A 57,671-nucleotide genomic window follows, 5' to 3' on the forward strand; every position below is an offset into this window, starting at 1 on the left:
TTAGTAAGGATAAGCACTCATTTTTAAGAGCTTCTAATTTTTCTTTCTTTCTCACCATCAAAAAACAAAGATTGTCTCTCTATTCTTTCTAAAAAGTTTTTTATCATTTCATTATTGATATGATCATTACCGATTAAATTGGCTAGCTTTAAGTCATCGTTACAATCCTTAGAATATGGAATAAAAACATTAGGCATATTTTCTGTATGCTTATAAATGATTTCTTCACTAATCTGTGTATAGATTTGTCCATTTTTATCATTGTCATAAGCTAAAACAATATTTAAAGACAAATCAGGTTTATTCACAGGCTCAGGCTCTGTGGTTTGGATTTGCATGTTTTGTGTGAATAGATTACTCATTGCTTGTTGTTTTAAATGGGTTAAATCCATAATGCGTCCTTTTAAAATAATAGGCGTTGCATCATTAGGGCTTTTATAATACGCCCTTGATTGATCCACAGAAACTTTTTTATCTATGTAATCATAAATACCTAGAGCCTTAGCGCAAAAATTGTTAAAGGCACTAAAATTATCGTTACAATTAAAATCTTGACCTATAGTTTGCTGCGTAGGGATAATGATTCTAAATCTTTCAGCAATGTGTCCGTGCTTTTCTTTATTATGGTTTCTTGATGGGATAATAAGCGTTTCTATGCCATGTTTTTTAAAGAGATTTTTAGTCTCTTCTAGGCTAATATTAGGCTTATCTTTGTCATTATCTATATCAAAAATAAGCAAATTAGAAAAACCTTTGGTGTTATGGGTATTTCTATAGTTATTCTTATAAATCGCGCTTGAATAATGGTAGTTTGTAATCACCTTAACTAATTCATCTAAACTTTTTACACTTTCATTAACCCAATCTTTAGCTGGCATAAAATCTGTGCTACTAGGATATTTAGCCCTTGAAAAATGGATAGTTAAATTATCTCTAGTGGTGTTTGTTTCACTTTCAATTCTTGTTTGAGTGCCTTTATATAATTCAAAGCTCTGAACCTTTTTAAGATAGTCAGCGTATTCTTTGCTTTTAGATTGTTCAATATCGCTCAATAATTTTTCTAAAAAAGCGTCTAATTTATTAGCATTAAATTGCCCATTACAGCTTAATAGAATACTTTCACAAGCATTGAGCTTTCTTAATTGCAAATAACTCATGCTATCAATAATGCTTTCACTTAAAACAATATTTTTAATCAGCTTTAAATCCTTAGGGGCAAGCATTTCTATACCTTTTTCCCCCTTATTTAAAGCATTGATAGGTCTGTTTAACACTTGATTATTTAAGCTAGTCATAGGATTTTCCAGGCGTCTAGTGTAAGAAATGATTTTATTAGAATGGCTATTTTTAGAATATAAGAAGTTAGGTACACACATATTGTTATGCTTGTCTCTTTTTAAAGAGTGGTTATAGGCTAAAAAAAGATTACCATTAAGCCCTCTTTTTTCTAACATTTTGGAATTGGTTAAATCATAAAGTTCAAATTGATTGAATTTATCAATAATTTTTTGTTGCTCTTTAAATTTATCTGCTTCTTTACTAGTTAGTTTAGAGGCATTTTCTTTCATGGTGTCATCGTTTATGATTAAACCTTGCGTAAAACCCATTAAATCTAAATTTCTGTTCTTACAGAAATTGATAATATTACCGCTATCAGCTTTATTGTCGCAGTTTAAATAAAACCATTGAAAATTAGCATTTTGCCTTACAAGAAGCTTTTCATTACTATTACTATAAACTTTCCAAATTTTAGTGCTTTTTTGTGCGTTCAATCTATAACCATTTCTTTCTAAAAGGCTATCTAGTGGTAAGTGTATAGCGTTCTTTACATAAGCCATAATCAAGCCTTTATGCACATCCTCTTAAATCTTTAGAATTAACGCTCAATCTATGAAAAGCTCTTTGCAAATTTTTCAATACAATAGCTTTTTGATAAGGACATTTGTTACTAGGGAGTGCTTTTTTGCTCAAGCCTTTATAATTAAGCGTAAAAATTGTCTGTGTGTCATTTAGGGGGATAAAACTAAAAAGTAAGTCGTTAAATTGTCTGAATTTATTAAAAACAATCTCTTTAAGCTCGCAAATTTGATTATTAACTCTATACTTCACGCTTTTTAGCCTTTGTGTGTTCTTTTGTAAAAAGTTAATAATTTTTAAAAAAAAAGGGGAAGGGAGAGTGTTTTTATTGAATTTGCTCCCCTGAAATTCCTTGTTTTTTGTGAAATCTTTTAAATAGATATACACATAGCCTGGCTTATTTTTTACCGCTTCAATTAACCTTTGAGCTTCCAAATCATTGATTGCGTTTCTTAAAGACCTATCTACACACTGATGCACTTGCGTGTAATAGTGCCTACTTAATGCAATTTTATTGCTTTTTGAACTTATTGCAAGCTCACAAAGCTCTCTGTAAAGCCTTCTAGCACCAACCCCACCAAATAAAGTGCTATAAAACCTATCTTCAACAACTTTTCTAAAGATTTCTACATTAACATCTGGATAGTTTTGGAAATAAAATTGTTGTGTCTTTTTGGAAAATTTAACATTGTCTAAAAACATTTCTTGGCACTCTCTAGAATTTAAGTGCAGTTTAGGGATTTTAAAAAACTTCATAAACTTCCTTTAAAAAGAAGCTTAGATAAGAGTTTTATAAATAATTACATTCCCTAAAGAATGAATGAGTAAGGGATAAGAGATGCGTGAAAGTTCAAAATCCATGCCCCCAAATTGATGCGATCTAAATCTTTCTCTTGTGATCATAAAACTATCTTCTATGAATTGTTTTTGTTTTTCTAAATATTTTAAAGTATTTTCTAAATTTTCTAAACTGATTAAACCCAATCGCTTAGCGTAATAAATTATTTCGCTCAATTCATAAAGGGTTTTTACTTTATTATTAGCCCCTAAAAAATGATATTTTTCATCTTTTAGGGTAGTGAGTTCAAATTTTTCTTTATCTTTAATGGGGACATCATAACCGATCTGCCACTCTACATAATGGGTAGGCAGAAATTTTTCTTCTTTTTTCTTAATAGTTAAATAATCGCTTTTTATGCGTATATGATTATGATTGCTTTTGGGGTACATTATTAAAGGAATAGAAACCTCAATTGCTTTTTTATCATCATCAATCTTAATCAAACTCACAAGGGTGTCCTTGAAACAATTTTTTAAAATATGCTAAACGCGCTCGTTTATCTTTTAAAAAAGCGTCTTTAATTTTTAAAAAAGCAAAATTGTCAATAATAATATCCAAATTGCCAAAATAATAAGGGATTTTAGGGGCGATTTCCTTAAAATAATGGATATATTGGTAATAAATCAATTTATCTTGACTGATACGCACCGCTTTTTCGCTTGGCGCATTTAAAAAAGTTTTGTTGCGTTTAAGAGCGTTGATGTCTCGCATAGGGAAAAAATAGCCCACGCATGCCCCAACCTTTTTAGCGTTAGGGTATTTATCCACGTAATTGGCTATATAGTCAAAATCGTTTAAGCATAGCGTCGTATCGCAATCAGTTGGAAAAATAAAACGCCTAATATCTGCATAGTCCATTCGCCCTCGCTCATATAAAGCTATCACAATAGGAAATTCGTTACTTTTAGTGAAAGATTTAGAAGAAACAATAAAAGCGTCTAAAAGCCTGTAATGATCCTTAAATAGCTTTAATTGCTTAAAATTAGCTTCTTTGATGAGGTAAGATAAAGGGTGTAACACGCAAATAAACGCCGGCTTTAAAAATTGCAAAAGATTTTAAAAAACTTATCCCTAAATCCCTGGATTTCAAATCGTTGTCTATCTCAAAATGAAATCTTTATTTTTAATATCTTGTTTGATAAAGGAAGTTCTATCGTTATAGGGGGGATTGCCCACGATGATTAAAGGTTCATCTTGGCTAATGCCATAATTTTCTCTTTTAGGATTGGCTAGAGCGTTTATCATTAAAGCACCACACTTAGGGTCAATATCCGCTCCTATTTTTTTAGGGTGTTTGAGTTTTAAAAACTCTTTATTACCACATGCGGCGTCTAAAAGCGTGTATTTTTCAATACCAACATGTTTTTTTAAAAGCTTGTAAGCATAATCCACTAAATAAGGGGGCGTGTAGTAAGCCCCTAAATTCACGCTCTCTTGTTTGGTTAAATGTTTGGGAGTGGCGATTAAAACCCCTTACACATCTAGTTGTTTCACATCTTTGGCATGCGCTTGGATAAAGGCTCTTCTAGGCTCTACTTCATCGCCCATGCAAAGCGAAAAGATCGCATCGGTTTTTTCTAAATCTTCAATTTTGAGTTTGATTAAGCTGCGGTTTTCTTTATGCATGGTCGTTTCCCATAAATCATTAGGGTTCATCTCGCCTAGCCCCTTATAGCGCTGGATATTCGCTCCCTTTTTAGCGTAATTTTCCACTTCTTCTAAAAACGCCAAAATATCCTTATTTTCTAGGAAATCCAAATTGTATTCCATAAGCTTTTGGTAAGTGTAATTTGCTTCTTCAAACAATACTTCTTTAAAGAGGTTGTCATCTAAATTAAATTCCACCAAGCCCTTAGGGGTTTGCGCATGCAAATGCAAGCTTTCTTCAGTAGCAAAAGAGCGTAAGATCTGATAATTCAAACCCTCTAATTTTTCTAAAATGCTTTTTCCTAAAACTTTCATATCAAGGCTTAAGGCGTCCTTAGTCTCAATGAGAAAGCGTAAAATTTCTAGCAAGTTGTAGCGTTTTTCTAATTCCAAAAGCGTGTAGCGGTAATGACGCACCACTTTTAACAAATTCATCAGATCGTTCTTGCCAATCCCTTCAATATCCACCGAATTGATGCCATGCTCAATTAAAAAATGATCCAAAGCGACGCTGTCTTTAAGATAAATTTCTGTCTTGCCCTTCTTGTATTTATAAAGAGGGGCTTGAGCGATATAAACATGCCCTTGTTCAATCAATGGGCGTAAATAACGATAGAAAAAAGTCATCAGCAAGGTTTGGATATGACTCCCATCCACATCAGCATCGGTCATGATAATGATTTTATGATAGCGCAATCTTTCTATATCAAAACTCTCTTGAATGCCACACCCAAAAGCGGTGATCATGTTTTTAATTTCTTCTGATTTTAGGATCTTTGACAAATGGCTTTTTTCCACATTTAAAATCTTACCCTTTAAAGGCAAAATCGCTTGAAAAACCCTATCGCGCCCTTGTTTAGCGCTCCCTCCCGCGCTATCGCCCTCCACTAAAAAGATTTCACTCTCTAAAGGGTCTTTACTCTGGCAATCGGCTAATTTTCCAGGCAAAGTGCCGACACTCAAATTGTCTTTTTTCCTTGTAAGCTCTCTGGCTTTCTTGCTGGCTTCTCTAGCCTTTGCAGCTAGTAGGGCTTTATTAGCGATGATTTTAGCTTCGTTAGGGTTTTCTTCTAAAAACTGATGGATTTTATCATAGACTAATTTTGAAACCAACGCGCGCGCATACGAACTGCCGAGTTTGGATTTAGTCTGCCCTTCAAACAAAGGCTCGCTCATTTTCAAGCTCACAATAGCCACTAAACCCTCTTTAATGTCTTCAGAAATGGGGCGCGACTCTTTAGTTTTAATGTTATTGTCAATGTATTGCAAAATCGCCTTAGACAAGCCCATTTTAAAGCCCGCCTCATGCGTTCCGCCCTCAGAAGTTTTAATGTTATTCACAAAGCTTAAAGTGTTTTCATTGTAATCATCAGCATACGCTAAAGCGACCTCTATAGAAGTGTGCGTTTCTTCATCCATGCTTTTAAACGCAACAATGGGGGTAAGCAATTCTTTTTTAGTGCTGTCTTTCACGAATTGTTTCAAGCCGTCTTCATAGAAATAAGTCTCTTGCAGTTGGGTTTTTTCTTCTTTGAAAGAAATTTTTAAGCCATCATTAAGATACGCCATTTCTTTGAAGCGTTTTTGCAAAATACCCGCTTGAAATTCAACGACTTCCATCACGCTTTCATCAGGGAAAAATTCAATAGTCGTGCCGCTTTCTTTAGCGCTTTTAGTCTTGCCAATGATTTCAAGCTCGCTAATAGGAATACCCTTTTCAAACTCTTGGCGATAGATTTGACCCTCTTTTTTAATGGTCATGATCAAGCGTTTGCTCAAAGCGTTCACAACCGAAACGCCCACGCCATGCAAACCGCCTGAAACTTTATAAGTATCGTTATCAAACTTGCCCCCCGCATGCAAAATCGTTAAAACCACGGTGCAAGCGGGGATTTTTTCCGTGGGGTGAATGTCTACAGGAATGCCTCGCCCGTTATCTTCTACAATGCATGAACCCTCATCAGTCAAAGTGATATTAATCCTATCACAAAAACCCGCCATGCTCTCATCTACAGCGTTATCCACGACTTCATACACCATGTGGTGCAACCCACCCACATTGGTATCGCCAATATACATTCCAGGGCGTTTCCTAACCCCCTCTAAGCCTTTTAAAACCTTAATACTATGGCTCTGGTAATTTTGCATTCAATCAAGCCTTTATAATGTGATTGGCATCATCAAAGTAGAAATTTTAGCGCTCAAGTGGCTTTGCTTTTCATCAAGAGACTCTTGGATCAAAAAAGGCGAAGAAGGCTCATTGCATTTTAAAACAAATTGCGTTGTCCCTAAAGCGTTCAAGGCTTCAAGGAAAAATTTCGCGTTCACGCCCAAATGAAAGGCTTTTTCAATATCCAAACCTTTTTCAATCTCAACAGAGGTTTTAGCGGTTTCGCTATGCTCAGAATCTAAAGATTCAAACAAAGCGTTGTTTTTTTCTAAAGTGAGTTTAATGGTGGAGCTTAAAGAACTGCATAACTTAATGCTCTCTTTAAATTCTTCCTTGCCTAAAGTGAAAGAAGAAGTGTATTCTTTAGGGAGGATTTTTTGATAATCAGGGTAATTCCCATCAATGAGCTTGGTGAAAAAAGTGTGCGTTTCGTTTTCAACCACCGCTAACATGCCATCGCTTTTAAAACTGAAATTTTCATAAAAAAGCTTAAGGATTTCTAATAAAGCCCTTTTAGGTAAAATGCAAGAAATATCTTCTTCAGTGGAATGGATAGAGACTTTTTCTAACTGCGTGTAAGAAAGCCGCTTGGTATCCGTGCCTACCACTGAAAGGGTTTGGTGTTTTTGATCAAATTGCATTAAAACACCGGCTAATTCCCTTTTATGGCTAGTTTGCTCAATCACGGGAGCGATCTTTTTAAACGCATCTACCAAAAAGGGGGTATTGACTTCTATACTCACTTTGGGCTCAATAACAGGGAATTCAGGGAACTCATCAGCGTCAAACATGGGGAGTTTGAAAGAGCTTTTATTTTGTTTGATCACCAAGCTATCATCTTTAGTCTCTAAAATAATATTAGAGTCTTTTAAACATGAGATAATATCCAAAAACTTTTTCCCGTTGATCGTGCCTACGCCCTCTTTATCGCTAGATTGCGTAAAAATATAGCTTTTTAGCCCAATATCGGAATCGCTAGCCTTTAAAAAAAGCTTTTCTTTAATGACTTCTAAATGGATGTGTGAAGCGATAGAAGAAGCGTCCTTTTTATCCAAAAAAGCTTGCAAATAGCGCAAAGCATTTTCTAAATCGTTTTTACTAACACTGATTTTCATAGCTGAATAATCCCTTTGAATTTTTGGTCTTAATTATAGCATAAAAGAACGCTTTTTTAAGGGTTTAAGCGTATTCCTACCCCTATACGATTGGAAAAAACATCGTATTCATACAAGCCATCGCCATAGCCGTTAAACCACTGCGCATAAATCCCCACAAAAGGGTTAATGCGGTAGGTATAGCCTAAGCGGAAAGCTCCATGCCAGCGATCATAACGCCAGTATTGCGTGAAAATATCATAAAGTTGCAATTCAAAATGATGACGCCCTCTCCTGTAATCAACTTTAGCGTTACCATACCCCATGTAATCAATCAAATTAGGGTTGGATTGATCATAAGGGACATAAGGCCAATAAGCGACCATGATTTTTAGGCCTCCCTTTTCCCACACCAAACGAAACACAGGGCGTTGCCCCGCGCTCACCGAGCGGCACCCCCCCCAGCGTACGTCTTTTTGCCCGTTATAATCTTTAACGATCACAGGCCCTCCTGGGAATTGGTTTTCAGGATTGCCGTCTTTAAAAGGTTGGTAACATTGCGCGCCCCCCACGCCATTAGAAATGTGCTGCCAACCTATCCAAATTTCAGAAAAATTCCCTATTTTACCCCCAAAAGGTTTAAAATTAATAGGATAAACATAAATGAGTTCAGGCATGAAATTCATCATTCGCATGGGAGCGGATTGGGGATCATTGTAAATTTGAAACCAGTTAGTTTGGGTATAAGCCAAATAAAGCGTGCCTTTAGTCCAAAGAATATGCCTAAATACAGGCACTCTAAAACTGATTTGGAACTTAAACTCATTGCGTTGATAGGGGTTGATATTAGGGTGGTACCATTGAAAAATGGGGGTAAAACTATGATAAAAAGGCAAAAAATAAGTGCCTAGATAATCCATCATGTTTAAATATTTTTTAGCAAAATCCACCCAAGAATGTTCTTTGGGGGCTTTTTGTGGAGGGAGATACCAAGAATTGGACAAATCGTTTTGCGTTTTGATGATGTGCAAATCCTGTTTGCGCAAATAGTAGTTATAATCCACCTTAAAATTATCTTGTGAAAATTTTTTGCCCTCTAACTGACAAACTACAAGAATCATAAAGATCAAAATGCTTTTCATCAAGTATCTTTATTTCACTTAAATTGCAAGATGAAAATCGCTAAAATCACTACAGGCGCGATAAAACGAACGCTAAAATGCCATGCTTTAAAGGCGTTTATATTAAAGAAATGCTTCGTGGCTAAAAAAGAACGCTTTTTATTTAAAATCCATCCTACAAACAAGACTGAAAACAAGCCTCCCAAAGGCATTAAAAACGAAGAAGTGATGAAATCCAGCCACCCAAACACGCTCTTATGAGCAAAACTCAAAAACTTAGCGTATCGTTCATTCATAGAAAGAATGACTAAAACGCCTAAAACATACACAACGATCCCTATCCATAGCGACGCCTTAAGGCGTGAGAAATTAAAACGATTGATTAAATAAAGCGCTAAAGGCTCTACCAAAGAAACTGTGGAAGTGATCCCGGCAAAAACAAGCGCCATAAAGAAAAAGAGCGAAACGATCTGCCCACTGATTCCCATTTTAGCGAAAGTCAAAGGTAAGGAAATAAAAACAAGCCCTGGCCCTTGAGACACATCCGCATGGTATTCAAACACAAAGGTAAAAATCATCACCCCGGCAATGAGAGAGATTAAAACACCGGGCAAGACAATAAATAAAGAGCTTTTGAGTAGGTTTTCTTTTTTGGGCGTGAAAGCTGAATAGGTAATGATCGTGCCTACCCCCAAACTCAAAGAAAAGAACATCTGCCCTAAAGCGTCCATCACAACCTTAAAATCAATCTTTTGAATCTCAAAATTAAACAAAAAGTGCAAAGCTTTAGGCATGCTTTCTAAAGTCATCGCATAGATTAAAAGCCCTATGAAAATCACAAACAATAAGGGCATCAGCACGACATTTAATTTTTCAATCCCCTCTTCAATCCCCCTAGAAACAAACCATATTGTCGGCAATAAGCATGCGCTAAAGCCAATAACAGGCCAGATTAAACTGCCATTTTGAAGCATGCTAAATTGCATTTTAGCCTGCTCTAAATCTTTAGGCAAATCAAAAGTTACTACAAAAAGGTAGTAAAGCACCCAGCCTAACACCACCGCATAAAAGGATAGAATGAGAGGGCCGCCTAAAATAAAAAAAGAAGTGAAAGGGTAATATTTTTTCCTTTTAGGATCTAAGATTTGATAATTGGAAACAACGTCTTTTTTACCCAAATTTCCAATCAGCATTTCCACTAAAAGCATAGCAATGCCTAAACTCAAGGTTAGCACTAGGTATAAAAGCACAAACGCGCTCCCCCCATTATGGCCTACCATATAAGGAAAGCGCCAAATATGCCCTAAACCGATAGAGCTACCCAAAGTGGCTAAAATAAAGCCTAATTTAGAAAATTTTCCCATGCCAAATATTTTAATAAATCTTGCTCAACCAAATGGAAAACACAATTAAAGGGGTGATATATTTAAGCAAGAAATACCAAGTTGCAAACAATTTAGGGCCTAAAAAGTGCGTGCTTAAAAGACGCAATTTTTCTTTTTTCAAAACCCAGCCCATAAAAATAAAGGTTGCCATCCCGCCTAAAGGCATGATAATGGTGCTTGAGGCAAAATCCAACCAATCAAAAAGACTTTTTTCAAAGAAAGTGAGGTAATCTTTATAATCCTTATGGAGCGAGAAAATCAACACCACGCCTACCACAAAAATTAGCGCTACAAGACCCCAAGTAACCTTAAAACGAGAGTATTGATACTTTTCGGTAAGATACATCACGCTTGGCTCTAATAAAGCCACCGTAGAAGTGATGCCAGCAAAAGCGAGCGCGAGCAAGAAAAGAATCGAAACAAGAACGCCTATCGCTCCCATTTGGCCAAAAACCACCGGTAAAGAAGTGAAAATTAACCCTGTGCCTTGTGAGACATTCGCCCCATATTCAAACACAAAAGTGAAAATCATAAGCCCTGCCACAAGAGAAATTAAAATCCCTGATAAAACCACCCAAATCGTGCTTTTAAGCAAATTCTGCGTTTTATCCGTAACCGCAGCATAAGTGATATTGATCCCTAAACCGATGCTTAAAGAAAAGAAAACCTGCCCCAAGGAATAAGTGAACACTTGAGAGGTCAAATCTTTTGGTTTGAAATCAAACATGAAATGGAAAGCTTTAGAAAAAGAATCCATGCTCATCGCATAAAAAAGCAAACCAAAAAAAGTGGCAAAGAGTAAGGGCATTAAAACCAAATTGAGTTTTTCAATGCCTTCTTTAATCCCCCTAGAAACAATCCATCCGGTTATGAATAAAACGCTAAAAAGCCCTATGGATTGTAACCCTATAGACTGCAAAGTTTGAGTAAAAATTTGTTCAGATTCTTGGATATTGTTAGGCAAATTAAAACTAACACTCACCAAATAATAAAGCACCCAGCCTAAAATCGTGCCGTAAAAAGTCAGTATTAATGGCCCAGAAATAAGCAAAATCCCTGCGTATTTCCAGCGTTTTTTGGGGTTAATGTCAAGCTCTTTAAAGGCTTCTATTACATTTTTTTGCGTGCTTTGCCCTAATAGCATTTCAGCGATAAACATCGCTGCACCAACGCTTAAGGATAAAAATAAAAACAATAAAACAAAAGCACCCCCACCACTTACCCCAGTCATATAGGGGAAACGCCAAATATGCCCTAAACCTATCGCACTCCCTAAAGCCGCTAAAACAAATCCTAATTTAGAAAAATGATTACCCATATCCTAACTACCAAACTCCTTGTCAATGATTAAAATTAAGGAGCTATGTCCTTAATCGCCCAACTATTGCTGTATTAGTTTTTTAAAATCTTTAGAGGTCTTAAGATTTAAGAAAAAACCCACTTTAAAAATACCTAAAAATATAGAGCAACGCCCCTAGATTATACTATAGTTAAGTTACATATTGTATAATCTTAAGAAAATTTCATTATTTAAGTAAGGGGAATTAATGCGCTGTAGGGTATATTACGAAGATACCGACTCTGAAGGCGTGGTCTATCATGCGAATTATTTGAAATATTGCGAAAGGGCTAGGAGCGAGTTTTTTTTTAAAAAAAATGTCTTGCCCGAAAATGAAGAAGGCGTGTTTGTCATCCGCTCTATCAAAGCGGATTTTTTCACCCCTGCGAGTTTGGGACAAGTCTTAGAAATAAGAACGCAAATTAAAGAATTAAGAAAGGTTTTTGTGGTGCTTTTTCAAGAAATTTATTGCATCCAAAACGCTTCTTTAGAGCCTATGAAGCCTTTTAAAGTCTTTGCTTCAGAAATCAAGTTTGGCTTTGTCAACCGCTCTACATACAGCCCTATTGCCATTCCTAAATTGTTTAAGGAGCTGTTCAATGCCGTCTGATTCAAAAAAACCCACCATTATTTACCCTTGCCTTTGGGATTATAGGGTGATTATGACCACTAACGATACAAGCGCGTTAAAAGAGCTTTTAGAAACCTACCAACGCCCCTTTAAATTGGAATTTAAAAACACTTCTAAAAACGCTAAATTTTATAGCTTTAATGTTTCTATGGAAGTTTCAAACGAAGAAGAACGGAACGAGATTTTTCAAAAAATTTCACAATTAGAGGTTGTGGCGCATGCGCTTTAATCTTTTAAAACAAACGCCTTAAATTTTTCACCCCTTTCTTTATACGAAGAGAATTGATCCAAACTGGCTGCGCTGGGTGAAAGCAAAGCGATTTCATTTTGCAATAAAACGCTTTTAATTTTTTGAACCGCTTTTTCTAACTTTAAACAAACTTGACAAGAAACATTAAATTCTAACGCTAAGGCTTGGATAATAAAAGCGCTTGATCCTATCGCATAAAGGCTTATCTTATAGTTTTTAAACTCTTCAAAAAGGGGGGTTAAATTGACCCCTTTAATATCGCCCCCTAAAATCAAATGGATTTTTTGGTTTTTAAAGGTTTTTAGAGCTTGTAAGGTGGCATCAATATTCGTGGCCTTGCTGTCATCTACCCACAAACGCCCTTGTTTATCCCTAAATTCTTCCATTTTATGCGAGCCGATTTTAAAAGCGTTCAGCCTTTTAAGGGCGTTTTCTCTATAATCTTGCCATTTTAAATTCTTTATTTTTAAAAATTGCTCATAAACTAAAAGGGCTAAAGCAGCGTCTAATAAAAACGCTCCCTTAAAAAAAAGGGCGTTGGAAGGGATTTCTAAATACTCTAAAACTTCTTCGCTGTGATCAAAAAAGATTTTTTGCACTTGCGAGTTTTGAATAATGGGGTGTTCTTTGAATTTTAAAGGGAGGATAGCGAGCGAAGTTTTAGGCATCAATGTTAAAACCTTGAGTTTAGCGTTCAAATAATTTTCAAAATTGCAATGCCAAGTCAAATGATCAGCTTTGACATTGATGAGCAAGTAAATTAAAGGGTAAGCCTTATTCGTGTAATGCAAAGAAAAAGAGCTTGTTTCTAACACCCACAAGGGCGATTGTTTTTCAAACAATTCAATCAAGGGCGTGCCGATATTCCCCCCACTCACAGCCTTAAAATCTTCTAAAAGCGCAGTGAGCATTTCGGTCGTGGTGGTTTTACCATTAGTGCCGCTAATACTGATTATAGTAGGCGTGAAAACCAAATCAAACAAGCTGTCAATATAATCGTATTCGCTCACTAAATGCTTGGCTTTCATGACTAAAGGGTGCGTAAAACTAATGCCAGGGCTGACTACCTCTAGTTGGGAATCATTAGGGTTAAAATCCTTACTGGGATAGCAAAGAAAACCCTCGCTATCTTTAAAAGATGAAAGGAATTTATCGTCAAAAAATTTGACTTCGTTATGGTTTTTTTTAAAAAAACGCCCTAGGGCTAGAGTGGTTTTACCATGCCCCAATAAAGAGATTTTCATTTTAACGCACCTTCAAACTTAAAAGAGCGATTAAATTACTCAGCATAGAAATGATCCAAAAACGCACGATCACCTTATTTTCTGCCCAGCCCCTTTGTTCAAAATGATGATGGATTGGCGCCATTAAAAAAAGGCGTTTTTTACGGGTTTTATAACTCCCTACTTGCAAGATCACAGACAAAGTTTCTACCACAAAAATAGATCCCATTAAAACGAGTAAGATTTCATTATGCGAAACAATAGCGTTATAAGCGATAAACCCCCCTATTGCCAAACTCCCGCTATCACCCATAAACACGCTTGCCGGGTTGCAGTTATACCACAAAAAGCCAAAGAGCGATCCCACTAACGCTAGCGAGACAACAAACAATTCCCCCACATCTATGACTTTAGGATAGAGCAAATATTTAGAAAATTCCGCATTCCCTGCCACATACACAAAGATAGAAAGGCTTAAAAGGGTGAAAATGCTAGGCACGCTCGCTAAGCCGTCTAACCCATCGGTTAAATTCACCGCATTGCTCGTGGATAAAAAAACCAACACCCAAAAACCAACCGCTAACATCATGGGCATTTCAAACAAAGGGTTTTTCAAAAACGGCGCGTATAAAAAAGTGTCTAACCCCTTAAGGCTCAATAAAACAGACACCATAAGCGAAAGGATAAACAGCATGCCAAATTTCATTTTCGCGCTCATCCCGGCGTTATTTTGTTGGTTGATTTTAGTGTAATCGTCTCTAAAACCCACAAAACTAAAGCCCACTAACACGATTATCCCTAACAACACATAAAGATTACCCAAAGACGCGCACAACACGCTCGCAACAATGGTTGCAAAAACAAACACAATCCCCCCCATCGTAGGGGTATCCTTTTTATTCTGGTGGCTTGGCACAAAGCTAGAAATGGGCTGGTTAGCCTTTTTAGCCTTGGCCCATAGAATGAATCTAGGCATTAAAAAAAGCGTGAGGAAAAAGGCTATGAAAAACCCTAACCCTGCTCTAAAAGTCAAGTATTGGAAAAGATTGATATTAAAATAGCCATATAGTAAAGAATAGAGCATAAAATCCCCTAAAATCGCCATGCTTGAAATTAGAAAAATAAAATTGTAGCGCAAATTGATTTACTTAAAAATAGTATAATTATAGTTTTAATTTTTATTTTAGGAGTCTTTTATGGAGCGTTCGCTTATTTTTAAAAAAGTTAGGGTTTATTCTAAAATGTTGGTGGCTTTAGGGCTTTCAAGCGTGTTGATCGGTTGTGCGATGAATCCAAGCGCTGAGACAAAGACACCAAATGACGCCAAAAATCAAGTTCAAACTCATGAAAGAATGAAAACAAGCTCTGAACATGTTACGCCGCTAGATTTTAATTATCCGATACATATTGCTCAAGCCCCACAAAACCACCATGTTGTAGGTATTTTAGCGCCACGCATTCAAGTGAGCGATAATCTAAAACCCTATATTGATAAGTTTCAAGACGCTTTAGTCAATCAAATCCAAACTATTTTTGAAAAAAGAGGCTATCAAGTGTTGCGTTTTCAAGATGAAAAAGCTTTGAACGAGCAAGATAAGAGAAAGATTTTTTCCGTTTTGGATTTGAAAGGGTGGGTAGGAATCTTAGAAGATTTGAAAATGAATTTAAAAGATCCCAATAATCCTAATTTAGACACGCTAGTGGATCAAAGCTCAGGCTCTGTGTGGTTTAATTTTTATGAGCCAGAAAGCAATCGTGTCGTCCATGATTTTGCTGTGGAAGTAGGAACTTTTCAGGCAATGACCTATACTTACAAACAAAGTAATTCTGGAGGGCTTAATTCTTCAAACAGCATTATCCATGAAGATTTGGAAAAGAATAAAGAAGACGCGATACATAAGATCTTAAACAGAATGTATGCGGTTGTCATGAGAAAAGCTGTAACAGAACTTACAGAAGAAAATATCGCCAAATACAGAGACGCTATTGACAGAATGAAAGGCTTTAAAAGTTCTATGCCTCAAAAAAAGTAGTTCTTAAACGAACCATTTAAAAATTGGCCTTAAAATCAGTCTTTTTAAAGGCTAATTTAGGTATAGTGTCAAATTCATTTCAATATTTAAGGATACACAATGGCAAAAAGATGCACTTTAACTTTTAAAGGGCCTATGATAGGCAATCATGTCAGTCATGCGAATAACAAAAACAAACGCCGCTTACTCCCTAACTTGCGATCGATTAAGATCCAATTAGACGACGGCACGACCAAACGCATTAAGGTGGCTGCTTCCACTTTAAGAACCATGCGTAAAGGGGCTTAGTTTTTAGAATTTCTATCCATTTTTGATTATAGGGATGGTTTTGGTGTTTTTGATAATCTTTTTAAAACTTCCCTTAAAACTAAACTTCTTTTTGAGATTAAAACACGGCCTAGATTAGGTTTAGCGTTTTAATTAAATTTAGAGGCAAACGCTTTCAAAAGAATTTATTTTGATCTAGGAATTGGTTTTGTTTGAAAAGTTGAAATTTTTTAAAATCAAAAAAGACGATGAAAATCAGCCAGAAGTCAATTTAAATTCTGAAATCTATGAGCAATTTAAGGTCTTTAGACTCCCGCTTATTTTAATCCAATTGCTCGTGCTTTTAGGCACTCTGGGATACTTCGCCCTAGAAAATTATAGCCTTATGCAAGCTTTCTTTCAAACGACTTACACCATGACAGCTACAGGGTTTGGCGCTTTAAATGAAAGCCAGTTTGGGCCTATAAGTATTTTTTTAACTTCCATTTTAATGTTTTTTGGGGCAGGAATTATTGCCTTTAGCGTGGCTATTTTAGTTAGCGTGGTCAATAAAGGCACGCTTACCCGATTGATTAAGGAGAAAGGTATGATTTATAAAATCGCGCGCCTTAAGGATCATTATGTGATTTGTTACCACAACGAATACACCATTGAATTGAGCAAGCAGTTCCGCTCCGCTCAAATCCCCTTTGTGGTCGTGGATAATGACCCTAGTTTTGAAGAAGAAGCCATTAAGCACAAATACCCCTACTATATCATAGGCGATCCGCACACCAATTTAGCCATGCTAAAAACCCACTTAAGCAGCGCTAGGGGCGTTGTGGCTTTGTCTAAGATTTTACCGGTGAATGTGGCGTTAATGGTGAGCGTGCGCTTGTTTGAAAAGGAATTAAAGCGCAAACCTTATTATATCATTGCGAGCGCGCATAGCGATGAAGGCTTAGAAAAATTAAAAAAATTAGGGGCTGATATGGTGGTTTCCCCTACAAAGCTTATGGCGCAGAGAGTGAGCGCGATGGCGGTGCGTCCGGATATGGAAAATATCTTAGAGCGTTTTATCAATAAAAAAGACACGCTTTTAGACTTAGAGGAAGTGATTGTCCCTAAAACCAGCTGGCTTGTGTTAAGGAAATTAAAAGAAGCCCATTTTAGAGAGATCGCTAAAGCGTTTGTGATTGGTATCACTCAAAAAGATGGCAAATACATCCCCATGCCTGACGGGGAAACGATTATTGCAAGCGAATCCAAGCTATTGATGGTTGGCACTTCAGAAGGCGTTGCAACCTGTAAGCAACTCATTGCCAACCATCAAAGACCCAAAGAAGTGGATTACATTTCCTTGTGATTGATACAGCCCTTTTTAAATAAAAAAGGCTTGGTTCTCATCAAATACGGGTAATAAAATCTAAAATGCTAAAAACATTTTTTACAATCCATAGCAAAGAGCTTGAATTTAGTCAAAAAGGTTTTAATTATCCATGCTTGATGAGAACAGAGCCAAAATTTGAATGGATTTGACGCTTATTTTCTAACGCCCATAAGCTAATAAAAGTTGGTATTTTAACCCATTCAAACCTTTTAGCCCTCTTTACCTCAAAGGATTATTGAAATTTTTCAAACCATGTTTTAAGCTATTCTATGGCTGGTGTCCCATCATTGCATTGTAAGCCTTAACGCTTTTTTGAGTTTCTTGTTCTAAAAGCATTCTCGCTTCTTCTATCAATTGATTTTCTAGCTTTTTAACTTCGCTTTTAATGTTTTCAGTGTTAGCATTTAAAGTAGCGGTTACTTCTTGCTCGTTAGCCTTCATGCTCGTATTAAACTCGCTAAAAAAGCGCTCGTATTCTTTCATTTTTAATTTTAAGCTCTCGCCGGCGTTACTCAGCCATTCAATGGAATTTCTTAAACTGCTATCAATTTCATTCGCATTTTTGAAAAAATCCAAACTCAAAAGCACCTCTAAAATCCTAACGATGCCTTTAAGGCTTAATTTCACTTGCTCAGTGAAAAGATGATTACCTTTTAAAGCGTTTTGTAATTGTTTTAACAATTCGTTAGTGATTTCTTTCACTTCTGGCTGTTCGGTTATTTCTAACATGCTATTAGGCAAATTAGGGTAATTCATTTTTTAATCCTTGACTTTTTCAAGTTTTTTAAGTATTGTTCTTTTCAGCACCACCATGGGAACTCAACCTATGGCGCACTTTCGCGTTAGCGTCGAGTGAGGTGCTTGAAAATTCTTTATAAACATCATTATTCTTATAATCTCCGTTACTCTTGAACATCGTTTTTAAAACTAATTCATTTTTCTTATTGACCGCTTGCTCTACCACTACCGCATAGCCATTGATTTGTTTAAACGCGCTTATAACTTCTTTATCCTCGTTGTCTAAAGTCCTAAGAATCGCATCAGCGTTATTGACGATATACCTATAATTCGCTATATCATCGTAAGTAATAGGGCTTTCTCCATTTTTAACATTAACAGAATTAACGCCATTCCTTTTGAGTATGTGAGCGATAGCATCATGATCTAAACTCGTTCTTATGTTTTGCTTAAAGTGAGTATCAGTTAAAAGTTCTAATTCTTTGTTAGAGGCTTTTTCTATAATCATTTTTTTGTTGTTTTTGTGTAGAAATTCAACAATTTCAGGGTTTAGGTTATTCACTCCAAAAGTGATCGCATCTCTCCCGCTTGTGGGGATTTCTGCGTTATTTAATAATTCTTTGATTTGCTCGTTAGTGAGTTTTTGATTAGAAAAATCAAACGCTTTCTCTTTGATTTCTTCGCTCGCTTGTTTGATTGAGTTAGTAAGCTCTTCAATGATTTTAAGCGTGTTGTTGCTAAATTTAGCGTTTTGTGTGCTTAATTCTAAATTCTTGCTAAAATCGCTTATAGAGTGGCTTCTCTCAAGCGCTCGTTTAATGTGATACTTTAAGGCCGCGCCTGCGGTGGCTTCGTTTAGGGCTTTAGGTAATTTCACGCCTAAAATGCGATCGGGCGCGTTTCTATAAAGCGTTCCTAGCGTGAATTTAGTCCATTGGTATTTTAACGCTCCGCTTAAAGTGGTCGCTAAACCTTGGCTTAAGTTTTTCGTAGTGGCTGGCTTTAGACTTTCGGCGATCTTAACATCGTTCTTAAAAAGCTTATGAAAACCGCTCGCTATGTCAATGTATTCTTTAGCCTTGGGCGTGGTGAAAACATCGCTTTTAAACTCGTTTAGCTTGTTGAAAAACTGCGCGGGGTGTGGTGTTTTTGTTCTAGTGTATTAAATATTGAATAATAAATTTAAATAAAACTTTTTGAGTATTAGTATTTGATTGGAGCGAAGCCTTTTAATATTTTAAAAAGGCTAATCAAAAATATCCATTAAGAATAAATACTAGTAAATTCTAAAACCATAAGTGATGTTAAACATTATATGGCTTCGGTCAGAATACACATTGTGTGTTAAAGGTTGCGTGCCAGGCCCGTTAGGATCGGTTGGAACATACATGCCACAATACCCAATACAATAGCCTTTTTTGGTGATATTGCCATAATATTCTAGTTTTAAATCCATTCTAATATTATATTTATTAGAAAAATAACTCAAAAAGAGCGCGAGACTCCTTTCATCAGCCCTTGGGCTATCCGTCCAACGGCCTAAAATTTTCCAACTAAAACCTCTATATTGTGAGCCTACATACAAAAACCCGTTAATAACATCAGCACCAACAATATTGTTAATTTCTGCGTCATAAATACTATTCGTCCAAATGTTATACCCCAAAGGGTCGCCATAAATACCTATATCACCATTAGCGTTACCGATATTTTTATAGACACTACCCCCAAATTGCCACTTATTATAGTAAAAACGGGTGCGGAAGAAATAAGTTTGCCCGCTCTTTCCTAACGGCACTTGTTGGAAGAGGATAATATCATTTTGATTAGCTGGAGTGGCAAAAATGGGGAAAAACCCCACGAAAGTGCCTACAAAACGAAAGCCCTTATTGTTGAAATTAGGGTTGGTGTCATAAGTGATATTAATGCCTGGCGCATACATTCTTTGAAAGATCGCATAAAAATACGGGTTGATTTTTAGGTTGTCTTTTTCGTATTTTAAATCCGCAATCATTAGAGCCTTACCGCTTGTATAGTAACGCCCAAAATACCAAAACCAGTCGCTTGACGCTGAAGCCCTAGCGTCTGAATACATCACTCTGAATCTGGTGTCTTTGTATTTGACAAAGCCTTCAACCCCTTGAGTGTAAGAAGTGAACCAATCATACTCTTCAGCATCATAGCGCCCCCCTTTCACGCCAAAACTGAATTTGTCTTTTTTGTAGTTGTAGCTCAAAAAAGCGTTATGCACCATAGCTAAACGAGGTTTTTGCACATTTAAACCACTATGCCCTGCATACCAACCAATATATTGCCAAAAGATACCCGCCCCAAAAGGATCGGTCCTAGAGCCAGGCTGGCCGTTAGGGATATTGTTGCCTTGATAGGCGGTAGAGTCATAGGGGAGCGCTGCCATCATCGCCCCCACTTCCGCTCTCAAACCCTTGTATAAACCCATGCTCAAATTCAATTCGCCGAGCAAAGAAGTGTAGCTACCTGTAGGATAAATGTCTTTGGAGGGCTGGTATCTTTGGTTGTTAAAGCCAAACTTGGTATAGCTGCTCACCTTTCCAACAATACTCATGTTGAATTTATAAGCTTGAAGTTTGGATAAAAAAAGACTAGAAAAAAGCAAAAAAAATAGAGAGTAAGAAAAATATTTCTTAATTTCCAAAACCCTAACTCCCAAAGATATTAAAATAAAAATACAAAAAAGGCATATCTAAGAGATAGGGGGAGAACTCTCTTAGAAACTATAACTGATGTGTGTCATCAAATGGCTTCTGTCTTGGGTAATACTCTTTTTAATGCCACCCATGTCTTGAGGACCTTGCGCGAACGCCGAAGATTCAAACAAACCATTATTCAAGTTAAGCGGCTGACCGTTTGGCCCAAGGAAACCGGTTCCAGGGTTGTAACCCGCACGAATTTGGAACTCTAACCACACGAGTTTGAGACCCGCTTTAACATGTTTGCTGAACTGATAGTCTAGATACATACCAATACCATATTCCAATGCCCTTGGAGCGGTAGTGAAGCGTTGATAAACGCTCCAACTGAACTTACCATGCTTGCCTCCACCTTTAACATACTCAGTGAACGCATCAGCATCGGTAATGTTGTCAATCCCCGCAAACCCTAAGCTGTAGATACTGCCAACCCATTGTTCGATACCATCCACAGCGATGATGTTACCCCAAGTACCTAAGTTCATGTTAGGGTTACCAATGTTGAGATAAGCACCACCAACCACAAAGTAGTTGTTAATATCTATATGGTGGCGTAAAAAGAGCGTCGCACCACCAGGACCTTGCAAGCCACGCCACTTACCATTATCCAAGAACGGATCCCAAGTGTTATAACGAGCGGGTGCGTAACGACCGTATTCAGCGTTATTCCAACGATAGCTGTATAACGCATAGAAAGTCGTTCTGTTTCTTATACCCCTACCACTAAACCCCGGATTGGTATCATACTCTATTTTAACACCGGGATCTGTTTCTACTTCTGGGATAAGATACACATAAGGGTGGATCATTAAATTCTTTGTAGGGCGATAAATAATACCGGCTTTATGAATACCCCAAGGCTTTTCACGATAGATAGGGAACAACCATTGACCATCAGCGATACCACGACCCCAAGAGCTAAAGAGCAAGAACTTCATCTTATTCGTGAGCTTGAAAGTCCCATAAAAACCTTGGAACAATTGGTAAACCCAATCCATTTGCTCCTGCTCAGTAACATCAAAACGCCCCATTACCATATGAACTCTACTGCTATCATAGGTGAGATTCGCTTTATAAACTTGATAGCGCCTTGAATGCCCAGGCAAGTAAGCGTTAGCCGGATAGTAGTTAGGGAACAAGCCGTTCCACTCACCCATATATTCCCAACCAATACCTCTAGTGTTAATGACACCACCTGGCCCTTGCTGTTGCCACATTTTAGTGGCGTTCATACAAAGCTCTGAAGAAACAGTACCGCACGAAGTTTTATCCCAATAGCTTGGGGGGGTAAAATCCTTTGCCCACCTATCATACCTAGTGCTATCATAAACTTGTCCGCCCAAAACACCGCCTAAATTCACGGTCCATCCCCTACCTAAATGCACAGACCCCTCTAGCTTACCCGTAAGGTTAACAAAAGTTTCTGTGGGATAGATACCTTTAACAGGGTTAATAGGCGAATGGTTAAAACCCACTTTGGAGAAGTTGATAAAATCCCCATGCACTTCATAAGTAACCGCCCCTAATGAACCCGTAGTGAACAATAGTGGCAATGTAAAACGCTTTAGCAATGTAGCTACAACTTTTCGTTTCTTTAATTTCATTCCTCTTCCTTACTTTACCTGAGAATAGATAAATTACTCTGTAGAAATAATTGTAGCATAAAAGAATATAGATTTAGTTTAAAATCAAGCTAGTTTTTCTCAAAATTTACAAAATTTAAATTTTCAAACGCCAGTTTGCTAGTGAAAAAGCTTCTATTTTACATAGTCGCTTTAAAAACTATCTGCATTGATAGTATATAGTATGATAATATTTTAAAGCTAAAAATGGTTTTTACATCAATACATAGATTAAAAAAATGACAATAAGGAGCAAAAATGAAAAAAATTGGTTTGAGCTTGTGTTTGGTTTTGAGTTTGGGTTTTTTAAAAGCCCATGAAGTGAGCGCCAAAGAGATTGCGGATATTTTCTACAAGCTCAACGCCAAAGAGCCTAAAATGAAAATCAACCACACTAAGGGGTTTTGCGCTAAAGGCGTGTTCCTCCCTAACCCGCAAGCAAGAGAGGCTTTAGAGGTGCCATTACTCAATGAAAAAGAAATCCCTGCGTCTGTAAGGTATTCTTTAGGGGGCGCGATGATGGACGATAAAAGCAAAGTTAGGGGAATGGCGTTAAAATTAGAAAATCAAAACGCTAGCTGGACAATGGTGATGCTCAATACAGAAATCAATTTTGCCAAAAACCCTAACGAATTCGCTCAATTCTTTGAGATGAGGATCCCTAAAAATGGCAAGGTGGATGAAGCAAGAATCAAAAAGCTTTATGAAGAAGTCCCCTCTTATAGGAATTTTGCCACCTATATGAAAACGATAGGAATTAGCTCAAGCGTGGCTAACACGCCTTATTATAGCGTGCATGCGTTCAGGTTTAAAGATAAGAAAGAGGAATTATTGTCTGCGAGATGGAAATTTGTGCCTAAAGAGGGCATTAAGTATCTTAACCCCCAAGAATTAAAGCAAAAAGATTCAAATTATCTGCTTTCTTCATTCCAACAACACCTTAAAACTAAGCCCATAGAATACCAAATGTATCTGGTGTTTGCGAATCAAAATGATGCCACCAACGACACGACCGCGCTTTGGAAAGGCAAACATAAGGAATTATTAGTAGGGACCTTGAAAGTTGAAAAATACGAAGGAATGGGTTGCAATAAAGATGTGTATTTCCCAGCTGATCTCCCTAAAGGCGTAGAAGCCCCTACTGATCCCTTATTCCAAATCAGGAATGAAGTTTATGGGATCACTTTTAGCAGAAGGCAATAAAAAAGATAGGGCGGATCAATATAAATTGGTTGCAAAAATGCGTTTTTATGGGTTTGGGGGAGTGGGATTTTTGCTTAAAGCTTTTAAGTGCGCCTACTCAAAATCACTCGCTCTCTTATTTGAGTACACACACTCACGCTGAATATCAGGCAAGAATAACGAGCATTCAATCTACCTACCACATTTTTAATACTCTTAATCTTGTATTTTATTTAGGCCGTATTATGGGTTTTTATGAAAGCGGCTTATTAGGTATTTCTGTAATTTTGTAATCAAAAAAATTTTGCGAAATATTAAAAACGCTCTGCCCTTCCATTTGTTGGCGGGTTATCCAATTCAAATCATTGTCTTTGATTTTAGAAATTTCTACGCACGCCACTTGCCCGTTAAACAGGTCAAAATGCACCACAATAGTAGGAATTTTATCCGTTATCAAACGCCTTTGAGCTTCTAAAACTTTATGTTCTTTAATATCATTGATCCCTTGAAACCCGCTTTGAATTTCTAGCAATAAATGATTGTCTAACAAAAAATCGGCTTTAGGACTTCTTTTAAAGCTTTCTATGCTCTCAAAATTATCGCCACCAAAAAATTTGATGGTTTCTTTTTGCGTGTTAAAAAGACAAGCGATAAAATCCTTAAAAAACTCCGCTACCAAAAACCCGCGCATCCAAGAAAAACAAACTTCTTCAGGTCTTCTGCCTTGATTATTCAGCTTATAAATAATATGAGTGTCCACTATCTTTGAAAACACTCGCTCTATGGAGTTTTTAAAAAAGCATTCCAATTCATACCCATTATATTTAAAACAATAAATACTATTGATAGCGCTAAAAATTTCAATAAGCCTTTTTTTGAGCGCGTTTAAATAATTAAAATCAACGCAAGGTTGTATGTCTTTAGCGCCTAAAAATTCCTTAAACGCATTTTGAGAATTAAAACCCAATAAATTTCTATAACCTTTAAAATCGTTATTATCAAACATTGTTACCCCTTAAAAAATCAAAGACAGCATGAGCGAGCGCTACACTCAATAAAGGCGGCACGGCATTACCAATTTGCAATCTTTTAGCGCTAGCGCTCCCATAAAATTTATAATTATCAGGAAAACTTTGCAATCTTGCCCCCTCTCTAATGCTTAACGCTCTAGAGTCTCTTGGATGGATACACCTAGAACTGCTTGGGGTAGAAAAATTTCTCGTAATGGTGGGGGCTGGTTTTTCCCACCACATTTTGGCATAGGTATTAATATAACCGCTTTTGGGGCGTAAACTTTCTGGCAAATCATCTTTATTCTGCCCGTCTTTTAGCGTTTGCATGATTTTTATCAGTTTTTCATTGTTTTTAGGACTGCTATGCTCACTTAATTCTTTAGAATTCCGCACAAATTCCAAAAAAACATTATCCGCATTTTTAAGATAACCTAAAGCATCGCCATTTTCACCGCTTTGAATGGGTGGTAAATCCCCTAAAGCGTCTTTTAGAGAAAAATGCGTTTTTATGGGTTTAGGGAAGTGGAATTTTTGTTTAAAACTTTTAAGTGCGCCCACTAAAATCACTCGCTCTCTTATTTGAGGCACACCATAATCTAGGGCGTTTAAAATGGCATGCTCTAAAATATAATCTCTCTCTTTAAAAGCGTTACAAATTTGTTGGAACAATTGCCCTTTTTGCATAGACATTAAACCCACCACATTTTCAAAAACAAATATTTTTGGTTTCACTAAATCTAAGATCCGTAAATATTCTTTAAACAGATTCGCTTTTTCATCCATTTTTCTTTTGCCAAGGGTAGAATAGCTCTGGCATGGTGGTCCGCCTAGCAGAATGTCAATTGGAACGCATGGCAAGTTGTGGCAATGAAGTTGCATAATATCGCATAAAATGGTTTGTGCCTCTTTATGGTTGGCTTGATAGCTTAAAATGGCGTCTTTGTCTATATCGTTAGCCCATATTAATTCAAAATGGGGATGCACAGAAAAGCCATAGCTCAATCCTCCAGCACCACAAAAAATATCTGCTACTTTATACAAATTACCTATTTTTTCGCCCTTTTTCTCATGTTAGGGTCTAAAATCTTTTTTCTGATCCTTAAATTCAAGGGGGTAACTTCTAAAATCTCATCTTCTTCAATCCATTCTAACGCCCTTTCTAACACCATAGTCCTAGGCGGGGTGAGTTTGATCGCATCATCGCTCCCGCTCGCTCTCATGTTGGTTAAGTGCTTGGATTTGATGGGATTGACATCTAAATCATTATCCCGGCTGTGCTCGCCAATGACCATGCCCACATAAACCTTCGTTTGGGGGTTGATAAAAAGCGTGCCTCTTTCTTGGATATTGAAAAGGGAAAAAGCGGTCGCTTCGCCATTTTCCATGCTAATGAGCGCCCCATTTTTGCGCGATTCCACGCTCCCGCTAAAAGGGCGGAATTCTAAAAAGCTATGATTCATCACGCCTTCGCCCTTAGTGTCGGTTAAAAACTCGCTCCTATAGCCGATAAGCCCTCTTGCAGGAATTTCAAATTCCAATCTTGTATAGCCGTCGCTCATGGGATTCATCGCTTTCATCTCGGCTTTTCTTTTGCCCAATCTCTCAATGATAGCCCCGCTAAAATCTTGGGGCGTGTCAATCACTAAATGCTCAAAAGGCTCGCATTTAACGCCATTTTCTTCTTTAATAATGACTTCAGGGCGTGAAATGCTAAACTCAAACCCTTCACGGCGTAAATTTTCAGCTAAAATAGTGATTTGCAATTCCCCACGCCCGCTCACTTTAAACTTGCCTTCGCCCATTTCTTCGCATTTCATAGCGATATTGGTTTGCATTTCTTTTAAGAGCCTGTCTTTCAATTTGTTGGCAGTAACATGCTTTCCTTCTAACCCGGCTAAGGGCGAATCATTGACGGCAAAATACACGCTCATCGTAGGCTCTTCTAAATGCATGGGATCTAAAGGCATGGGGTTAGTGGGATCAACGATACTATCGCCCACGTCCATTGCGTTAAACCCGGCAAGCGCTACAATATCGCCCGCATAAGCGTTTTCAATCTCAGTCCTAGCCAACCCTAAAAAGCCTATAAGCTTAGTGATACGGCCATTTTCTTTACTCCCATCGCTTTTCATCAACAGCACGCTTTCATTCTTTTTAACCGAGCCATTAAACACCCTAGCGATACCGATTTTGCCCACATAATTGTCATAATCAAGCGTGAAAATTTGCATTTGCAAAGGCTCATCAACGCTCCCGCTAGGGCTTGGCACATGCTCTAAAATCGTTTCAAACAAAGGCTCTAAATTTTTCTTTTCATCGTCTAAACTTTTCATCGCATAGCCATCTCTAGCAGCAGCATACACCACAGGGAAATCCAATTGTTTATCGCTAGCCCCCATGGCTACGAACAAGTCAAAAACTTCATCCACCACTCTGTCCGGTTCAGCGGCGGGCTTATCAATTTTATTCACCACCACAATAGGGCAAATCCCAAAACTCAAAGCCTTTTTAACCACGAATTTAGTTTGAGGCATGACCCCTTCTTGAGCGTCCACTAAAAGCAACACCCCATCCACCATTTTTAAAACGCGCTCCACTTCGCCCCCAAAATCAGCATGCCCGGGAGTGTCAATGATATTGATTTTAGTGTCTTTGTAATAAATAGCGGTGTTTTTAGACAGAATAGTGATCCCTCTTTCTTTCTCTAAATCGTTGCTATCCATCACCCTTTCATCCACTTTTTCTCTCTCACTAAATGTGCCAGATTGAGAAAGTAAGCCATCCACTAAAGTGGTTTTCCCATGATCAACATGCGCGATTACAGCGATATTTCTAATATTTTTCATGAATGTCCTAACAAGCAAAATTGAAATTAGAAGTATAACACAATATTATAATAGCCCCAAATGGCGGAATTTTTTGGCTAAATCCTGTTCTATGTAATGGCTTTTATGGGCTTTGAGAAAATTTTTATTCCCACCATTAGGCGGCATGAAATCGTCATTATCTCTATAAAAAAAGATAAAATAATTTTTCTTTAAATAGTAAGCCAAATGGATTAAAAACGAATCCCCCCCTATATACAAATCGCTTTCTAAAATCAGGTTTTTAACTTCTTCTAAACTGGTTTTAGCGCGATAATGAGCGGCTTCATTTTGTAAAAAAGCGTATCGTTCTTCAAAATCTAAAAGCGTAACACAAAAGGGTTTTAAGAGTTTTAAAACGATTTTTAAATGCTCTAAAGAAATATTTCTATAATTTTCTCTTGTGAAAGGGTTGATCAAAATCTTCTTGGGGTTTTTTAAATTCATGGGATATAAAGGGTTATCAAAAACATGCCCATAAATTTGAGAAAACAACTCCTGGCGGTTTTGATAAACGTTTTTAATTTCTTTATTTGGAGTGGTTATGGGAATGAATTTGGATAAAAGAGTGCTTCTAAAATCTTGTTTTTCTAAAATCAAGTGTTTGACTTTGTGCTTCTTAAGCGCTTTTAACAACCATAAAAAATCCTTCATCGCCAAAAAAACGCCTTGTTTTTTAAGGTCATAAAAAGCGGGGACATTCTCAAAAACAGGAATGATTTCAAAATATTTTTCGCATTCTAAAAGCTTGGCGATTTTTAAAGTCAAATGAGTGCCTAGGATTTTAATGGGCTGTTGCTGTTTGAAAGCGATTTCTTTTAAAAGGCTAAGCGTGATGAGGTTATCCCCTAAAGCCAAAAGACAAGCAACATGCATGGTTTTTCCTGATGGTGAAATGTTTAGGGTCTTTTTTTTCTATCCCTAAATTTTTTAAATAAAATTTTTCATCAAAACCATTGTTAATAAATTGCGCAAATAGGGGCAAGCATTCCAAATCTTTTCTTAAAATTTTATGCGTTTTAAAAAGCGATTCAAAAATGAATTGCATTAAATCGCTGTTTAATAGTTCTTTTAGTGCATGAGCGTTGATAGGGAAATTTTCTTTTAAAACAAACATGTTCGCACTGTTTAAAAAAAGGCGTTGCTTATTGTCATAAAAAAAGACCAGTTTTGAAGAAATGAATTTATACACGATTTTTTCTCTAGCCTGATAAAGGCTTAAGGGAGCGACTTGCTGGCAGTCTTTTAAATCAGCGTTAATGAATTGGCTAGGGGCTTTTAATCCGTCTTTTAAAATATCTGAACCTCTAAAAATAGGAATGGTATTTTTTTCTTGTTTGGGGTGTAATTTTTCTTTATTGTTACCTGTAACAATCCCTAAAGCAAAATGAGCGTTATTTTTTAAAGTGGTGTGGGGAATGGAAAAAAGGTGGTCTAAAATTTTATTTTTTTGGTGAGAGCAATGGATATTAAAAATCTTTTTAGGGTTGTTGAAAAAAGAAGAGGGTGAGCGTTTGAACTTGCTATTTTGATAAAAACATGAGATTTTTTGATTCTTGTTAGGGGTTTTTTTAAGCGCCAAACCCACAGCCTTAGTCATTAGATTTTTAAAAGGTTTGTCAAAATCAATCAGGCTTCTCATTTGAAACTTTAAAGCCATTTCTCGCATTTTACTGAACGCATCAATATTCAAACAACTTTCGGGTAATAATAGCCCCAAATGAGCGTTTTCTTTTAAGCAATTCAAACTCGCTATAAAAAAGAGCGATGCGCTATCTAGGCTTTGAGAGAGGTTGAATTGCTGTTTGAAAGTTTCTTTTTGGTTTTGGTTGTATTTCTTACCCCATGGCGGGTTGGTGAAAATACAATCAAATTGCGGGGTGTGTTTTAAATTTAAAAAATCTTTTTGCATAATATTAGGGCAATCTAAACGATAACGCTCTTTAATGCGCTTTTTAGTCAAAGCGACAGCAAAGGCGTCTGTATCATAGCCATAGATATTTTCAACCTTAAACCCCAGTTTTAAAGCATGCATGACAAAATTCCCACTCCCCACAGCCGGATCGCAAAAAATCGCTTGGGAGGTATCAAAATCTTTAGGGAGAGTGAAAAGTTGTTCTACTATCCTATTAGGGGTGTAGTAAATGCCTTCTAAATTTCTGGTGGTATTGGAAAGCTCTTTTTCATAATAAGAGCCTAGATTTTCTAAATCAGAGCTATTTTCTAACATTTCTAGGTATTTTAAAATCAATTCTTGATGGTTATGCACGCTTTTTAAGGATTTGTTAGCGTATTTGTTAAGCTTGTTTTTCCCTAAATGGTTGCGGCAAAAATCTAAAAAAGAGCTTGTTTTCACATAAATTTTATGATCAATCTCTAATTTTTCTAAAAGATTGGTTTTGATCCAATTACGCACGCTGCTATGAGAAACGTTGATTAAATGAGCGATTTCTTCAATCAAAAGAGCGTTTGAAGGCATTTACCCCCCTAAAAACTATAAACATAACTCACATTAAACACTACAAGGCGTTTGAAAAAGAGGGAAGTGTTTAGCCCTNTATTCTTTTATTCTTTTATTCTTTTATTCTTTTATTCTTTTATTCTTTTATTCTTTTATTCTTTTATTCTTTTATTCTTTTATTCCGCCGGTGTTGTTTTTTTTATTTCTTTTGTTTTTAACTTTTTTGGGTTGGGTTGATTTGGGGGGTTTGCGTTTAGATTTTTAGAATCGATCTAAAAGAAAACTTTTTTCATCAAGTTTCTTTTTTAAAAAAGCCTAAAAATTTCTTAAACACTCCTTTAGGATCGAACGTGTCGCACATTTTACACCCATACATGCCAATTAAAATCACAAGCCAGCTCACATACACCCAACTCATCAAAAACCACAAAATAGAAACGCTCCCATACAGCTCATGGTAAGTGCGATTATACAACACATAATAAGTGAAAGCCCATTTTAACACATGCCAAGAAACGCTCGTAAAAAACACCCATAAAAACACCCAAAAATAATGTTTAAACACCTTATTCGTGGGAATGGTAAAAAGGATCAAAAAAAACGCGTAAGTGCCTATCCATCTTAAAACATGCAACAAGCTTGAATCTTTATCTTCAAAAAACACTTGGATCTTAATATCAAAAAACACCACCAAAGGCAGAGCGAATAAAAACACTAAAGTCGTGCCAAAACCCCAAAATAAAAAGATTTCTTTACCCTTAAAATGCGCATAATCTCTGGGCTTTGCATCAAAAATTTTTGATGCGATGGAGCGGTAGTTTTCACAAAAAAGCACCAACGCCACCACAATGGACACCTCTTCAAGCGTGCCTAAAGTCATGTCTGTTTTTTTAAAATTTTCTAAAAAATCCTTAATTGCACCAATGAGTTTAGGAGCGTTGGGGAAAATCAAGGCTTCCATTTCACCGCTATGCGCTTGCAAATAATGAGACACAAAAAGACTAAACACAAACAACAAAATAGGCGATAAAGATAAAATCGTATAAAAACTCAAGCTGGAAGCGTAGTAAAACAATTCGCTTAACCCCAAAAAGGCGTTTTGAAGGTGCTCGGGGAAAATCATTCTAAGAAGGTTCAAAAACCCTCTAACGCTTTTAAAAAGTTCTCTCATTAATGACAGCTTGTCGCCATTGTCAAGCCATAAGAGAGCAGTTTTTCTATATCTTTTTTAGGGGCTTTGCCTTTGGTGGTTAAATAATCCCCCAACACCACCGCATTGATGCCGTATTCAAAAAGCTTGGCTTCCTTTTTGTCATTATCTTTAAACACCACTTCACGCCCCCCAGCCACCATAAGCCTAGCATTAGGCAAAAACTCTTTAGCCAAAAGCACGCATTCTAGGGCTTCATCTGCGCTCAAAGTCTCTGCATCAATGGGCAATACCGGGTTTTTAATGAAAAAATTAATCGGCGTGGTGTGCGGGGAGAGCGAAGCTAGCGCCCTAAGCATTTCAATCCGATCTTCCCAGCTCTCATTAAGCCCAAAAATCCCCCCACTGCACAAGCCTAACCCCGCCCTTAATGCGTTTTCGCATGTGATAAACCTTTCTTCCCATGTGTGCGTGGAACAAATCTTAGGGAAGAAATTTTGCGAAGTCTCTAAATTGTGGTTATAGCTATGAATGCCCGCATCTCTTAAAAACTCTAGCTGATCCAAATCCGCGCGCCCGCAGCATGCGATTAAATGCAAGCCTAATTCTTCTTGATTGATGGCTTTAGCTAATCTAGCGATGTATTCGCATTTTTCATCGTCTAATTCGCGCCCTGAAGTAACCAGGCAAAACCCTAAAGCCCCTAATTCCCTTAAGGCTCTAGCCTCTTGTAAAACCACTTTTTCATCTTTAAATTTATAGCGTTTGATCGCTCCTTGGTGGTGTGAGCTTTGCGTGCAATAAGCGCAATCTTCCTTGCAATCCCCACTGCGCACATTGGAAATAGAACATAAAAAAATCTCTTGCATAATCATTCCTTTGTTTTAAAAAAGTTGGTTTTTTGAGACTGATTATAGCAAAGAAAAAGAAGCGCTTTTGATTTTAAAGGCTTTATTCCATTAAATATTAAAACTAAAACTTTATTTGATTTTAATTGTTCGCTAGCGCCTCTAAAGTCAATCTCAAAACTTTACGCTATAATTCCTTTAACTTTTCACTTAAGGGATTTCATGCAAGATTCATTCACTCAAAGTTACCCCCCCCCCAATCAGCGATAAAAAATCATGCGTTAAATAACGCACCCAATAATAAAGAAATAGAACTACCCACCCACATCACCAGTAATTTAAAAAAAGAGCTTAGAGATTATCAAAAAAAAGCGATACACAATTATTTAGAAAAACGCCAATCCCACCCCACTCAAAAGCATTTCATGTTTGAAATGGCCACCGGTAGCGGCAAAACCTTAGTGATGGCGGGTTTGATTTTAGAATGCTGCAAACAAGGCTATCAAAACTTTATCTTTTTTGTAAACAGCACCAGCATTTTAGAAAAAACGAAATTGAATTTTACAGACAGCGCCTCATCAAAATACCTTTTTAGCGAGAATATCAATATCAATGATGAAAACACAGAAATTAAAAGCATCAATAATTTAAACGAAAGCCATAACAACGCTATCAACATTTATTTCAGCACCATTCAAGGCTTGTTTTCATTATTCACTAAAGCTAAAGAAAACGCTATCACCCTAGAGGATTTAAAAGATCAGAAATTGGTTTTTTTAGCGGATGAAGCGCACCATTTAAACACAGAGACTAAAAAGAAATTAAATGATAGTGAGGCTAGTGAAAAACGCAACTGGGAAAGCGTGGTGAAATTAGCGCTAGAACAAAATAAAGACAATTTATTGCTGGAATTTAGCGCCACTATCCCTAAAGAAAAAAGCGTTGAAGAAAAATATAAAAACTTAAAGGTGGCAACTTACACCTTAAAAGAATTTAGCGAGGATAAATTTTGCAAAAACATCTACTCCCTTTCTTATGAAAATAAAGCATTAGAAACGCGCTTTTTAGGGGCATGCGTTTCCAGTTTGTATAAAGAATTACTAGCCCAACACCACAATATTGAAAACTTTAAACCATGCATTTTGTTTAAAAGCGAAAGGATTGAAGAGAGTAAAAAAAATCAAGAGCGCTTCAATGCGTTTTTAGAAAATTTAAGCCCTTTAGATTTGGAAAATTTTTTCCATTACAGCCGCAACGCTTTTTTTAAAGCTGCTAAAAGCTTTTTTGATGAGAAAAATTACACCCCTAACCTTGTGGCATTCTTGCAAACGAAATTCAAAAAAAGCGCCCAGATTAACACCAACAACGAAAAAGAATTAGAAAAAGGCATGCTTTTATTGAACTCCCTAGAAGACAGAGACAACCCTAAAAGAGTGATTTTTAGCGTGGATAAGCTCAATGAAGGCTGGGATGTGCTGAATTTGTTTGACATTGTTAGGCTTAAAAATAAAGCGAGCCAAAAAGACACCACCAAAGACGCCCAGCTCATAGGGCGAGGAGCGAGATACTACCCCTTTAGCTATAACGATTTCAAGCCAGGCCGCATAGAGTTTTACCAACGCAAATTTGATCTTTTTAACCCCTTAAGCGCGCTAGAGAGGTTAGACTACCATGCCATTTATGACAGCGAGTTTATCGCTAAATTAAAAGAAGAATTACGAGAGTTAGGATTAGGATTAATTGAAAAGGAAAAAACAACTATCCCTTTAACACCCACCAAGCGTTTCAAATGCTACTATGCGAGCAACAAAAGAGAAAAAAATAACAACCTCTTCAATAAAGACTATTCAGGTCCTGTTGAAGCCACACTCCAAAGTTTGCATGTCCCCTTATTTGGCTTTAATGTGCGTGAAAAGCAAGTGGATTTTAAAGAAGAAAATAAAGGCGATAGAACTTATTATATACCCCACACCTTAGATAAAATCCCTATAAACTATTTTTTAAAAGCCCTTAATTTAAAAAACCTGGATTTCAAAACGCTTAAAAAAGCCTTTAAAAAACATGCCTTTAACAATAAAGTGGGATTTATAGAGCGGTATGTCTCTTCATTAAAAACAAACTTCCATAAAAACCAAAAGTTTGATGACAACGAAATCCTTTTAAAACTCGCTGTTTATATCATTGGAAATTTAAAAGACACGCTTTTAAAAGAGCAAGATAAATACGAGGTGAGCGCGTTAGAATTAAAAGAATTTGAAACGCATAATAAAAGCCTTAGCGCTAGTGAATGGGAAAAAAACATTCCCCCCTATGAATGGCTGCTTTTTAAAGACATGAGGAAACTAGACAGCGATTTAGAAAGGGAGTTTTTAGATTTTATCAATAAAAATAAAGAGATTTTAGACAAGAAATTCAAAGAATGGTGCGTTTTAAGGAACGATCATTTCGCTGAATTAAAAGTTTTTTGCAATATAAAAGGCCCTTATTACGCGCAAGGTTTTGAGCCGGATTTTATCCTTTTTGCCCAAACGCACGAAGATGAATTTTTAGGCTTCACTTGTTACATGGAAGCTAAAGGCGAGCATTTAGAGCCTTCTAACGCTTGGAAAAAAGAATTTTTAGAAATGCTAGAAAACGCCACGCTTAAAAGCCATAACAAAAAACTCTATTTAAAAGGCTTGCCTTTTTTCACGCTCCATAATAGCGTAGTCAATGGCGATTTTCAAACCGCTTTCCATCAAATTTTTAAGGACAAAGAATGTTAAAAACCCTACTAGATATTTTAATTAATCATTTCACTAAAGAACGCTTAGTAACTTTAATCCTAACAGCTGATGAAAAGCTTTTAACTTTCATGCTTGAGAACGAAAACGCTAACGACTATAAAAAACACTTTTTTAAAACGATCGCTAATTCGCTCGTATTCAATGAAAAAGCGTTATTGGAATGTTTAGAAATAAAAGAATTAGATCGCTCTTTCACGCGATTTAAAAATAAAATAGGTTTATTTTCACAAGAGGGTTTTATCAAATCTAGCGAATTAGTCGTTTTGAATTTCCCTTTTAAAGACAATGTTTTATTGGGTAACGCTAAAGACAACAGCACCAAATCTAACGAGCTTTTTTACCATGAAATATTGCATAAAAACGAAATTGACACGCTTTTACACAAAAAAGCGTTGTGTAATTTTGAAATGCATGGACAAGGCGATTTAGAAAGCGCTTTAAAAGATGAAAACACAAACTACCTTATCAAAGGCAATAACTTGATCGCTCTTCATTCTTTAAAAAAGAAATTCGCTAAAAAAGTGAAATGCATCTACATTGACCCCCCTTATAATACCGGTAATGACAGCTTTAATTACAACGATAATTTTAACCACAGCTCTTGGCTAGTGTTTATGAAAAACAGGCTTGAAGCGGCTAGGGAATTTTTAAGCGATGATGGCGTGATTTTTGTGCAATGCGACGATAACGAACAGGCTTACTTGAAAGTGTTAATGGATGAGATTTTTCTTAAGGAGAATTTTGTGGCGAGTATTAGTTGGAAACAATTTCATTCAGTTAAAAATGATGCTGCTAATTTTTCAAAAAATATTGAATACATACTATGTTATTGCAAAAATTTTTCTAAAAACCTTATTAGTAATGAGCCGTTTGATAAATCAAATTCGTATAAATTAAAAGATGAAAATGGTTTTTACAAATTAGACCCTGTGTGGGCAAAAAGCGGTAATAGTTTTAGCCCTTATACTTTTCTAAATGGTAAAACTTGGTCTCCCCCTAGCGGGACTTTTTGGCGTTATTCAATAGGCATATTAAAAGATATGGAACAAAATAATAGAATAGTTTTTAATGGTAAAAATCCTATGGCTAAACGCTATCTTTCAGAAGTAGCCGAAGGTAGAAAATCTTCAACTTTTTGGGACGGATCAGAAGTTGGTTATAATCTTAATGGAGATGCTGAAATAAAGCAACTATTTAATGGAAATAAAGTTTTTAATAACCCCAAACCCGAAGCCCTAATTTCAAAAATTTTAGAAATTTCCACCCAAGAAAACGACCTCGTGTTAGATTTTTTTGCCGGGAGTGGGACGACTTGCGCGGTGGCGCACAAAATGAAACGCCGCTACATTGGCATCGAGCAAATGGACTATATAGAAACGATCACCAAAGAAAGGTTAAAAAAAGTCATAGAGGGCGAGCAAGGGGGCATTTCTAAAAAATGCGGTTTTAAAGGGGGCGGGAGTTTTGTCTATGCTGAATTAAAAGAAGTGAATTTAGAAATTAAAAAACAAATCCTTAACGCTAAAAGTAAGAGCGAATGCCTAAAAATCTTTAACGATCTTAATGAGCGCATTTTAAAACGCGCCGATTGCAAGATTGATGAAATTGATAGCGAAGAGTTCCAAAATTTAGATTTAAATGAGCAAAAAAGGATTTGTTACGATCTTTTAGACTCTAATGAAGACTATTTGAACCTGGGCGATATTGACGAAGACGCATGGGAGATAGATGAGATCACCAAAAAATACAATGAAATTTTTTATTCTTAAGTTTGATCGTTTTACGCGCACCATTTAACGCATCAAAACGCTACGCCTATTTAGTGGGTAAAAATAAACGATTAAAAATATTGTTGTAGTATTCAAGCCAACCAACAAGGAGCAAAACATGAAAACCTTTAAAAACTGGCTCTGTTTTAGCCTGATCGCTATGAGTTGGCTCCAAGCGGACATGCTGGATAATTTCACTAAGGTCATTAACAGCTACACCACTAAAAAGCTTAATGAAATCAAAGATCAAGTCAATAGCGCTAACCCCACTAAAAATCGCAATACCACTTATAACGCTAATGGCATGCTCACTAACATTGATTGCAAGGTCTTAAAAAATAACTTCTATTCGGTGTGTTATTCTAGCGAATTAAAAAACCCTATTTATGGCGTGAGCGTGTTGTTTGGGGATTTAGTGGATAAAAACAATATTGAAAAACGCTATGAGTTTAAAACGGACACACGATTAGCCAAATACCAACAAGCCACGACACAAGATTACACCAGAAGCGGTTTTGATAGGGGGCATTTTGTGGCGAATGACGCTTCTTTTGATTTTGCGTCTAACCCTTTAAGAGAGACTTACAGAATGACTAATATCACCCCTGAAGCCAAAAACACCAACAGGCATTCTGTTTTATTAGTGGAAAAAGAGGGCCGTAATTTGGCCAGGAAATACCATCAAGTTTTAGTAGAAGAACTCACCATCATCAAACAGGGTTATAGGACTTTTAGCTCTAAAAATATCGCTATCCCTAGCGGATTTTGGTACCACTATGATACAAGCCTAACGGATAGCTATGAAAACGCTAAAAGCGAATGCTTTTATATCCCTAATGACAACCAAAACTATCCCTTACAAGAAATGAGAAAAGATTGTAAAGAATACGAGCGAGTTGAAAAGCAAGTGGTTTTTAAGAACAATAAAAACACTGAGTTGAACGAATTGCCTAAGTATCTTAACAACGCTAAGAAGTATTAAAACCGCTCTTAAAATGCCCGTAAAAACACCGGTATTGTGGATAAAGGTTTAAGAAGTCAAATTTCTAAATGGCTTAAAACTGGTTTTTTATTAGAAGCGATAAGGGTTTTATGGGCGTTGGAGGAATGAGATGAAATTATTATTACAATTATGGCAAACACAACAATAGATCCGGGTTTAAGATAATCTCTTGTAGTTGTTTGCTGGTTTGCTGGATCAATCCATGCTATCCATATGAAACAGCCTATAATCCATAAAAACAATCCAAATACCCCATTTCGCTTCTCGCAACCCTAAAAACAACAATATGCAAATTTTAAATTATTTTACATGAACTCCTGGAGTTTGTTCGCTTGCGCCATCCATTCTGCTAGGCTTTCATAATCGTTATTTTCTATCCAAGCCTTAGCTTGTGCGATTTCTTTTTCGCATTTTTTAATCGCTTCTAAGACATTGTCTCGGTTTTGTTTGAAAATATCTTTCCACATTAAAGGCGAGCTTTTAGACAAACGGCTCATATCCCTAAAACCCCCACCCGCTAAAGATAAAATCATCTCTGGGTCGTTTTGCTTTAAAACGCTATTGGCTAACGCATAGCTCAAAACATGGGGTAAATGGCTGATATAGGCCACATGGGTGTCATGCTCGCTAGATTTCATTTTAATCAAGCGCGCTTTAACGCCTAAAAAGATTTCTTTAGCGATCTCTACTTGCTCAGTCCCTGAATCTTCTAAATCGCACAATATCACCAAAGCGTTTTCATACAGCCCCTTAACGCTCGCTTTAGGGCCATAAAACTCTGTCCCGCACATGGGGTGCGCGGCGATGAAATTTTGACGGATGCTTTTAGGGATATTGCGAATGATTTGCGCTTTAGCACCCCCTAAATCAATAATCGTTGCGCTTTTTTTGATAGAGGTCATTTTTTTCAAACACCCAATGATGCCCTCAACTGGAATGGCTAAAAAAATCACATCGCATTCTAAAATCTTTTCAAACTCCACGCATTCATCTACAAGCCCCAAAGTCAAAGCCAATTTGGCATGCAAGGCGTTGTGATCATAGCCTATAACGCTTTTAAAACGCCCCCATTCTTGTAAGGCTAGCCCTAAACTCCCCCCCATAAGCCCTAAACCAATAATGCCTGCTTTCATGCCAAATTCTAAAGTAAGGTTTTTTCTAACACTTCAGCGATGTTTTTCACCGCAACGATGTTTAAATTCTCTCGCACTTCAGCAGGGATCTCATCTAAATCCCTTTCGTAATTTTTGACAGGAATGAGAGCGGTTTTAATGCCGGCTTTAAAAGCAGCGATCAACTTTTCTTTCAACCCTCCTATGGGTAAAACTTCCCCGCTCAAAGTCAATTCGCCCGTCATCGCCACTTCGCTTCTTATAGCTCGGTCGCACAAAATGCTCGCCATCACGCTCGCCATAGCGATCCCAGCGCTCGGGCCGTCTTTGGGCGTAGCCCCCTCAGGGACATGCAAATGCAAATCATAAGCGTTATAAACTTTCAGCGCTTTTTTCTTTTTCTTACCCTCTGCATCGGTTTCGCTAGGGATTTTAGGCGCTTTTAAGGTTTCGTTATCCAATAAGGCTTTGACAACAGAAAAAGCGATGAGAGCGGATTCTTTCATCACGTCGCCTAAACTCCCGGTGAGTTTCAATTCCCCCTTACCCCTGATCTTAAGTGCTTCAATTTTAAGCACATCACCGCCCACTGGAGTCCATGCTAAACCATTGACGATACCGATTTTATTTTCTCCATCTATGGGGTCAATTTCAAACACCATGCGTTCTAAATACTCTTTAAGGTTGTTAGGCGTGATAGAGACGCAGAAATCTTTGTTCTCGCCTTTTTGATTTTCGCTTTTTTGATCTTCGCCTTTTTTGGTTCGCCCTTTTTTGTGCGGGTTATCTTCTAGGTATTTTAAAGCCGCTTTACGCATAATCGTTGCGATTTGTCTTCGTAAATCCCTAACGCCCGCTTCTCTGGTGTATTTTTCAATAATGAGTTTCAAACACTCATGGCTAATATCCACTTCGCTAGGCTTTAAGGCGTGCTTTTCTAATTCTTGGGGGATGAGGTAGTTTTTAGCGATCTCTTCTTTTTCGCTAGGCGTGTAGCTGGACACGCTGATAAATTCCATTCTGTCTCTTAAAGGAGCCGGGATCCTGTCAATATTATTAGCGGTAGCGATAAAAATCACTTGCGACAAATCAATGCTGAAATTCGCATAATGATCCCTAAAAGCGATATTTTGCTCAGGGTCTAAAATCTCTAATAAAGCGCTCGCTGGATCACCCCTAACGCTTCGATCCACCTTATCAATTTCATCTAAAACCATGACCGGATTCATCTTTTTGGCTTCAATAAGCCCTTGGACAATACGCCCGGGCATGGAGCCTATATAAGTGCGCCTGTGCCCTCTTAGTTCATTCACATCTTCTAAGCCCCCTAAAGCGATCCGAACTAAAGGGCGTTCTATCGCTTTAGCGATGGAATTAGCCAAACTCGTTTTACCCACGCCAGGAGGCCCATAAAAGCATAAAATCGTGCCTTTAGCTTTGTCTTTTTTTTCTGGTTTTTTCTTGTGGCGCATTTCTAAAAGCTGCATGGTGGCAAAGTATTCTACAATACGCTCTTTAGGCCTTTTTAAGGAATAATGATCGTTATCTAGTTGCTCTTTGACATGCTTAATGTCAAGCGCTTTTTTTTCATATTGCCCAAAAGGCACATCTAACATGGTTTCAATATAATTTTGTAAAGTCGCGCTATCAGAGCTGTCTGCATGGGTTCGGCTCAGCCGGTCAATTTGTTTTTTGATTTCTTTAAACGCTTCTTCTTTTAAAAAAGGCTTGACGCTTTCTAGTTTTTGGTAGTATTGGTTTAAATCTTCGTCTCGTTGTTTGTCTGTGCCAAGCTCTTTTTGGATTTGCTTGAGCTGCTCTTTTAAGAAATATTCCTTATTGGTTTGCTCCATTTTTTGATGGACTTTGGACTTGATTTCTTTTTGGAGTTTTTGGGTTTTAGTCTCTTCTATCACAATATCAATCAAATCCAACAAGCGCTGCTCGGTGTTGTTATTCGCAAAAAGAAAATACGCTTGATCTTTTTTCAAATGCAAGGCCGCTGCGATTAAATCAGCGATGCGGTTAGGATCGTCATTGTCTTCTAAAGCCTTGATCAAATCCGGGGGGAAGAGCGAGCTGACATTCGCTAGAGTGATCACCTTTTCTTTTAAGACTTCCACGATAGCCTGAATGTTTTCTTTATCGTATTCTAAATATTCAATAGGGCTTATTTGAGCTTCTAAAAAGCCTTGCTCGTTTTCTTTAGCAGGCTCTAAAATACGCCCCTTAGCGATGCCATTAAAGAGCAATTTCACGCGCCCATTAGGCATGTTGGCTTCACGCATAATAGATCCAATCACTCCCACATCATAATAAGGGGCTTCATTGTCGTTCAATTTGTCTTTTTGGCATGCAATAAAGACTAATGATTTGTTGTTTTTAGCGTAAGCTACCGCCTTGATGCTCGCATTATTTTGCAAAAAAATAGGGGCTATCATAAAGGGGTATAAAAAGGTGTCTTCTTCTACCAATAAAGGCAGAATTTTAGGAAAATCTTCAGTCATTTTTCATCTCTCTGTTATAATGTGTATGGTTTTGAAATATCCTACCAATCAAAGATTAACACATACCAAGGCATGTGCGATGGTTTGGGTTTAGTCTCTTTTTCTAAAGTCTCATCTATCCTTTCTAAATAGCGTTTCACGCCCTCAGGCTTGTGGCGTTTTTTATAGACATTCGCGATCGCGCGATTGAGCTCATTTTGCCCTAAAATGAATTTGATTTGCATGTATTCTACATAGGGGCGGTAACGGCTGTTAGGGTATTTTTCTATAAATTCGCCCAAACTCACAATAGAATTAGAGATAAATTCTTGGTCTTTAGAATGGTTTTTGAAAGCGTAATAATGCGATTGCAGTTTCAAAAAGGTCAAATAATCCACATTGTCTTTCGTCCCAAAGCGCTTGATGTATTCATCAAAGTAAAAAGACGCCAAAACATATTCTTTCTTTTTCATGTGTGCTTGCCCTAAAGCTAGCATCGCTTCTGGGACAAGGGGGGAATTGATGTGTTCGCTTTGTAAAGAAGAATAGTAATTGTCCGCTGTTTCTAAGTTAGCAAAAAGGATTTCTCTTAAAATCCCTTGATACCAAAAGATCGCCGGTTTGTTGTATTCGTCTTTTTTTTTCTTTTTGTTCGCGCAACCGGTGCCTATAACAATGATTGCCATTGTGATAAAAAGGAAAGTTTTAAAATGTTTTAAACGCATGCCACCTGTCTTATAAAGTTAAATTTTTGAATAACTCATGGTTATTTTTTCTTATCTTTCTTATTCCCACCAAATAATGTCAGCACCATTTCTCCAAATCAAGCCCAGCCGCACCAAAAAGGCACCACCCATCGCTAAAATGAGATTTACTAGGATTATTTTTCTTGATTTGTGGTTTTATTTTGCTCATTTCTTACTCCTTATTATGTTTTAATAATTGTTCAGTTAAACTTCCATCATGGTTAAGTTATTGGGATTATACCCAAAACTAGCAAAAATTGATTTTACCAAAATTGTTTGATATAATACAGAGTTTTTAGTTTAGAAATCATTGAGCGCTGGTTTTAAGGCGGTCTTTTATTCTTTAAGGAGAAGATTTTGTGCTTTTTTAAAGGGAATGCAATCGCCTATGATTTTTGATGTGAAAGCGCCTATCTTAGGGTTTGAAACCATTCATAAAATGCACTTGCAAAAGGTTGATGAAATCTTTTTGCGTTTGAATAGTGCAGAAGACAATTCTGTCGTGTCTTTCACGCTAGTGAATCCCTTTGCTTTAAGAAAATACGAATTTGAAGTGCCTACCCCCTTAAAAATCCTTTTAGAATTAGAGGGAGCCAAGAGCGTTCTAGTCGCTAATATCATGGTGGTTCAAACCCCCATTGAGCTTTCCACCGTGAATTATTTAGCCCCTTTAATTTTCAATTTGGACAAGCAGCTCATGGGGCAAGTGGTTTTGGACTCTAACAAATACCCGCACTACCATTTAAGAGAGAATATTCTAAGCCACACGCATGAATGACGCATGAATGATGCATGAGCGGTGTCTGTGTAAAGCGTTTTTTTAAACTTATGGCGCAATGCATTGGTGTTTTTGCAAATACAAGCGAGCGGTTTTCTTATGGTATAATAGCGGTTATTTTTTAGAATAACCAACGCTAAAAATAGCGCTTTAATTGAATCCAAAACAAGGAGTTTATTTTATGGAACAAAGCCATCAAAACTTGCAATCTCAATTTTTTATAGAGCATATCTTACAGATTTTACCTCACCGCTACCCCATGCTCTTAGTGGATAGAATTACAGAGTTACAAGCCAATCAAAAAATTGTCGCTTATAAGAATATCACTTTTAATGAAGACGTGTTTAACGGGCATTTCCCTAATAAGCCCATTTTCCCGGGCGTTTTGATCGTAGAGGGCATGGCGCAAACGGGAGGGTTTTTAGCTTTCACTAGCTTGTGGGGGTTTGACCCTGAAATAGCTAAAACAAAAATCGTGTATTTCATGACGATTGATAAGGTTAAATTCCGCATTCCCGTAACCCCAGGCGACAGATTAGAATACCATTTAGAAGTCTTAAAGCATAAGGGTATGATTTGGCAAGTGGGCGGCACGGCTCAAGTGGATGGCAAAGTGGTCGCTGAAGCCGAATTAAAAGCCATGATCGCAGAGAGAGAATAAAAATGAGTAAGATTGCAAAAACAGCCATTATCTCTCCTAAAGCAGAGATTGGCAAGGGCGTAGAGATTGGAGAATTTTGCGTGATTGGAGATGGCGTCAAACTAGATGAAGGCGTGAAACTCCATAACAATGTAACTTTACAAGGGCATACTTTCATTGGAAAAAACACCGAAATTTTTCCTTTTGCCGTGCTAGGCACACAGCCTCAAGATTTAAAATACAAGGGCGAATACAGCGAACTGATTGTTGGAGAAGACAACCTTATTCGTGAATTTTGCATGATAAATCCCGGCACTGAAGGGGGGATTAAAAAAACCCTTATTGGGGATAAAAACCTGCTCATGGCTTATGTGCATGTCGCTCATGATTGCGTGATTGGCAGTCATTGCATTTTGGCTAATGGCGTAACTTTAGCAGGGCATATTGAAATAGGCGATTATGTCAATATCGGCGGTCTTACTGCAATCCATCAGTTTGTGCGTATCGCTAAAGGCTGCATGATAGCCGGTAAGAGCGCTTTAGGCAAAGACGTGCCGCCTTATTGCACCGTAGAGGGCAATCGCGCTTTTATTAGGGGGTTAAACCGCCACCGGATGCGCCAATTACTAGAGAGTAAGGATATTGATTTTATTTATGCGCTTTATAAGAGGTTGTTCCGCCCTATCCCCTCTTTAAGAGAGAGCGCTAAATTAGAGTTAGAAGAGCATGCCAATAACCCTTTTGTGAAAGAGATTTGCTCTTTTATTTTAGAGAGTTCTAGGGGCGTGGCGTATAAGTCAAGCGAATATTCTAGCGAAGAAAAACAAGAGGAATAACATGAACGAAACGCTTTATTGCAGTTTTTGCAAAAAACCAGAATCCAGAGATCCCAAAAAACGCCGCATTATTTTTGCGAGCAATCTCAATAAAGACGTGTGCGTGTGCGAATATTGTATAGATGTGATGCATGGGGAATTGCACAAATACGACAATTCTTTATTGGCGCTCAAAAGAGACCGATTAAGAAGAATGGAATCTAGCGCTTATGAAGAAGAGTTTTTGCTCTCTCACATTCCAGCCCCTAAAGAGCTTAAGGCGGTTTTAGACAATTATGTGATAGGCCAAGAGCAGGCCAAAAAGGTTTTTTCCGTAGCCGTGTATAACCATTACAAACGCTTATCTTTTAAAGAAAAACTCAAAAAACAAGACAACCAAGACAGCAATGTGGAGTTGGAACATTTAGAAGAAGTAGAGTTGAGCAAGTCTAATATTTTACTGATCGGCCCTACAGGATCAGGCAAAACTTTAATGGCGCAAACTCTAGCCAAGCATTTGGATATTCCTATCGCTATTAGCGATGCGACTAGCTTGACTGAAGCGGGCTATGTGGGCGAAGACGTGGAAAATATCCTTACAAGATTGTTGCAAGCGAGCGATTGGAATGTCCAAAAAGCCCAAAAAGGCATTGTGTTTATTGATGAAATTGATAAAATCAGCCGTTTGTCAGAAAACCGCTCCATCACTAGAGACGTTTCTGGCGAGGGCGTTCAGCAAGCGTTGTTAAAAATCGTTGAAGGCTCTTTAGTGAATATCCCCCCTAAAGGTGGCAGAAAGCACCCTGAGGGCAATTTCATTCAAATTGACACGAGCGATATTTTATTCATTTGCGCCGGAGCGTTTGACGGGTTAGCTGAAATCATTAAAAAACGCACCACGCAGAATGTGTTGGGTTTCACTCAAGAAAAGATGAGCAAAAAAGAGCAAGAAGCGATCTTGCATTTAGTCCAAACCCATGACTTAGTAACTTATGGGCTTATCCCTGAGCTTATTGGCCGTTTGCCGGTTTTAAGCACGCTAGATAGCATCAGTTTAGAAGCGATGGTGGATATTTTACAAAAACCTAAAAACGCTCTCATCAAGCAATACCAGCAGCTTTTCAAAATGGATGAGGTGGATTTGATCTTTGAAGAAGAAGCCATTAAAGAAATCGCTAAACTCGCATTAGAAAGAAAAACCGGGGCTAGGGGCTTAAGGGCGATCATTGAAGATTTTTGTTTGGATATTATGTTTGATTTACCCAAGCTTAAGGGATCGGAAGTGCGTATCACTAAAGATTGTGTTTTAAAACAAGCTGAACCTTTAATCATCGCTAAAACGCATTCTAAAATCTTTCCTTAAGGAACACGCTTATCAATTCAATTCAATTTAATAACAAAGGATCACAAAGGGCATGATTTTTAGCAAATTAATCGGTTTGTTTTCGCATGATATTGCCATAGATTTAGGCACGGCTAACACGATCGTGTTGGTCAAAGGGCAGGGCATTATTATCAATGAGCCTTCTATTGTGGCGGTGCGCATGGGATTGTTTGATTCTAAAGCTTATGATATTTTGGCAGTGGGGAGCGAGGCTAAGGAAATGCTAGGCAAAACCCCTAACAGCATCAGAGCGATTCGCCCCATGAAAGATGGCGTGATTGCCGATTATGACATTACCGCTAAAATGATCCGCTACTTTATTGAAAAAGCGCACAAACGAAAGACATGGATCCGCCCGCGCATCATGGTGTGCGTGCCTTATGGGCTGACGAGCGTGGAAAGGAATGCGGTTAAAGAGAGTGCTTTGAGCGCTGGGGCTAGAGAGGTCTTTTTGATTGAAGAGCCTATGGCAGCCGCGATTGGAGCGGGCTTACCCGTGAAAGAGCCGCAAGGGAGTTTGATTGTGGATATTGGCGGAGGCACGACTGAAATTGGCGTGATCAGCCTTGGAGGGTTAGTCATTTCTAAAAGCATTAGAGTGGCTGGGGATAAATTGGATCAAAGCATCGTGGAATACATCCGCAAGAAATTCAATTTGTTGATAGGGGAGCGCACCGGCGAAGAGATTAAGATTGAAATCGGTTGCGCGATCAAATTGGATCCGCCTCTCACGATGGAAGTGTCAGGGAGAGATCAAGTGAGCGGGCTGTTGCACACGATTGAATTGAGCTCTGATGATGTGTTTGAAGCCATTAAAGATCAGGTGAGAGAAATCTCTAGCGCTTTAAGGAGCGTGCTTGAAGAAGTGAAGCCGGATTTGGCTAAAGACATTGTGCAAAATGGCGTGGTGCTTACCGGCGGTGGGGCTTTGATTAAAGGCTTAGACAAGTATTTAAGCGATATGGTTAAACTCCCTGTGTATGTGGGCGATGAGCCTTTATTGGCGGTAGCCAAAGGCACAGGGGAAGCCATACAAGATTTGGATTTACTCAGCCGTGTGGGTTTTAGTGAATAATGCATGCGTTTTTATTTTAAATTCCTTTGGCTTTTAGGGATTTTTCTTATTTTTTATTTTTTAGACATTAAAGGCAGTTCTTCTTATATCAGCGACCGGATTAAAAACGCCTTGATGAGCGCTAAAAATAGCTTACTGGACAACATTCAAGCGTATTTTTTTCAAGCCCAAAACATTAAGGAATTTCAAAAAGAACGCTTGATTTTAGAAGCTTTAAAACTAGAAAACGCCGATTTGAAAGAGCGTTTGAATAGTGTTTATCCTTTAGAAAATCCAAAAATGACTTATACCCCCACTTTTATGACTTCATTCATCAGTTTAGAAGACACGCACAGCGTTTCTCTCCACCCTATTGTAAATTTAGAAGAAAATAAGATTTATGGCCTTGTCTCTCACAACCAAGCCATAGGCATTGCCGTGCTAGAAAAAGGGCGCTTGAACGGGTTTTTGAACGCTCACAAGCGGTGCGCTTATAGCGTGATGATAGGCCAAAATCAAGTGTTAGGCTTTATAGGGTCTAATTTCAAGCAAGAATTAGTCGTGGATTTCATTGTCCCAAGCGCTGAAATCAACATAGGCGATCAAGTGCTAACGAGCGGGTTAGATGGGATTTTTGGAGCGGGGGTGTTTGTGGGCGAAGTTTCAAGCGTTGAAGATCATTACACTTATAAAAGCGCGGTATTAAAAAACGCTTTTTTAAGCGAAGCCAAACTTTTAAGGCATGTGTTTTTAAGCGATGTGAAAAACTAGCGCTCTATTCAAGGCTAATTCAAGCGCATTTTTAACCCCTTTCAATAAAATTAGGCTAATTGTTTTAGAAAAAAATCTTTTAATTCCCCTTCTTTAATCCAATTATCTCTATAACGCTCCCCCACATCATCCTTATTTCCATAAAATTTTAAAACCACTTTGATTTTGAGATTGGGATTGTCTTTGGGGTTAAAAATTTTATCTTTAAAAAGTTGATACGCATCTGCCTTATGCTCGTAATCAGTGTGTTTGCTCCCTTTAGGATCAATGAAGCAAATGATCTGCGTGCCGCCTTTTTCTAGCCAAAAGATAAAATCGGGGAAAAATTTCCTTTCTGTAGCGCCGTTGTCTATATAAGGGATAAACAAATTGTCTAAATGCTCATCAATCTTGCTGAACGCCCAAAAATCATAGTTTTCTTGCAGCGTTTTTATCGTTTCGGTTTCTTGTAACTCTTTTAAAAAATCAATCTCACTTTCTACTTTAACCACATGCTTAAGCCAATCGCAGTTTTTGGCTTTAATGAGCGGGGTATAGTAATGCTCCTTGAGTTTTAACAGCTCGGCACCATCAACTTTGAACGTTCTGTCTTGTTTGTGTTTGTCTGTATCCAAAGGCGCATATTCTTTCACTTCTTGGATGGTTTGAATCAATTTTTCTTTTTTATCCGCCCTAACTTTAACCCTTTTAAAATGCACGATTTTCTCACTATCTAGGGCGTTAAACTCGTCTTTAGGCACTTTTTGATTAGGGTATAGCTTGCCTTTAATTTCAGAAATCATGTAATCTAAATCTTTATAATGCCAAGTTGATACCTTTTTAAAATGCGCTGTTTGTACCATTTCTTTTAACAGCGCGTAATCTTTAGGGTCATAAATTTCATGCTTTAAAATAAAATGCTTTTCACTCATTAAATGAAAATACTCTTTTAAATCCTTAAAATTTTTTTCGCTCATTTTAAACGAAGCGCTTGGAGAAATTTTAAGAGCGTTGGTTTGTTCTTTTCGGTAGCAAGGCACGAATAAGGCGTGTTTTATAGGCGTTTTTTCTAATTTGATTTCACGCCAAGAATCTCTATTCTCACCCTTATTTTCGCTCTCTTTTTGGAACTTTAAAATCGCTTCAAGGCTTGCATGGTTGGTGGGTATCACAAAAAGCGTTTCCAACATTGCAGCGTGTGGTTTCAAGGCTTTTTTAACGGCTTCATCTATGTCTAAATACGCTAACCTTTGGCGTTGGTTTTTGACGCTTTCAATCCTTACGCCCCTGCCAAAAGATTGTTTCACCAATTTTTTAGCGTCATCATCAAGCCCTATATTTAAAAATAAAATCACGCTAGGCCTTGTGCTATCCCACCCAGTGTCAAAAGTGCGAGACCCCACTAAGATATTGATACTGCTCTTATCAATCTGGCTAAAATAGCTCTCTTCTTTAAAGCTTAAATTCTTACTCACCACCTTCACGCTCTTTAATTTTTCACAAACCCATTCGGTAATATCGCCAATTTTGATCAGGCAAAAGACTTTGTCGCTTGTGTTGAGCTTGAAAGCGATTTCTTGGTTGTTTTTAGGGTTAATAATGACTTCAATATGCCCGTTACTGGCATAAAAAACTTCTTCTTTTAAGCCTTTAAAATCCATGCTCTTTAAACTCTCTTTAAAAACCTCAATTTTATATTCTTTTTCTTTATCTTTGCCATCGCTAAAAAGGAATTCCGGATTCTTTAATTCCTCTAATAAATCCTCTTTAGCCTTTAAAAAATCGCTTCCATCGTCATTTTCAATCACGCGCGCTAAAGTTTTAAAAAAGATTTCCGCATCGCTGTTTTTAACATTCACAGAATGCGTGAACACGAGCATTAAAGGGTCGTAAAAATAGCCTTCTGTTTGATAGCGTTTTTGCATGCCCAAAAGCAATAACGCTTTTAAAAGAGCGATTTCTTTTTCCCTATCGTTTAAATCTTTCAATTCCTTAAAAGCGCTTAAATTGTTTTTCTTCAATAAAACAGACTCTTTACCATAGCCAAGTTTCACCCACTCGCCCACGCTCAAATTATACACCGCAGTGATGAGATCGCTTTCTTCAGTGAAAGTGGCGCTGAAATTGAATAAAAACCCTTTTAAAGACAGCAGGCTAAAAATCGCCTGTCTTTTGCTCTCAGTCTTGTTTCCCTTATGCGCTTCATCTAAAATCACATAATTTTCCCCATTATCCCAACAATCCTTATAATTTAAAAGGTTTTCCTTGCTTTCTTCATCGCTCATTAAATCCGCGCGGTAATAAAAAAGAGCGATTTTTTTCATTAAAGAATCTTTTGGAGAGTGGTAAAAATCCTTATTCTTAACGCTTTTAAGGTTTTTGAAATCAATTTGTTTGGAATAGTCCTTATTGCGGTTGTATTTTTCAATTTCTTTTTCAAATTGCTTGATCAAATTTTCATTCGCGCTAAAAAACATGATATTTTTCTTAGGGATCAAACCCATTCTTATAGCCACGCTTAAAAGCTCTACCAGTTTGATGATGACAATCGTTTTACCGCTCCCTGTGGCCATGTAAAAGGCTAGGCGGTTGATGAAATTTTCAAAACGCACGCAATGATTTTCTACCTTAAAATGGCTCTTTAACAAAGGGTTGAGTTTCTTTTTGGCGAAATCGCAATTAGCGAATGAATAATGTTTTTGATAAAAAGCGTAAAATTCTTTTTTATTTTCTTTGAAATCTCTAAAATAAGCGACAAGCACTCTAAAAGCGTTAATCAAAGCTTGCTGTTGGTAATCTAAAAGCTCCTTATTGCTATCAAAGCTTTTAAAGTCTAACATTTCTAACGGCTCATTAATCTCGTTAGCGTTCAATTCCTCTTCAGCGAGTTTTTGAGCGACAAAAATTTCATTATTTCTTACTTCTTGTTTTTTCTTTGCCATTATGCCTCCTTACCAAATGAGCGCTTCTTTTAAGGCTTTTAAAATCTCTACTTCTTTATCATTCCCTTTAAATTTCACCACCTTTTCATTAAAAAACTCCACTTTCAGCCCCCATAAATTTTCCAAAGTCTCTTTAATATCCACGCCCATTTTTTCTAGCGCGTTTAAATTGAGCGTGTAAGATTCGTTTTTGCATCCCACTAAATCGCTGTATTGTTCATCATAAGCTAAGGGTTTGTCATTGTCTTCATACTTGATTTTTCTTAAAATCTCTTCATAGCTTTCCAATGCATAAACTTTCACCACCCCACCTCCATTAAATTCTTTAGCCGCACCGCTTTTAAAACCGCCTATAACCTTTTTAAGGCGAGGCAAAATCACGCTGTCAAAATGCTCCCCCATTTCAATACCGATATACTTTCTCTTAAGCTTATGAGCCACCGCGCAAGTCGTCCCGCTCCCAGCAAAAAAGTCTAACACGAGATCGTTTTCTTGGGTAGAGATTTCTATAATTCTTGAAATTAGGGCTTCTGGTTTGGGGGTGTCAAAAAGTTTAGTTCCATTAAAAAGGGCTAAAATTTCTTTAGTTGCTTCTGTCGTAGTGCCATACTCTGTAAAAATTGTGCGTGTTTTAATTACTTTTTTCGCATTTTTGATTTCATCATAATAAATTACTTCATAAGGGATTAAACGCCCTTTAGAATTTTCTTGCCAAAAAATATGTTCGCTATCCAAATTTTCAGGTTTTTTCCGCCAACGCCCCTCTTCACCATTAGGGGCTATAGGGTAAAAATCGTTACCATTTGGATCTTTAATGGAATAATATAAGCTAGGTGCATCAGCTTTTAAAGCTCCAGCTCCCCATTTTTCAAGTTTTAGAATTTTAGCTTGTTTGCCATTGATAGTTTTATTGAAGTCTTGTATATCATGGTCTATTTCTGTATCAATAATAGTGAATTTTTCTTTTTGATAGCACAAAATATACTCATGCTCTTTTGCAAAATTTTCACTATCTTGACTACCGCCTTTTTTCTTTTGCCATATCAAGTTCGCTACAAAGTTATCACCCCCCCCCCCCCCATTAAAGACTTCGTCCATGAGCGCTTTACAATAAGCCTGTTCATTATCATCAATGCTCACAAACATTACGCCTTTATCATTCAAAAGCTTGTGCGCAAGCTCTAAGCGGTTTTCCATCATAGTAAGCCAACTGGAGCGTTTGAAATTATCCGCATAAATAAATTCATTGTTTTGCGTGTTGTAAGGCGGATCAATATAAATGCAATCAATTTTTTCTTTATAGCGGTTTTTGAGAGAGTTTAGGGCTTGGTAGTTTTCGCTTTTAATGAGCGTGCCGTTGATTTCATCTTCATTGAATAAGCTTTTAACCTCTTCTTCTAAATCTTTAAAATAAAGAGTGTCTAGGGGCAAGAACTCGTTTTCTAAAAGATTGTCTGCGATCTCTAAATTCAAGTCTTGCCATTCTTTAACTTGTTTGGGGTAGTTTGGGTGGCTTGTGATTTTATTCAAATCGTAGTTTTTGGCTTTTAATTTATCCAAGCTTACAATGAAATGCGAGTTTAACACAAAGCGGGGTTTGTTCCAAATCTTACAAAGTTCGTTTTCAAATTCGCTCACTAATGAAATCACTTCTAAAGCCACTTCTTTAATAGTATTGATCTCATTAAGGCGTTTGTGATCAAATGCAGTCATTTCTTTAAAAAGGTATTCAAACAGATACAAATCCAACTGCTCTTTTAAAAACCCTAGCGCGTTTTTATGGATGAAATAATCCATGCTGCCTTGTTTTTTGAATTTCACCAACGCTTTTTTTAACACTTCTTCATCAAGTTTGACGCCTTGATTGGAGCATTCTTTTAGGATTTCATTCGTTTTGGTTTGAGTCCCCTTGCTGCTGAGCGTAACGCTAAAATTCAGGGTGTTAGTTTTTGTGTCTGTATCTTTACTATAATTTTTTAAATCAAAGACTAAATCCACTTTTTCATTATATTTTTTGCTTTCTAGTGAAGAAGCGTCAAAGTTAAAAAGAATGCCCTCTAATTCAAAGCAAAAATCCTTATAAATCGTTTCGCTTTTCACGTAATAGAGATCTTTGGTTTTATAAAATAAAGCGGTGTCTTTTTTAAGGGAGCATTTTTCATAATCGCTTTTGGTATAAAGGCTGTCATAAAGGGGCGTGTCGTTGAAATAAATCCCTCCATTAGCGCTGAAATAACGCTTGAAAAAGCTATAGAGTTTGTCAAACAATTCTTCTTTGAGATCGTTGTTATCTTGGCATTTTGAATCAATGAGTTTTTTTAATTTTTGTTTTTTATGGTGGTAATACTGGCTTTTAGCCTTCATGAGGTTGATCATGCCGTTTTTCACCGCTTTAGGGCTAGGATCTAAAAGGCTTTCTGGCTGGTCTTCAACCTTAACGCCTATAAAAAGGTTTTCTAAAACTTCATAAAATTGCGCTTCGTTCGTTTTCATTATAACGCTCCTTAAAAATATGGAAAGTATTATAACAAAGCCCGCTCATTAAGCGCTACAATACCCCCATGCAAAAAAAGATTTTTTTACTAGAAGACGACTACCTTTTAAGCGAGAGCGTTAGGGAGTTTGGCTTGTTGAAAATTTAGATTGCCTTGACTGACTCATTTTTTAAAATACCCCTATTTCATTGTAAAATTCTTTCATGCAAAACCCATTGGAATTTAATAAAAGGTAAAAATAAGATTGAATATCAATAAAGTGTTTTATCACAGCAGCACCAACATGCATGAAGTGCCAGATAATAGCGTGGATTTGATCATCACAAGCCCGCCTTATTTCAACATTAAAGATTACGCAAAAAACGGCACACAAGATTTACAGCATTCAGCCCAACATGTTGAAGATTTAGGGGCGTTAGAAAAATATGAAGATTATCTTTTAGGTCTTTTAAAAGTTTGGCTTGAGTGCTACAGAGCGCTAAAACCCAATGGTAAGTTATGCATTAATGTGCCTTTAATGCCCATGCTTAAAAAGGTTTTAAACACGCACTATAACCGCCATATTTTTGATTTGCATGCTGATATTCAACACTCCATTTTGCATGATTTAAACAACACGCTAGAAAACAAGCCTAAAATGTTCTTACTAGATGTCTATATTTGGAAACGCGCAAATCCTACTAAAAGATTGATGTTTGGGAGCTACCCTTATCCTAGAAATTTTTATGCGCAAAATACTATAGAATTTATCGGCGTGTTTGTCAAAGACGGCAAGCCCAAACAACCCACAGAAGAACAAAAAGAACAAAGCCAATTGACTCAAGAGGAATGGGTGGAATTTACCAAACAAATTTGGGAAATCCCAATCCCTAATAAAAACGATATTGCTTTTGGCAAGCATGCGGCTTTAATGCCGGCTGAATTAGCAAGGCGTTTGATTAGGTTGTATAGTTGCGTGGGCGATGTGGTGCTAGATCCATTTAGCGGGAGCGGGACAACCTTAAGGGAAGCAAAACTTTTAAAAAGAAATTTTATAGGTTATGAACTCTATGAAAATTATAAGCCCTTGATTGAGCAAAAATTAGGAAACTTGTTTGATTTTGAATAAGATTTATATAGAAGATGTTTTCACATTCTTAGACAAACTAGAAGATAAAAGCGTTGATTTAGCCATTATTGATCCCCCCTACAATCTTAAAATTGCTTCATGGGATAGTTTTAAAAATGATGAAGAGTTTTTAACATTTTCTTACGCTTGGATTGATAAAGTGCTGCCCAAACTTAAAGACACAGGGAGTTTTTATATCTTTAACACCCCTTTTAATTGCGCTTTATTTTTAGCGTATTTGTGCCAAAAAAAAGCGCATTTTTTAAATTTTATCACTTGGGTTAAAAAAGATGGGTTTGCCAACGCCAAAAAGCGTTATAACCATGCACAAGAAAGCATTTTATTTTATAGCATGCACAAGAAAAACTACACTTTTAATGCCGATGAGATTCGCATCGCTTATGAATCCACCGAACGCATCAAACATGCTCAAAGTAAGGGGATTTTAAAGAACAACAAACGCTGGTTCCCTAACCCTAAGGGCAAATTATGCCTTGATGTGTGGGAAATCACTTCACAAAGGCATGTTGAAAAAGAGAAGGGTAAAATCCTTAAGCCCAAACACCCTAGCATTAAACCTAAAGCGCTCATTGAACGCATGATAAAGGCTAGCTCTCACAAAAACGATTTGATTTTAGATTTGTTTAGTGGCAGTGGCATGATTAGCTTAGTGGCTAAAAGTTTGGGGCGTAATTTTATAGGGTGTGAAACCCATGCTGAATACGTGCATGAGGGTTTGGAAATGTTTAAGTATAATGAATACAAATAAAAAAGGATATTTAACATGCCAAAATTAGAAAAAATTTTGCTAGAAATCATGCAGCTTGACCCTAGCAAAGAGTGTTTGAAATTCTTGGCTAATCGCATAAAAAGCTCTGATTATAGGGGCTTGCATTTATCCCAACACAATCGTTACGATCAAAATAAGATTAAAACCATTATTCAAGCTATTTTCAATGAAGTGGGAGAGGATTTTTTGCAAATCCGCACCACCGATATGAGCAAACGCCCTAGCAATATCATAGGCGAAGAGGTTTATGCAAAAGTGGTTGATAATATCTGTAAGTCTGAAATGCCTCAAGATAATTTAGGAAAAAAGAATCAAGTAACCCAAGATAGCTTGAGAAAAAATCTTTTTGTAGATATGCATAGAATGGGGTTGATTGAGCGATACAATAAAAATAAGGAATCTACAAACCCCTACATTCAAAGCAATATTAAATATATCAGTTTAACTCCCTTATCTATAGAATTTTTAAACGCACAAGATTTGTTAAGAAAAAATTTTTGTTACACGCAAGCTTTAGAAAATCTTTTAAAAGGTTTTGGAGCAGAATGCAGAGAGATAATGATAGAGCTTGACAATCATTATTTAGACATTGAAGAAATGATGTTTTTTGTTACATTTTTAAATATTGAAAATTTTACTAGAAGTGAAATTATAGAATATGTTAGAGAGTATAGGAGTTTAAGCCGTATCCAAAAAGAAAAGTTAAAAGAGTTGGTGCAAAATTATTGCAATCCTAACCATTTTAATGGGAATAAGTTAGAAAAGAGAGATTATCATAATTGGAAAAATCAAGCCCAACAAATTTTTAGCTTGCTAGAACAAAGCGTGTTTTTTGAAACCAATAAAGAGAGGCTTATTTTAAAAACGCTCAATGAAGAAAGCAAACAAAACGATAAAAAGCTCAAACGCTCCATTAAAGAAAAAGCCCTTTATTTTGAAAAACATGGCGTAAAAAAAGAAAAGGGCTTTGAATTGCATCATATTGTGCCTTTATGTTTGGCTCGCTCTATAGAAGAGTTTGATCTTTTGGATAAATGGGAAAATTTAATCTATATTGACGCTTTTAACCATGCGAAAATATCTCAAACGCAAAATAAACATATTTGTTTGTATTTTGAAAATTGCGATGTGATTTTATCTAAAGGCTTAAAAGAAGAACAAGAAAGCCTTTATTTTACTTATGTTGAAAATGTGTTATATAAACTTGATTTACAAAATATCATGCTGAAATACAATAAAGATTTATTGCATTCTAAAAACGGCTGATAAAATAAAGCGGTGTCTTTTTAAGGGAGCGTTTTTCATGATCGCTTTTGGTATAAAGGCTATAGAATTAGCGCTACAATACCCCCATGCAAAAAAAGATTTTTTTACTAGAAGACGACTACCTTTTAAGCGAGAGTATCAAGGAGTTTTTAGAGCATTTAGGCTATGAAGTGTTTTGCGCTTTTAATGGGAAAGAAGCTTATGAAAGGCTCTCTGTTGAGCGCTTTAACCTCTTGCTTTTAGACGTACAAGTGCCTGAAATGAATAGCTTGGAATTGTTTAAGCGCATCAAAAACGATTTTTTAATCTCTACGCCTGTGATTTTTATCACCGCCTTACAGGATAACGCTACCTTAAAAAACGCTTTTAATTTGGGGGCGAGCGATTATTTGAAAAAGCCTTTTGATTTAGACGAATTGGAAGCGCGCATTAAAAGGTTTTTCAATGATGATCCCATAGAAATCATGCCTAACATTTTTTATCACCAAAATTGCTTGAGTGTCATGGGCAAAAAAGAGATCTTGCCACCCAAAACCGCACAACTTTTAGAATATTTTTTAGAGCATAAAGGGCAAATCATTAGCTCTCAAGCGTTAGAAAATAATTTATGGGAGCAGGCGATTGATGATTCCACCTTGCGCACTTACATTAAAGTGTTGCGCAAGCTTTTGGGTAAAAATTGTATAGAAACGCATAAGGGGGTGGGCTATCGCTTTAACCCACTATGAAAAAAAATCCCTCAAGCTCTTTTTAGGGACTTATTTAGGCTCTTCGTTTGTGTTAATGCTAGTGATTAGCGTTTTAGCGTTTAACTATGAAAAAAACGAAAAAATCAAAATGATACGCATGGACATGGACAAAATGGCTTCTAAGATCGCTAGTGAAATTATCCAATTGCACATGCAAACGCATGCGGATTATCAAAACGCTTTAAACGCCCTCATTTCACGCTATAAGGACGCTTCCATGGCGCTTTTTGATAGTAAAAAGCGTGTTTTATACTCTAATATCCCTGAAAGCGCAGATTTGATTAAAAACCATAAAGAGGCGGGTTTTTTTAGTTTTAAGGGGGAATATTACCTATTCACTGACGAAACTTTCTCTCATTTGGGCGTGGCTAAAATGCTTTTTAAAAATTCTAAACCCTTTCATTTTTCTTCTTTGTATCGTAATATTGTTTTAGTGTTTGTCGTAGCGTTTTTATGCGTGATAGGGGTTTCTGTGTTTTTAGGGCGTTTGTTTTTAAAGCCCATTAGGAATGAAATCACGCGCATCGATCATTTTTTAAAAAACACCACGCATGAATTAAACACCCCCATGAGCACTTTAGTCTTGTCTTTAAAAACCTTAGAAGACAACCAACAACACCGCCGCATTAAAATCGCGATCCAGCGCATGAGTTTTTTATACCGCTCGCTCTCTTATTTAGTGATGCAAGATATTGAGCACGAATCCTTTGTGCTTTTAGACTTAAAAGCCTTAATTATTAAAGAAAACACGCTTTTTAGCGAGATGATAGACTACCACAAGCTGGAATTTAAAAGCGATTTAGTGGGAGTTGAATTGAAGGCTAAAGAGCAGGATTTCCTTTCGCTTTATAGCAATTTGCTCATGAATGCGATCAAATACAGCGTCATGCATGGGTATATCCACATAGAGCTAACGCACGAGTTTTTGAAAGTGAAAAATTTAGGGTATGAAATCCCTAAAGACAAGATTAAAGAATTAAGCGTTCGTTATGCGCGTTTCAATTCTAGCGTGTTGGGTTATGGTATAGGGTTAGATTTGGTGAAAAAAGTGTGCGAAAAGTATAAAATGCGTTTAGAAATTCATAGCGAACCCTCTTTAAAAGGATCGTTTTACGAAAATTCGTTCTGTATTCATTTTCAAGGATAAAGATGCTTTCAGTGTAT

Annotated in this window: 45 protein-coding genes and 4 pseudogenes (2 of these 49 only partly in view); 21 read left to right on the forward strand and 28 right to left on the reverse strand. The window is 37.1% G+C overall.

All coding sequences use genetic code 11. From position 1 onward, the window contains the following. From J5F42_RS04570 to J5F42_RS04610, 9 genes and pseudogenes are all read right to left on the reverse strand, one after another. Positions 1 to 1,838: pseudogene (locus J5F42_RS04570) on the reverse strand (toprim domain-containing protein); it reaches 80 nt to the left of the window's first position. Between the two features lie 10 nt (positions 1,839 to 1,848). Next, on the reverse strand, positions 1,849 to 2,613 hold the full coding sequence (locus tag J5F42_RS04575) for a hypothetical protein (RefSeq protein ID WP_097699669.1): 765 nt from the start codon (positions 2,611 to 2,613) through the stop codon (positions 1,849 to 1,851). 48 nt (positions 2,614 to 2,661) lie between these two features. Then, positions 2,662 to 3,147 (reverse strand): annotated as a pseudogene (locus J5F42_RS04580) (R.Pab1 family restriction endonuclease); the annotation flags it as partial. After that, positions 3,134 to 4,126: pseudogene (locus tag J5F42_RS04585) on the reverse strand (adenine methyltransferase). The pseudogenes J5F42_RS04585 and J5F42_RS04580, both read right to left, overlap by 14 nt. 45 nt (positions 4,127 to 4,171) lie before the next feature. Beyond that, positions 4,172 to 6,493, reverse strand: a complete 2,322-nt coding sequence (gene gyrB, locus J5F42_RS04590) for a DNA topoisomerase (ATP-hydrolyzing) subunit B (protein WP_097699434.1) — start codon at positions 6,491 to 6,493, stop codon at positions 4,172 to 4,174. Between the two features lie 12 nt (positions 6,494 to 6,505). After that, a complete protein-coding gene (dnaN, locus tag J5F42_RS04595; protein WP_000704200.1) occupies positions 6,506 to 7,630 on the reverse strand; it encodes a DNA polymerase III subunit beta in 1,125 nt (374 codons plus the stop codon). Between the two features lie 56 nt (positions 7,631 to 7,686). Then, positions 7,687 to 8,751 carry a phospholipase A gene (locus J5F42_RS04600; RefSeq protein ID WP_283491145.1) on the reverse strand — a complete coding sequence of 355 codons (1,065 nt, stop codon included), beginning with the start codon at positions 8,749 to 8,751 and terminating at the stop codon, positions 7,687 to 7,689. 14 nt (positions 8,752 to 8,765) lie between these two features. Further along, a complete protein-coding gene (locus J5F42_RS04605; protein WP_283491146.1) occupies positions 8,766 to 10,094 on the reverse strand; it encodes a sodium-dependent transporter in 1,329 nt (442 codons plus the stop codon). 10 nt (positions 10,095 to 10,104) lie between these two features. Next, positions 10,105 to 11,433, reverse strand: coding sequence for a sodium-dependent transporter (locus tag J5F42_RS04610; RefSeq protein WP_097699436.1), 1,329 nt, complete (start codon positions 11,431 to 11,433; stop codon positions 10,105 to 10,107). A 229-nt stretch (positions 11,434 to 11,662) separates the two neighbouring features. Here J5F42_RS04610 and ybgC point away from each other — a divergent pair, with 229 nt between their 5' ends. Together ybgC and J5F42_RS04620 are read left to right on the forward strand one after the other, a co-directional pair. Continuing rightward, positions 11,663 to 12,064, forward strand: coding sequence for an acyl-CoA thioesterase YbgC (ybgC, locus tag J5F42_RS04615; protein ID WP_001203777.1), 402 nt, complete (start codon positions 11,663 to 11,665; stop codon positions 12,062 to 12,064). Then, complete coding sequence (locus tag J5F42_RS04620; RefSeq protein ID WP_097699437.1) at positions 12,054 to 12,314, forward strand: HP0495 family protein; 261 nt, start codon at positions 12,054 to 12,056, stop codon at positions 12,312 to 12,314. Before ybgC ends, J5F42_RS04620 begins: the two co-directional genes overlap by 11 nt. Here the strand turns inward: J5F42_RS04620 and murD are convergent. Both murD and mraY read right to left on the reverse strand, forming a co-directional pair. Continuing rightward, positions 12,311 to 13,579 (reverse strand): UDP-N-acetylmuramoyl-L-alanine--D-glutamate ligase, encoded by a 1,269-nt coding sequence (gene murD, locus J5F42_RS04625; protein ID WP_097699438.1) that lies wholly within the window; start codon positions 13,577 to 13,579, stop codon positions 12,311 to 12,313. The two genes, J5F42_RS04620 and murD, sit on opposite strands and share 4 nt — an antisense overlap. Position 13,580: 1 nt before the next feature. Then, positions 13,581 to 14,642, reverse strand: coding sequence for a phospho-N-acetylmuramoyl-pentapeptide-transferase (gene mraY / locus J5F42_RS04630; RefSeq protein ID WP_283491147.1), 1,062 nt, complete (start codon positions 14,640 to 14,642; stop codon positions 13,581 to 13,583). A 112-nt stretch (positions 14,643 to 14,754) separates the two neighbouring features. Here mraY and J5F42_RS04635 point away from each other — a divergent pair, with 112 nt between their 5' ends. The 3 genes from J5F42_RS04635 (at position 14,755) to J5F42_RS04645 (ending at position 17,203) form a co-directional block, all read left to right on the forward strand. Next, positions 14,755 to 15,591, forward strand: a complete 837-nt coding sequence (locus tag J5F42_RS04635; protein ID WP_283491148.1) for an HpaA family protein — start codon at positions 14,755 to 14,757, stop codon at positions 15,589 to 15,591. Positions 15,592 to 15,690: 99 nt separating this feature from the next. Next, on the forward strand, positions 15,691 to 15,879 hold the full coding sequence (rpmB, locus tag J5F42_RS04640; RefSeq protein WP_001119005.1) for a 50S ribosomal protein L28: 189 nt from the start codon (positions 15,691 to 15,693) through the stop codon (positions 15,877 to 15,879). A gap of 187 nt (positions 15,880 to 16,066) precedes the next feature. Next, positions 16,067 to 17,203, forward strand: coding sequence for a potassium channel family protein (locus tag J5F42_RS04645; protein ID WP_000462009.1), 1,137 nt, complete (start codon positions 16,067 to 16,069; stop codon positions 17,201 to 17,203). Between the two features lie 291 nt (positions 17,204 to 17,494). On the opposite strand, the gene J5F42_RS04650 is transcribed toward J5F42_RS04645, so the two are convergent. The 4 genes and pseudogenes from J5F42_RS04650 to hofC form a co-directional block, all read right to left on the reverse strand. Continuing rightward, complete coding sequence (locus tag J5F42_RS04650; RefSeq protein ID WP_283491149.1) at positions 17,495 to 17,983, reverse strand: hypothetical protein; 489 nt, start codon at positions 17,981 to 17,983, stop codon at positions 17,495 to 17,497. Positions 17,984 to 18,014: 31 nt separating this feature from the next. Next, positions 18,015 to 18,842: pseudogene (locus J5F42_RS04655) on the reverse strand (PBECR3 domain-containing polyvalent protein); the annotation flags it as partial. Positions 18,843 to 19,241: 399 nt separating this feature from the next. Further along, positions 19,242 to 20,639, reverse strand: a complete 1,398-nt coding sequence (gene hofD / locus J5F42_RS04665; RefSeq protein ID WP_164856843.1) for an outer membrane beta-barrel protein HofD — start codon at positions 20,637 to 20,639, stop codon at positions 19,242 to 19,244. Positions 20,640 to 20,711: 72 nt separating this feature from the next. Further along, complete coding sequence (gene hofC / locus J5F42_RS04670) at positions 20,712 to 22,298, reverse strand: outer membrane beta-barrel protein HofC (protein ID WP_283491150.1); 1,587 nt, start codon at positions 22,296 to 22,298, stop codon at positions 20,712 to 20,714. 276 nt (positions 22,299 to 22,574) lie between these two features. Here hofC and J5F42_RS04675 point away from each other — a divergent pair, with 276 nt between their 5' ends. Next, positions 22,575 to 23,519 carry a catalase family peroxidase gene (locus J5F42_RS04675; RefSeq protein ID WP_283491151.1) on the forward strand — a complete coding sequence of 315 codons (945 nt, stop codon included), beginning with the start codon at positions 22,575 to 22,577 and terminating at the stop codon, positions 23,517 to 23,519. Positions 23,520 to 23,751: 232 nt separating this feature from the next. Here J5F42_RS04675 and J5F42_RS04680 read toward each other — a convergent pair whose 3' ends face one another. The 7 genes from J5F42_RS04680 to J5F42_RS04710 all read right to left on the reverse strand — a co-directional run bounded on the left by J5F42_RS04680 (position 23,752) and on the right by J5F42_RS04710 (position 31,855). Then, positions 23,752 to 24,504 (reverse strand): restriction endonuclease, encoded by a 753-nt coding sequence (locus tag J5F42_RS04680; protein ID WP_283491152.1) that lies wholly within the window; start codon positions 24,502 to 24,504, stop codon positions 23,752 to 23,754. Next, positions 24,497 to 25,552, reverse strand: coding sequence for a DNA cytosine methyltransferase (locus J5F42_RS04685; RefSeq protein WP_283491153.1), 1,056 nt, complete (start codon positions 25,550 to 25,552; stop codon positions 24,497 to 24,499). Before J5F42_RS04685 ends, J5F42_RS04680 begins: the two co-directional genes overlap by 8 nt. A gap of 5 nt (positions 25,553 to 25,557) precedes the next feature. Continuing rightward, positions 25,558 to 27,357, reverse strand: coding sequence for a translational GTPase TypA (gene typA, locus J5F42_RS04690; RefSeq protein WP_097699736.1), 1,800 nt, complete (start codon positions 27,355 to 27,357; stop codon positions 25,558 to 25,560). Positions 27,358 to 27,402: 45 nt separating this feature from the next. Then, a complete protein-coding gene (locus tag J5F42_RS04695; protein WP_283491154.1) occupies positions 27,403 to 28,251 on the reverse strand; it encodes a glycosyltransferase family 9 protein in 849 nt (282 codons plus the stop codon). Beyond that, positions 28,217 to 29,854, reverse strand: coding sequence for a class I SAM-dependent methyltransferase (locus J5F42_RS04700; RefSeq protein ID WP_097699925.1), 1,638 nt, complete (start codon positions 29,852 to 29,854; stop codon positions 28,217 to 28,219). The genes J5F42_RS04695 and J5F42_RS04700 overlap by 35 nt, the downstream gene beginning before the upstream one ends. 274 nt (positions 29,855 to 30,128) lie before the next feature. Beyond that, positions 30,129 to 31,007, reverse strand: a complete 879-nt coding sequence (locus tag J5F42_RS04705; RefSeq protein WP_097699108.1) for a YihY/virulence factor BrkB family protein — start codon at positions 31,005 to 31,007, stop codon at positions 30,129 to 30,131. After that, positions 31,007 to 31,855, reverse strand: a complete 849-nt coding sequence (locus J5F42_RS04710; protein WP_001155644.1) for a biotin synthase — start codon at positions 31,853 to 31,855, stop codon at positions 31,007 to 31,009. Before J5F42_RS04710 ends, J5F42_RS04705 begins: the two co-directional genes overlap by 1 nt. A gap of 125 nt (positions 31,856 to 31,980) precedes the next feature. Here J5F42_RS04710 and J5F42_RS04715 point away from each other — a divergent pair, with 125 nt between their 5' ends. The 3 genes from J5F42_RS04715 to J5F42_RS04725 all read left to right on the forward strand — a co-directional run bounded on the left by J5F42_RS04715 (position 31,981) and on the right by J5F42_RS04725 (position 37,371). Then, a complete protein-coding gene (locus J5F42_RS04715) occupies positions 31,981 to 34,599 on the forward strand; it encodes a DEAD/DEAH box helicase family protein (RefSeq protein WP_283491155.1) in 2,619 nt (872 codons plus the stop codon). Further along, positions 34,593 to 36,389 (forward strand): site-specific DNA-methyltransferase, encoded by a 1,797-nt coding sequence (locus tag J5F42_RS04720; protein ID WP_097699110.1) that lies wholly within the window; start codon positions 34,593 to 34,595, stop codon positions 36,387 to 36,389. Before J5F42_RS04715 ends, J5F42_RS04720 begins: the two co-directional genes overlap by 7 nt. Positions 36,390 to 36,507: 118 nt before the next feature. Continuing rightward, a complete protein-coding gene (locus J5F42_RS04725) occupies positions 36,508 to 37,371 on the forward strand; it encodes a DNA/RNA non-specific endonuclease (protein WP_097699111.1) in 864 nt (287 codons plus the stop codon). A 326-nt stretch (positions 37,372 to 37,697) separates the two neighbouring features. Here J5F42_RS04725 and J5F42_RS04730 read toward each other — a convergent pair whose 3' ends face one another. The 3 genes from J5F42_RS04730 to J5F42_RS04740 are packed head-to-tail and all read right to left on the reverse strand — an operon-like array spanning position 37,698 to position 41,715. Beyond that, positions 37,698 to 38,525, reverse strand: a complete 828-nt coding sequence (locus J5F42_RS04730) for a prephenate dehydrogenase (RefSeq protein WP_097699112.1) — start codon at positions 38,523 to 38,525, stop codon at positions 37,698 to 37,700. 8 nt (positions 38,526 to 38,533) lie between these two features. Next, entirely contained in the window at positions 38,534 to 41,011 is a 2,478-nt protein-coding gene (gene lon, locus J5F42_RS04735) for an endopeptidase La (protein ID WP_283491156.1), read from the reverse strand. Positions 41,012 to 41,052: 41 nt separating this feature from the next. Further along, positions 41,053 to 41,715 (reverse strand): outer membrane protein assembly factor BamD, encoded by a 663-nt coding sequence (locus J5F42_RS04740; RefSeq protein WP_001237316.1) that lies wholly within the window; start codon positions 41,713 to 41,715, stop codon positions 41,053 to 41,055. A 409-nt stretch (positions 41,716 to 42,124) separates the two neighbouring features. Between J5F42_RS04740 and fliW the strand changes: the two genes are divergently transcribed. After that, positions 42,125 to 42,514: a flagellar assembly protein FliW gene (gene fliW, locus J5F42_RS04745; protein ID WP_001861714.1), complete on the forward strand. Its 390-nt coding sequence runs from the start codon at positions 42,125 to 42,127 to the stop codon at positions 42,512 to 42,514. Here the strand turns inward: fliW and J5F42_RS07905 are convergent. Further along, on the reverse strand, positions 42,472 to 42,678 hold the full coding sequence (locus tag J5F42_RS07905) for a flavoprotein oxidoreductase (RefSeq protein ID WP_425311163.1): 207 nt from the start codon (positions 42,676 to 42,678) through the stop codon (positions 42,472 to 42,474). The genes fliW and J5F42_RS07905 overlap by 43 nt on opposite strands. Before the next feature lie 17 nt (positions 42,679 to 42,695). On the opposite strand from J5F42_RS07905, the gene fabZ reads away from it, so the two are divergent. Genes fabZ through mreC form a run of 5 tightly spaced genes read left to right on the forward strand, consistent with a single transcriptional unit; the run spans position 42,696 to position 47,178 of the window. Continuing rightward, entirely contained in the window at positions 42,696 to 43,175 is a 480-nt protein-coding gene (gene fabZ, locus J5F42_RS04750) for a 3-hydroxyacyl-ACP dehydratase FabZ (protein ID WP_000438090.1), read from the forward strand. A gap of 2 nt (positions 43,176 to 43,177) precedes the next feature. Further along, entirely contained in the window at positions 43,178 to 43,990 is an 813-nt protein-coding gene (gene lpxA / locus J5F42_RS04755; RefSeq protein WP_283491157.1) for an acyl-ACP--UDP-N-acetylglucosamine O-acyltransferase, read from the forward strand. Between the two features lies 1 nt (position 43,991). Continuing rightward, positions 43,992 to 45,332, forward strand: a complete 1,341-nt coding sequence (gene clpX / locus J5F42_RS04760; protein WP_097719826.1) for an ATP-dependent protease ATP-binding subunit ClpX — start codon at positions 43,992 to 43,994, stop codon at positions 45,330 to 45,332. A gap of 52 nt (positions 45,333 to 45,384) precedes the next feature. Then, entirely contained in the window at positions 45,385 to 46,428 is a 1,044-nt protein-coding gene (locus J5F42_RS04765) for a rod shape-determining protein (protein WP_000577744.1), read from the forward strand. 3 nt (positions 46,429 to 46,431) lie between these two features. Beyond that, positions 46,432 to 47,178, forward strand: a complete 747-nt coding sequence (mreC, locus tag J5F42_RS04770; protein ID WP_097699115.1) for a rod shape-determining protein MreC — start codon at positions 46,432 to 46,434, stop codon at positions 47,176 to 47,178. Positions 47,179 to 47,228: 50 nt separating this feature from the next. On the opposite strand, the gene J5F42_RS04775 is transcribed toward mreC, so the two are convergent. Next, a complete protein-coding gene (locus tag J5F42_RS04775) occupies positions 47,229 to 50,099 on the reverse strand; it encodes a DEAD/DEAH box helicase family protein (protein WP_283491158.1) in 2,871 nt (956 codons plus the stop codon). A 9-nt stretch (positions 50,100 to 50,108) separates the two neighbouring features. Then, entirely contained in the window at positions 50,109 to 52,592 is a 2,484-nt protein-coding gene (locus tag J5F42_RS04780) for a site-specific DNA-methyltransferase (RefSeq protein ID WP_283491159.1), read from the reverse strand. Between the two features lie 246 nt (positions 52,593 to 52,838). Here J5F42_RS04780 and J5F42_RS04785 point away from each other — a divergent pair, with 246 nt between their 5' ends. From J5F42_RS04785 to J5F42_RS04810, 6 genes are all read left to right on the forward strand, one after another. Beyond that, positions 52,839 to 53,702, forward strand: a complete 864-nt coding sequence (locus tag J5F42_RS04785) for a DNA-methyltransferase (protein ID WP_040158947.1) — start codon at positions 52,839 to 52,841, stop codon at positions 53,700 to 53,702. Further along, the gene (locus J5F42_RS04790; RefSeq protein WP_283491160.1) at positions 53,689 to 54,471 is read left to right on the forward strand and encodes a DNA methyltransferase; all 783 of its coding nucleotides are present in this window, start codon (positions 53,689 to 53,691) and stop codon (positions 54,469 to 54,471) included. Before J5F42_RS04785 ends, J5F42_RS04790 begins: the two co-directional genes overlap by 14 nt. 15 nt (positions 54,472 to 54,486) lie before the next feature. Further along, positions 54,487 to 55,758, forward strand: coding sequence for a restriction endonuclease subunit R (locus tag J5F42_RS04795; RefSeq protein ID WP_283491161.1), 1,272 nt, complete (start codon positions 54,487 to 54,489; stop codon positions 55,756 to 55,758). A gap of 86 nt (positions 55,759 to 55,844) precedes the next feature. Then, positions 55,845 to 56,486 carry a copper response regulator transcription factor CrdR gene (gene crdR, locus J5F42_RS04800; RefSeq protein ID WP_078241682.1) on the forward strand — a complete coding sequence of 214 codons (642 nt, stop codon included), beginning with the start codon at positions 55,845 to 55,847 and terminating at the stop codon, positions 56,484 to 56,486. Beyond that, positions 56,452 to 57,654 carry a copper-sensing histidine kinase CrdS gene (crdS, locus tag J5F42_RS04805; RefSeq protein ID WP_283491609.1) on the forward strand — a complete coding sequence of 401 codons (1,203 nt, stop codon included), beginning with the start codon at positions 56,452 to 56,454 and terminating at the stop codon, positions 57,652 to 57,654. The genes crdR and crdS overlap by 35 nt, the downstream gene beginning before the upstream one ends. 2 nt (positions 57,655 to 57,656) lie before the next feature. Then, positions 57,657 to 57,671 carry the start of an NAD(P)H-hydrate dehydratase gene (locus tag J5F42_RS04810; protein WP_283491162.1) on the forward strand. 1,380 nt of this gene lie beyond the right edge of the window, so 15 of the gene's 1,395 nt are visible here — the first part of the coding sequence; its start codon is at positions 57,657 to 57,659; its stop codon lies off the right edge, out of view.

It is taken from the genome of Helicobacter pylori, assembly GCF_030062585.1.
Taxonomy (GTDB): domain Bacteria; phylum Campylobacterota; class Campylobacteria; order Campylobacterales; family Helicobacteraceae; genus Helicobacter; species Helicobacter pylori_CN.

Coding starts and splice junctions, on each gene's coding strand:
- gyrB (WP_097699434.1), bottom strand. CDS start 6,493: ATGCAAAATTACCAGAGCCATAGTATTAAGGTTTTAAAAGGCTTAGAG.
- J5F42_RS04695 (WP_283491154.1), bottom strand. CDS start 28,251: ATGCATGTTGCTTGTCTTTTGGCTTTAGGGGATAACCTCATCACGCTT.
- crdR (WP_078241682.1), top strand. CDS start 55,845: ATGCAAAAAAAGATTTTTTTACTAGAAGACGACTACCTTTTAAGCGAG.
- J5F42_RS04730 (WP_097699112.1), bottom strand. CDS start 38,525: ATGAAAGCAGGCATTATTGGTTTAGGGCTTATGGGGGGGAGTTTAGGG.
- J5F42_RS04675 (WP_283491151.1), top strand. CDS start 22,575: ATGAAAAAAATTGGTTTGAGCTTGTGTTTGGTTTTGAGTTTGGGTTTT.
- lon (WP_283491156.1), bottom strand. CDS start 41,011: ATGACTGAAGATTTTCCTAAAATTCTGCCTTTATTGGTAGAAGAAGAC.
- murD (WP_097699438.1), bottom strand. CDS start 13,579: ATGAAAATCTCTTTATTGGGGCATGGTAAAACCACTCTAGCCCTAGGG.
- J5F42_RS04650 (WP_283491149.1), bottom strand. CDS start 17,983: ATGAATTACCCTAATTTGCCTAATAGCATGTTAGAAATAACCGAACAG.
- J5F42_RS04605 (WP_283491146.1), bottom strand. CDS start 10,094: ATGGGAAAATTTTCTAAATTAGGCTTTATTTTAGCCACTTTGGGTAGC.
- mraY (WP_283491147.1), bottom strand. CDS start 14,642: ATGCTCTATTCTTTACTATATGGCTATTTTAATATCAATCTTTTCCAA.
- J5F42_RS04600 (WP_283491145.1), bottom strand. CDS start 8,751: ATGAAAAGCATTTTGATCTTTATGATTCTTGTAGTTTGTCAGTTAGAG.
- J5F42_RS04635 (WP_283491148.1), top strand. CDS start 14,755: ATGGAGCGTTCGCTTATTTTTAAAAAAGTTAGGGTTTATTCTAAAATG.
- rpmB (WP_001119005.1), top strand. CDS start 15,691: ATGGCAAAAAGATGCACTTTAACTTTTAAAGGGCCTATGATAGGCAAT.
- J5F42_RS04575 (WP_097699669.1), bottom strand. CDS start 2,613: ATGAAGTTTTTTAAAATCCCTAAACTGCACTTAAATTCTAGAGAGTGC.
- J5F42_RS04620 (WP_097699437.1), top strand. CDS start 12,054: ATGCCGTCTGATTCAAAAAAACCCACCATTATTTACCCTTGCCTTTGG.
- J5F42_RS04610 (WP_097699436.1), bottom strand. CDS start 11,433: ATGGGTAATCATTTTTCTAAATTAGGATTTGTTTTAGCGGCTTTAGGG.
- J5F42_RS04780 (WP_283491159.1), bottom strand. CDS start 52,592: ATGAAAACGAACGAAGCGCAATTTTATGAAGTTTTAGAAAACCTTTTT.
- J5F42_RS04775 (WP_283491158.1), bottom strand. CDS start 50,099: ATGGCAAAGAAAAAACAAGAAGTAAGAAATAATGAAATTTTTGTCGCT.
- J5F42_RS04765 (WP_000577744.1), top strand. CDS start 45,385: ATGATTTTTAGCAAATTAATCGGTTTGTTTTCGCATGATATTGCCATA.
- hofC (WP_283491150.1), bottom strand. CDS start 22,298: ATGAAATTAAAGAAACGAAAAGTTGTAGCTACATTGCTAAAGCGTTTT.
- fliW (WP_001861714.1), top strand. CDS start 42,125: ATGATTTTTGATGTGAAAGCGCCTATCTTAGGGTTTGAAACCATTCAT.
- dnaN (WP_000704200.1), bottom strand. CDS start 7,630: ATGAAAATCAGTGTTAGTAAAAACGATTTAGAAAATGCTTTGCGCTAT.
- J5F42_RS04700 (WP_097699925.1), bottom strand. CDS start 29,854: ATGCCTTCAAACGCTCTTTTGATTGAAGAAATCGCTCATTTAATCAAC.
- ybgC (WP_001203777.1), top strand. CDS start 11,663: ATGCGCTGTAGGGTATATTACGAAGATACCGACTCTGAAGGCGTGGTC.
- clpX (WP_097719826.1), top strand. CDS start 43,992: ATGAACGAAACGCTTTATTGCAGTTTTTGCAAAAAACCAGAATCCAGA.
- lpxA (WP_283491157.1), top strand. CDS start 43,178: ATGAGTAAGATTGCAAAAACAGCCATTATCTCTCCTAAAGCAGAGATT.
- typA (WP_097699736.1), bottom strand. CDS start 27,357: ATGAAAAATATTAGAAATATCGCTGTAATCGCGCATGTTGATCATGGG.
- J5F42_RS04795 (WP_283491161.1), top strand. CDS start 54,487: ATGCCAAAATTAGAAAAAATTTTGCTAGAAATCATGCAGCTTGACCCT.
- J5F42_RS04680 (WP_283491152.1), bottom strand. CDS start 24,504: ATGTTTGATAATAACGATTTTAAAGGTTATAGAAATTTATTGGGTTTT.
- mreC (WP_097699115.1), top strand. CDS start 46,432: ATGCGTTTTTATTTTAAATTCCTTTGGCTTTTAGGGATTTTTCTTATT.
- J5F42_RS04740 (WP_001237316.1), bottom strand. CDS start 41,715: ATGCGTTTAAAACATTTTAAAACTTTCCTTTTTATCACAATGGCAATC.
- J5F42_RS04720 (WP_097699110.1), top strand. CDS start 34,593: ATGTTAAAAACCCTACTAGATATTTTAATTAATCATTTCACTAAAGAA.
- fabZ (WP_000438090.1), top strand. CDS start 42,696: ATGGAACAAAGCCATCAAAACTTGCAATCTCAATTTTTTATAGAGCAT.
- J5F42_RS04705 (WP_097699108.1), bottom strand. CDS start 31,007: ATGAGAGAACTTTTTAAAAGCGTTAGAGGGTTTTTGAACCTTCTTAGA.
- J5F42_RS04710 (WP_001155644.1), bottom strand. CDS start 31,855: ATGCAAGAGATTTTTTTATGTTCTATTTCCAATGTGCGCAGTGGGGAT.
- J5F42_RS04725 (WP_097699111.1), top strand. CDS start 36,508: ATGAAAACCTTTAAAAACTGGCTCTGTTTTAGCCTGATCGCTATGAGT.